The following is a 57,671-nucleotide window of genomic DNA, read 5'->3' as shown; positions in this document are numbered from 1 at the left end:
AGAAAAAAATTAAACAAGTTCATCATTTATCTAATCATTTTAAAGCCAACAATATCGTTCCTCCAATAATAAGAAGCGCTCCCATTGCTGTTTTTAAGGTCAATGTTTCTTTAAAAAATAATACTGCAAAAATGATGGCTATTGCTACACTTAATTTATCTACAGCAGCCACCTGCGACACCTTCCCGATTTGTAATGCTTTAAAATAAAACAACCAAGACAAGCCTGTTGCCACGCCCGACAGAACCAAAAATATAATATTCTGTTTTGATAATGAACCTATTTCTTTGGCCTCCCCTTTTATCAATACAATACTCCAAACCAATATAAGAATGATGATTGTTCTAATGCCTGTTGCAAGATTAGAATTGATATTAGACACTCCTATTTTTGCAAAAATGGCCGTGAATGCAGCAAATAGCGCTGAAAGTAATGCATAATAAATCCACATAATAAAAGGTTTTAAGTTAACATCAAAAAGCTTTTTGTTTATTATAGATACCTCCTGTATTTTCAAGATAAAAATGGGCTGCAATTACCAAAAGAATGCATCCCAGCACAAAGCCTCCTAAAACATCTGTAAACCAGTGCGCTCCTAAATAAACCCTTGAAATAGCACCGACAACTATCATAACTAGGCAAATGAGAGTGAGAATTACTTTAACAGTCTTATTCAACTTATTTGTATTCATTACCATAAGAATCAGCGAACCAAAGAAAACCGTATAAAACAAGACGTGTCCGCTCGGGAAACTTTGGAATTTGGTATCTTCAAGTAAGGTCACCAACTTGGCAGACGGGCGAGGTCTGTTTATAAGCACTTTAAAAAACAACCCAACCACTCCTGAAAATAAGGTAGATAGCAATAAAATTGCTTCTCTTTTGAATTGTAATAATAGTAAAGCCAAAGAGAGAGATATTACTAATACAACAGAGATGGATGTTCTTCCAAACCAACTGATCCAGATCATAAAATTATTCAGCCTTAAACTTTGATTCTCCTGTATTTCCTTTGAAATATGGATATCCAAATATTGAGGCGGCTCTGCAATGACATAGCAACTTAAAAACAGAAATATCAAGATGAGCACTGCGAAAATACCCCACTCAACAGGGTTTACTTTTTTGAACTGAAAAGAATTAAGTCTCATAACTGGCATTTTATATCTGCAAAATAAAAAAATGATTCTGAATAAATTTTGAATATTGCTTACTATCAATCCTAAGAGTCTGAAATATTTTCATTGGGTTTGAAGTTTACCTTACTCAACAATGTAGGCAAAACAATCAGTAAAAGAGGTAGTGCAATAATAAAACCTCCAATAACAGCAATAGCCAAAGGCTGATGCATTTGCGCTCCCGTGCCAATTCCCAGAGCTAAAGGCATTAAAGCGATAATGGCTCCCAAAGCCGTCATTAATTTAGGCCGAAGCCTTGTGCTAATTGCATAAATCACAGCTTCTTCTTTGGTTTTAGTGGCTAAACTTTCGTGGAACTGCAAATAGGTAAAAATGGCATTTTCACCAATAATTCCAACCATCATAATGAGCCCTGTATAACTTCCGACATTCAGAGGAGTATTGGTTAAATACAGCAATATAATCCCCCCCGAAAGTCCTAACACAGAAACAAATAAAATGATTAAAGCAACCACAACATTTCTAAATAAAAAAAGCATCACCGAAAAAACCAACAAACTGGAAACTATCAAAATAATCAATAATTCTTTAAAAGATTGCTGCTGTTCTGCATAAGCACCACCATACACTACAGAATATCCGCTTGGTAATTTTATTTTCTGGTTGACCTGATTCTGGATGTCCTGAATGGTTCCTCCCAAATTCCCGTTATCTAATCTTGCCGTTACAATCCCTAATGTTTGTAAGTCTTCTCTGTTTACTTCCGCAGAACCCGTTACTACGCTTACAGTGGCAAATTCACTCAATGGTTTCAAAGTTCCGTTAGGCAAAGCAATCATACTGTTATTGATATCACTTAACGATTGATTGCTTTTTTCGTTATATAATAAACGTATTGGCGTATACTGAACCTTATCGAAAATATTGCCGGCTACATTTCCATCTAAATTGGCCTGCAACTGATTCTGAAAATCCGGTAAAGAAATATTGTACTGTGCTAAAACAGAGAGTTTGGGAGTTACAACCATTGATGGTCCTGCAATTACAATTCCATCGAAAACATCGGCTGTACCTTTTACTTTACTTACAATACCGGCGATTTTTTTTGAATATCCTTCAATGACTTTTTGATCGGTCCCGAAAACTTTAATTTCAATGGGCTGCACGCTACTCATTAAATCACCAAGCATATCTGTAATCACCTGCCCGAAATCAACAGTTAGAGGTAAGCCAGAAGCATCAATTTTTGTCCGAATTTCATCCGTAACTTCATTAGTAGTCTTGCTTCTGTCTTTTTTTAACTGAATTAAATAATCTCCTCGGTTCGGTTCTGTAATGAAGAATCCCATTTGAGTTCCCGTTCTTCGGCTATATGCAGCTACTTCGGGAGTTGAAGTAATGATCTTTTCAACTTGTTTTAATTCTCTGTCTGTTTCTTCAAGAGATGTTCCTGGCGGCGAATTATAATCTAAAACAATACTTCCTTCATCCATATCCGGCAAGAATCCGGTGCTTATATTCGGGAGGATTATTGCTGTAAGTACAATAAGAATTCCGATAAACAAATAACTGTACAATGGTTTTCTTATAAAGAAGCCTACCCATTTTCTTTCTTTTACATCGTGATGCTCAAGATTTTTTTCTTCTTTCTTTCCCGATGATAATAGCAAATAAACAATGGGTAATAATATCCATGTTGCAAAAAATGAACACACCAGCGTGATAATCATCGTATCTGTCATCACTTTAAAATAAGCCCCAGCCACGCCACTCATCAGCATAAAAGGAAGAAAGATCACAATGGTGCTTAATGACGAACCAATCATTGCTTTTAATAAATAATTAATGGCTTTCTGTACTAATGTTTTAGAGGATTCTTCAGGATGCTCTTCGTGAGTTCTATGGATCTGTTCTACCACCACAATAGCATCATCAATGATTAATCCTATGGCAGCAGCAATAGCACCTAATGTCATAATATTAAACGTCTGCCCCATTGCATACAAAACAAGCATGGTAAGACTTAAGGTAATTGGAATCGTGATTAAAATTACCGCACTCGCCTTCCATGAACGAAGAAAAATAATCGCTACAATAATGGCTAAAATCAGCCCTATCCACAAAGCATCGGTTACACTTTTAATAGAATCATTCACAAAATCTGCCTGAACGTAATAAGGTTTTAAAACAAGATCTTTTGGCAGTGTTTTTTGGAGTTCAGCAATTTTTGCCTCCATTGCTTTACTCAGATCTACCACATTCGCATTAGGTTGCTGTATAATGGCAATAAGAATACTTTCCTGTCCGTTTGCATTAACTTTTATATATTGTTTCGCATTGTGAACATTAATCTGGGCAATATCACTCAACAATACTATACGGTTTCCGTTGTTGCTCACCACAAGATTTTTCAACTGATTTTCATTACGAATCTGAGCATCGGTAAGCGTTAGATACAAATAGCGAAAATCTGAAGAATACCCATTTGATTTGATAAAATTAGTTGTGTTAATTGCCTGTTCCACCGAAGCCGGGGTAATGCTTAACCTTGCCATCATTTCCTGATTCATCACCACCCGAAATTCCTTGTCTTGTCCGCCAATAATTCTCACTTCACTCACGCCAGGAACCTGTGAGAGGAAAGGTTTTATGGTATAAAGAGCGAGTTGCTTTAATTCAATTGGATCTTTTGAACTAGAATTCAAAGAATACCCCATAACCGGAAGAATCGATGGATTCATTTTTTCAACGGAAATATTAATATCTGGAGGTAACTGATTTCTTACTTCATTCACACTGCTTTCAATCTGTTGTTTTGCCAGATCTACATTTACATTCCAATCCATAAATGCGGAAATTTCACAACTTCCTCTGCTGGTTGTGCTTTTTAAAACCTGCAGATCAGGAACTTTTTTCACAGCAGCTTCCAACACTTTGGTTACACCAACTGTCATTTGATTAACAGGCTGCTGCCCTGCATCAGCAATGATCTTTATCTTTGGAAAAGTGATCTGCGGAAATAAAGCAGACTGAATTTTAGTATAGGAATAAATTCCGCTCGCCAGTATTAAGAAAATCAATACCAATAAAGGGCTTTTATAGGTTACAAAAAATGACTTTTTCATCAGCTTAAGGTTTTTGTATTTTCACTGTTGCAGTATCACTCAACCCAAAATTCCCTGAGACAATTACTCTGTCTTTTGTTGTTAGATTACCGGATTTTATTTGGATGTATTTATCCGTTTCCACACCTTTTGTGATCTCTGTTTTCACAGCTGTGGTGTCATTAATTAATTTCATCACCCAAAAAGAAGATTGTGTTTCATCACTTACAACTGCCATTTTGGGCACCGATAATCCATAAGCGGAAGTTTTAGAAAAGCTTATTGTACCAATCAAATTCTCAGGAATATTGTTATTGGAAGCTTGTAAAAGGACTTTTACCGTTTGAGAAACAGGATCCACCGAAGGCATCACTTTAGTAATTCTTCCTTGCAAAACGGTATTGTCGGGCAAAGTAATTGGTAAAGCACCTTTACTTTTTATAATCTGAAGGTATTCGTAAGGTACATTCACCACAAAACCAAAACTGCTCGCATCTGTAATGGTTGCCAAGACTTCCCCATCCTGCACATAATCTCCAATCTGATGGTTCAACATGGCAACATATCCCGTTGCAGGGCTCGTTACCGTTGTTGCTCCATTAAAACGAAAAGAGGTATCCAATTTATTGATTGTATTTCCCAAAGCTCTTGCCTCTTTGGTCTGCAATCCGAAAAGGACGGAGCCTTTGCTCACTCGGTCCGCCAGTTTAATGGTCATTTTTGTGATATAGCCATTGCTGTTAGCCTTTACATCCGATTTTAATAAATAAGTTGCAGTCGCATTAAGCGTAATCATACTGTTAAGCTGAGCAGTATCGGAAGGATAAGCTATGGTGACAAGTGTTTTGGGTTTAGCATCAGGTTCAGACGCAGCCAAAGCATTTTCTCCTGTTTTTTTGCAACCTAAAACAACAAGAAATATGATGATGAGGGTGATTATTTTTTTCATAGTTTATGGGATGATTAAGTATTGCAATTGATTCTTCAGGTTGAACAAAGTAGTGTTGTATTGGATAATATTTCCTTTTAAACCAAGTAAATTATTAATGGATAAAATAAAATCTACCATTCTTACATCTCCTGTCGGCAGCTGCTTTGCATTGGCTTCAACTAAAGTTTTAGCGTAGATAATCTGCTGATTGGCGGTATTAATCATTTTATCATACTGTTCCATCTGATTATTGACCTGTAGAATCTGCTGTTGATATTGTCTTTGCGTTTGCTCAAGATATTTCTGGCGGGTTTCCAGTGATAATTGATTTTGCTGTAACAACATCTTTTTTTGATGCCCGTCATAGATAGGAATAGTAACTCCAACGCCAACACTCATTCCGAAATTTTTATACGGAGTTGTTGTGAATGAAGACTGATAACCACTATCTGAAAAGGCCATTACTTTAGGTTTATAATTATACTGAATGATCTTTGCATCGTTAGCCAATTTTAAACTGTCTGCCTGAAAAGCTTTTTCATAGATACTTCCGTCGAAAGAAGTTGGAGAAAGTACATCATTAAAAGAAGGTTTCTCAAGGGATTCAAAGGTATTATCTATCATTCCCGACAAATATTTCAGTAAAGAATAATTATTCTGCCAGTTGGCTTTCTGTTGTTCTAAGGTCAATTCATTTTGCTGAAGCGTTACTTTGAAGGTAAGATAATCTGTTTGCTTAAAAACCGCAGCCTGTGTCAGTTTTTTCAGGACTATATCTTCCTGATCCAAAAGATGAATAATCTCTTTACTTACATCATACTGCTGTTGGCTGGCATAAGTAGCTATATACTGATCTGTAATTTGCTTATTTAGCGTCTGAATACTAATGTTTTTCTGAGCCAAAACCTGTGCAATACTTGCATTAACACCCGCTAGTCTTGTATTAAGATTATTTCGGCTGATGAATTCTTTAGCAACTCTTACGCCCGCAAAAAGAGATTGCCCGTTGGTTAATGCATTATCATACCCCCATCCTTTTATACTCGGAGAATATCCCGCATTACCTTCTCCCGTAACAATAAAACCATAAGCTGCCTTTAATTTTAAACTGTCAATCCGATTAGAAATAACCTGATTGTTGTAATCATTTAGAACAGGACTGTTTACTTTTGCTGTTTCAAGAAAATAAGACAATGTATTTTTTGATTGTCCATTTACTACAGTACCACAGAAAAACATAACCGAAAACCAAAAACAACGAATAAGATATGTACGTAAAGTATCCATAATCTGTTAATTATTTAGTAAAGATAAGATACGATTTTGTAGAAATTCTGAATTGTTTACCTAAGACATTAACTCTTTAATCCGGTAATAATCTATAAAAATGCAGAAAAAACAGTGAAGAATTTGGAGCTAAAGGCTGAGTCCTGATTGCATAGTAAAAACAGGAATCTACGGTTTTGACATACAAAGCCTGTTTAAACTAATAAAAAATTAAACCGCAAAAGGTACAAAAGCTATTATTGAGTTATTTAAAGTTTAGCTCTTTTGAAAGCTTTGTTTTCAAAAGAATAAAAATCAAAGATTTTTTTAAACTTATGAGTTCTTGTTTGCATTTCATGATGAACTTCAATAAATAATATATCAATCTTTTGTCTCTTTTGTGGTTAAAATAGAAAGTTTAAACAAGTTTACAATAAAAAAAGCATAGTAATGATCTATGCTCTTAAAATGTATATTGATTTGGTAAATCTAAATTAACCCACTTGCTGTGTTGGTCTGAATAGAATTTCATTAATATCAACATCAGCCGGCTGACTAATGGCATAACCAACGGCACGGGCAAATGAATCCGGCGAAATAGCCATCGATTCATAGAACGCTTTTACACCAGTTGCTACATCTTCCTCGCTTATACTGTCAGGTAATTCTGTTGCAACGGCGCCAGGTGAAATAACAGTCGTACGAAGATTATATCCTTTCACTTCTTGGCGCAATCCTTCAGACAAAGCTCTAACAGCATGTTTGGTGGCCGCATAAACTGCACCGCCCGGAGACACTTTGTGACCTGCAACGGAAGAAACATTAATGATATGCCCAAACTTCTGTTCTTTCATATAAGAAAGCGCAGCAGCAATACCATACATAACCCCTTTGAGGTTTACATCTACCATCTTATCCCATTCATCAACTCGTAGCCGATCAAGTGGAGAATGCGGCATAATACCCGCATTATTAAGCATTACATCAATATGCCCGTAGGTTGAAACTGCTACGTCTACCAGAGCTTTAACATCTTGATATTTTGTAACGTCTGTAGCAATAGCAAGTGCGCGACCTCCATTATTGATGATCTCATCAGCCAGTGTCTGGATGCGTTCAATACGTCTTGCTCCCAGTATAACAATAGCGCCCTGAGCCGATAAATATTTAGCCGCTGCAGCTCCAAGACCGCTACTCGCACCCGTAATCACAATTACTTTTTCTGAGATATTTTCTGTTGTATTCATTATTTATAGTGTTTTATTGGTGTAATACAATTTGCTGTTATTATCATTTATAATACTCTTCATCGCTTACTGCATGCAACCATACTGCATTCCCTTTATCATTATTTGTTATGGCAACCTGAACAAAATATGTATCTGCACTTGCTCCGTGCCAATGCTCTACATTGGCAGGACATTTTATGACATCGCCTTTTCGCAGAATCTTTTTGGGTTGCCCTTTTTCCTGATAATAACCTACGCCATCAGTAACTAAAAGAATCTGCCCGGCAGGATGCAAATGCCATTTGGTTCTTGCCTTAGGCTCAAAGGTTACATTACCAACTGCCGTAGGGTTTTCTTTATCACTTGCTATCAATACGTTAAGATAAGCAATTCCTGTAAAATTCCCGGTATCTATTTTTTCGCCTTTGGCAAAAACGGTATCTCTTTGCATAGTGTATGTATTCTGGGTTTGTGCACTGAAAGTATTCAGTGTAAAAATGAAAATTATGATATTCGTTAATGAAATTAATTTTATCTTTTTCATATTGACTATTGATTTTTTCTTACTGCTTCAAATTTCACCTTGATGTTATCTGAACCTTTGAAGTATTCTTTTCCATCTTTCAACTTTGCAATAGTGATAAGCCCTGCTTTGATCGTACTATTATCCTGATGATAAAAAACTGCAAGGCCGCCGCCTAACCAATAGGCAATTTCACCATCTTCGAAAGTTGTTTTTATGCCATCTTTTTTTGAAAGAACTTCTGAAAGTGAACTGTATTTTTCTCTTCCATTCAAATCCTGCATTAATAAAGTTATTGGAAGTAGCTTAATAAAATCATCTGCAGTTTTATTACTCTTGAACTCTGCATACAAAACATTATCTCCAACTGTTATTTTTAATTGCAGGCTGTCTATTATTGGTACAGCTGTCCTAATCTCTTTTTTCATTCTATTATCATCCTCTATTTTACCTTGGGCACAAGCATATATTGATGCCAGTACAAGACTTAAGATCAATATAGATTTGAAATACGTCATTGAAAAAAGATTTGATTATAAAGAACTTGAATAAAATTTTAATAATTTATCAACTGCCTGATTTACATATTCGGGTTTCCAATAAGTTTGGATATGCGTGGCACCATCAATAATAAACATCTCTTTATTTTTTGCATTGGTTGCTTTGGCAAAGGCTTCGTCTGTCATGTATTTAGAATCTGCTTTACTTCCTGCAATCATGAGTAAAGGTTGCTGAATTAAGTCCATATTGGCACTTGCATCAAACGTCATTAAATCCATCAGGCTACTTGCTGTGTATTTTCCTGAAGAATTTGGGTGTGCATAAGTTTTGCCGTAATAAATCGTACCTTCTCTATATAAATCGAAAGGCATTTTTGCAATTTGCTCATCGGTTGGAAAGGTTTTAACATCTCCTATATATACCACTTCTCCTCCCGATGCTTCCTGCGCTCTTGCCGCCGCCGCTTGATTAAGCCTGTCCTGAATGGTATTAAGAGCTGAGTTCATATACCCATTTTTTCTGACTAAGCCTGAATTAAACATACTTAAAGTAGCCACCGATTTAAAACGCTTGTCGGATTGAGCCGCACTCAAAGAATAACCGCCTCCGCCACAAATCCCCAACAAACCAAGCTTTTGGGTATCTACGCCTTTGTATTGTGAAATAAAATCAGCCATCGCATGAATATCTTCAATTCGATTTGCCGGTTTATCTACATTTCTGGGAAAACCACCACTACCACCTTGGTAAGCTGCATCTGCAGTAATTGTGATATAGCCTTCTTCTGCCAATCTTTGTGCATACAAACCTGCAACCTGCTCCTTAACTCCTCCATTTGGATGAGCTACTACAACCGCAGGATATTTATTTGCCGGATTATAATTGGGTGGTGTATATACGTTGGCTGCTATGTTGATTTCATGGATGGTATAAGTAACAGGATGGATATTCACTTTACCCGCTACGTTTTCTGTAATAGCATCATCATATACTAATGTGAAAGGATTTTTTCTAGAAGCTGTTTTTTCATTTTTCATCGCATTTGTTTTAGAAATTATTGTTTTTTGCTGTTCTTTTTTTATCGTTTGAGCATTCGTGGTATGGAAAATTCCCACCAACAGAACTAATGTAATTATTGAAAATTTTACCGTTTTCATATTTCTTTGATCTTATAAATTATTTTGATGTTTGAGTAATTAATACTTGGTTTAAAACTGCCTTAGCAGCTTCTGCTTTTTTCTTGTCCATAGTTGGACTGATGAACGTAATAAACTCTCTTAACTGTTGAGGTAACCAGCCAACATGTAATGAAATACCTAAATGAGCCTGCAACATCGGGTCTGCATCACCAATAGCCGAGATAACAGAAATGGTAACCAATTCTCTTTGAGCATAAGTCAGCACATCTCTTTCAAAAATATCTGCAAACAGATGCTCTTTTAAAAAGCTGTCAATTGCCGGAGCAAAAGCAGAATAACCTGTAGGTTTATCGGGTTGTGGTGTACCTGTCAATTCTTCCAATATTTTTTTACCACGCTCATATTTGCTACTATCATTTATAATTGCTGAAGCCTCTGCACCAAGCAGATCTGTAATACCTTTTTCTTGACGCTCGTTTATTACCTCCATAAAAGTCTGTAAACCTCTTATACTTCTTGGAAAGCCACAATAAGCATAAGAATGTACCATGATTTCTTTTATCTCATTTACTGTTAAACCTGCTTCAAGGCCTTTATTTAATTGCTGTTTTAGTTCCGCCAGCTTGCCTTGTGCGGTAAAAGATGAAATAGTAATAATACTTTTATCTTTTATACTTAATTCTTTATTGGATGTTGCCATTTGTTGTGCTTTTAAAGGATTATTAAACAGTGAAGTGATTGCTATTATAAAAATTAGAAATTTTAATTGTTGTATCATTTTACTTTTAAAATTAAGACTCTGTTTTTCAGTATATAATTCGTATTTCTTTATTTTCATGCAATAGGTGATTTAATTTTTATGTCATTAATTATCCAAACCTTTTTGGTGTAACCATGTATTAAGAATGGTTGCTATTTCCTGATTATTTAGATCAGACATTATGAAATGGGTATTGCCTTTAATTCCTATTTCTGGCAGATGCACAATGGTAACATCGCCTCCATAATGATTTACTACTTTTGCCCATTGCTTAGCCGTAGCCAATACATTACGCCAAAAATTTAAGGAAGCTGCATTGGTTTCTTCTTTAGGAATATAATCTCCAAAATAAACTACAATAGGAATTTTTGTAAGCTTCATAAATCCATGCATTGGAACACCTTTCCCAGCACGATTTCCTTTCGGTACTTCGCCCTCTGGAAAAGTAAAACCTCCTGGTTCAATAGCTACAATTGCTTTTACATGAGTATTTTTTATTGCCGTTTTCCACCCAGGTACACCACCTGCAGAATGTGTAAACAATATCCCCTCTCCTGATTGGTCAAATACAGCAGACAGTGAATTAACAATCGTTTCTTCATCAACATTCCCTGTATTTGGGGTCATCATACGAAAGAAATTATTTAATGATTTTTCATCTTTCGGAAACTGAACCCCCTCATTAAAATTAGGATATAGACCTATACGAAACTGTGTAAACCATGTTTGATCATAAGGAATTGCATCTACCTGAGCAGACTTAATCGTTTGTCCAGCATCACCTCGGCCCGGTTGGTCTACAAGATAAACACTATAGCCTTTTCTTAAAAAAATGTCTGAAAAGCCCTCTCTACCGTCAGCTGTAGTTTGCCAACTGCGACGGGACTGCCCGTAGCCATGCAGAAATATCATTGACTTCTGCTTATGCTTTTCTGGAATCTGATAAAATACATCTGCGTGGTCTCCATGGCGGGTTTGCCCACCTTGTTGTTCATTCCAAGGTTTTAATGCATCGTAAGTACCTTCACTTTTAATGACTGTTCCTCCTGCAGAAAATGCGCCCTGTTTTTCAATTATCAATGGTTTCTGTTTTTTCATATTTTGAGAAGAAATAGTATTTGATGCAAGTGCAAATAATAAGATGGCTAAATATTTCATGATTCTTTTTTACATTTAATAATTTGATATTACAAAGATGAGAAGAAGAAGTTCTTGGGTTTGTATACCAATCACTGTATTACTAACCAATATCACGGATTAGGGCATACGAATATAAAAAGCTATTAATGAATTAAGTAATTTTGTAGTGTTACTGCAAAAAAAACAATGCAATGGAAGATTTAATTGATTTTAAGAATATTAAAGAATATAACGCTTTTAATAACCAGGAAACGCTCCATCCATTGGTTAGTGTGGTAGATTTAGATCTAGCTGCTCCTCGGCAAGGCCGCCGTCTGCGCTATGAGTTTTATACTGTTTTCCTAAAAAAGATTCATTGCGGAGACTTACGTTATGGTTTAAATAATTATGACTACGAAGAAGGCACATTGATATTCTTAGCACCGGGACAGATTATAGGAAGTAATAGCGAAGATTATTATCAGCCACAAGGTATAGCATTGGTATTTCACCCAGATTTAATCATAGGAACTCCTTTAGCCAAAAATATTCACGACTATCATTTTTTTTCTTACGCAGTAAATGAAGCTTTACATTTGTCTGAGCAGGAAAGAATCATCATAATGGACTGCCTGAGTAAAATTGAATACGAACTGAAACATTCTATTGACAAGCACAGCAAACAATTAATTGTATCAAATATCGAGTTATTCTTACATTATTGCACTCGATTTTATGACCGTCAGTTTATTACAAGAGATCATGCCAACAAAGGGATATTAGAAAAATTTGAAGAACTGCTGAATTCTTATTTTTTATCCGACAAACCTTTAAACAAAGGCTTACCTTCTGTTACATCCTGTGCTGAAGAATTACATTTGTCTACCAATTACTTCGGAGACTTAATTAAAAAAGAAACCGGTAAAACAGCCCAAGAATATATACAGGCAAAGGTAATTGAGGTGGCCAAAGAAAGAATTTTTGACGCTGATAAATCTATCAGCGAAATTGCTTACGAATTGGGCTTTAAATATCCACAGCATTTTTCTAGACTCTTCAAACAAAGAACAGGGACAACCCCTAACGAATACCGAAATTTAAATTAATCATTAAAAACTTTTCGCTTTATATATTGTATGAGAATATAAAGGACTTGTCTCTACTCTTTATCGTATTTCCCATTGGTTGCTCTCAAAATCTCCAACTTCTTTTGTTCTGCTTTATCATCCTCTCCTTTCTCTAATATGATATTTAGCTCAAGTATTGAATTGGGTACTGATTCATAATTATAGTTTTGCGTTTTATACCCTTTTGCCTTATAGGCTATACTCACTGCTATAGGAGCTTCCACAGAATCAAACACTAACATAAAATCACCATTTCCCCCTTTTATCCATGATACATTTCTGGTGAATACTTCTACTTGAGCATCTTTAATCAACCTTCCCTTAGCATCTTTAATATGCACGTTGTAATTGATAGATCCTTGAACCTGAGCCATTGATAAACCACAAAAAAAGAAAAAAGACAATAGGAGTACTTTTTGAAAGCTAATCATTCTGATATTTTTATATATGGCAAAGTAATCAATTTATTAATGCCAAATATGTATTTTAGACGTGTGCTTGATTTTAATAAAAATTTATACTCAATCCTTTCGTTTTATCTAAATATTTTCTGGGCAAACTGATAAAGACATCTTCTCCATGTAAGCCATTCATGATAGGTTTGGGAAGATTTATATTGTAAATAAGGATATTTATTTTGATTAAGATAATTAATGATCGTTTCATTAAACTCAAAAAATCTGGCATCTTCTTTTTCTCCAATTCCAATAAAGAAAAAAGGTTTTTGCTGTGATTTCAGTACATTACTAATAGGAAGTTCTTTAAAAGGCTGACTTTCTGTTCCTTCATAAATAACAGGACTGAAAGCTCCAATTGCTGAGAAAAGCTCCGGATGGTTGGCTCCAATAAACATTGCCTGATAACTCCCGCGAGAAAGGCCTGCAATAGCTTTTTTAGCGTTGGTCTTATACTTTTTTTCGATATAAGGAATTAGCTCCTGAACTACAATCTTATCAAGGTTTTTAGTAGAAAGAACCGTTCTTGGGTAATCATCCGGCATTTTTTCTTCTTCAGGATTCAGCGCAACACCATAATCCATTACCACAATCATTTCTTTCGCCTTCTTTTCTGCAAAAAGATTATCAAGAATATTCCTGATATAACCTTGTTTTTCCCAACCTGTAATATCTTCACCAGTCCCATGATAAAGGTACAAGACCGGAAGTTTTTCAGTTCCGTAATTAGGAGGAAGATATACTTTGAAATTACGCTTTCCTTTTATTATTTCTGAATTTAAACTATCATCAATAATTTTCCCGTGCTTTACCTTTTTCTCAAAGAAGAAATCTTCACCGGAAGGGACTTCAATTCCGCTTGTGGGTTGACCATAACCAAAGTACAGTTCTGTATTCGGATCATTGGTACGCTTACCATCCACATTAAACCAGTAATAATGAAAACCTATTTCCATAGGAGAAGTAGATACATTCCAAAAGCCGTCTTTATCTTTAGCTACTGTAGATTTTATATTTTGCATCCCGTCTCCCCCATCCAGCACAACAGATTTTGCATCCGGAAAATAAACTTTAAACTGAGTTTGCCTTTCTTTATCAACTTTGGGAAACTCTTTTCCTTTCAATGCTGTTACGGAAGTTGTATAATGTTGAGAAAATACCATAGCTGAACATAAACCTAGAATGGAAGTTATTATCTTTAATTTTTGCATTTATATTGTTTTAAAATCATGGAAAGTTGTCTAAAGTACGGATTTATACTTAAAAAATTTCACACCTTTTTACTTAGAAATATCGTAATATATTCATATTATCATTCGGTAAATTGAATTCGTAAAATATTGGTTTTAATAAAAAATTGCTTTCCTTACATTTGTTGAATCATAAAAAATAATGAATTGGAAAAAAATATGGATTTAATTAGCAGTTTAGGAAAACTAATTGTTTTTCTTATGTTGCTATTTTCTGTTTTTCTTTTTACGGTAAAAAGCAACAAGAGACTCGCCAATCAACTATTTGCTTTATTTCTTTTGCTTACCGCATTTGATTTTACCGGTTTTTTTATAGGCAATACATTAGATGATTATCCTTTGATTAAAGTCTTGAAAATATCTTCTTCTTTATTGCAAATGCCCGCATTCTATTTGTACGTCTTAGCTACTTGCTATTCTGATTTTAAGCTCAAACCAAAACATCTTTTACACACTCTCCTGTTCCTTTTCTTTTGTATCATTTTCAAAATAGATTCTGCTTCAGATCAAAGTTATTTATCTTTTACAATTGTAGGAGAACTTCAGTATTATATTTATATTATCTTGATATTTTTGAGTTTACAGAAATACAAAACTGTTTATTTGGAAAACTATTCTCATCATGATAATGGAACTTATAAATGGCTGTTTCAGATCACCTTATTTTTTTGCGTTGCCCATCTTTTTGTGCTGATAAAATTGGGACTTTTATATTTCGGAAAAGATCAAAGTCTCTTACAAAATATCTATCTGGTAATTAGTACAATTGCTTTATTCACGATATGTTGGTTCGTATTAAAAGCTTTATATAATCCGCAGCTTTTTACAGGTGTTAAAATTGCACTGGAACCCATTGAATCTAAATCTGAAAAAAACAAAATACACCTCAACAAAAAAGTTGAAAACAATGAATCTTCCTTAGCGCTTACGTCCTATATGGAAAATGAAAAACCTTATCTGGATTTTGATTTAACCCTACAAAAATTAGCGACACAAGTAAACATGCCAGAAAAAGAACTGTCTGTACTCATCAATCAAACCATAGGAAAACATTTTTTCGATTTTATCAATGAATATCGAATTGAAGATGCCAAGATACTTTTGAGAAATCAACCTCAGTTAACCGTCTTGGAAATTCTGTATCAGGTTGGTTTTAATTCTAAATCTTCTTTTTACACAGCTTTTAAAAAAGAAACTGAGCAAACACCTTCAGACTACAGAAAATCAAACACTTAAATAATGTCCGACTTTTAATCGGACTCATTAACTGATACTAATTAGTCCGATTATCGGTGCTCGGACTTCTATATTAAATCAAAGTTTCAACTTTGTTTCAAATTAAATTTTGAATCAAATGAAACATTCATATCAAGCTACCTTCATCCTCGTTTTTATATTATTCTGCAATATATGTCTTGCTCAAAAACAGGATAGAACGAATCAAATCAACAAGGTAGATTCGTTATTACATCATTATTACCAAAAGAATAATCCGGGCGTTGCTTTAGCGATTATTGAACAAGGGAAAACCATTTACAGTGGTCAAAGAGGTATTTCAAATATGGAATATGGCATCCCAATTACAGATTCTACAGCCTTTCATATTGCGTCTGTATCTAAACAATTTACGGCATATCTTGCGGTCTTATTAGAGAAAGAGGGTAAACTTTCGTTACATGATGATATAAGAAAATATTTACCGGAATTAAAAGATTTACCTTACAAAATAACGCTTCGTCAATTGGCTAATCATACACATGGACTTTCCAATTTATACGAACTAGCTCAATTGAAAGGCATAGAACCCGGCGATAAAATGACGCATAAAGAGATTGTAGAAATGTTGCTTCATATCAAACAGGTTAACTTTAAACCTGGTGAACAATACCAATACAACAATACCGGATTTGTCCTGCTTGCCGAAATTATCGAAAGATTAACCGGAAAACCATTTCAGGAAATTTTAAAAGATAAAATTTTCATCCCGTTACAGATGAACAATAGTTCAGCGGTGAATACCTCATCATTAATCATTAAAAATAAAGCCTATTCTTATCGATTAAAAAATGGAAAATACGAAAATTATGCCTTCAATATGATGGCTAACGGTTCTTCAGGAATCAGTACAACCATTAATGATTTAAGTAAATGGGCCATTACCATGCAATATCCGTCTGTAGAAAATAAAGAAATTTTAGATGAAATGCTACAACCTACCATTCTCAATTCCGGAGAAACCATTCGATATGGTTTAGGCTTAGAATCTAAAACATATAAGGGCTTAGAACTTGTTTTTCATGGCGGCGGCGATGCGGGTTATCGTTCTTATATTTTAACTATTCCAAAATATAAATTTTCAGTGGTGATGCTGGGAAATAATAATGATTTTAAACCCTTTCAACTTGTGTATGAAATTGTAGATTTATTTTTAAAAGAATATGAAAAAGAAAATCCATCATTACAAAAAACCAGCTATACAACACAAGAATTGAAAGCATTTGAAGGCACTTATGAAATGTTTCCCGGTTCATTTTTTACCATAATAGCCGAAAACAATTCACTTTATTATCAAGCTTTCGGAACGCAAAACAAGATGGTATTACCGATTATCGGAGATGGAGTTTTTGCCAATCCGAATTTGCCCATCAGCTATTTTTCATTTGATAAAAGCACATGTAATTTTCATATCGCAGACTTTACTTATCCAAGTAAAAGGGTAAATGTAAACCTTCCAAAACCTAATGAAATGAATCTTGCCGAATTTGCAGGCATTTATAGAAACGAAGAGTTTAACACTGAATATGAATTAGTTATCAAGAATAGCGAGTTAATTGCTCAACATAGCTTAAATAATGACATTGCTCTGCACCCACTTACCAAAAATAGTTTTTATTCAAATGAAGGCTTTTTTGGAAAACTCAGTTTTTCGAAAAATAAAGAAGGTAAAATTATTGGATTTTCATTATCTGGACAGAATTTACACAATATCCTCTTTACAAAAATTAAATAAGCCGTTCAAGAATCGGTTAATCTGTAATTCCCTGATTCATATTTTTTGTAAGTTTACGCTGTTAAATTATAAAAGCAAACAGTCAGACAAAACCATGAACGATAATAATACAACCCGACTTTCACGGCTGACTGCCATTTTGATGCAACTGCAAACCAAAAGACTTTTGACCGCTACCAATCTTGCAGATAAATTCAACGTAAGTACAAGAACGATCTACAGAGACATAAGAGCGTTAGAAGAAGCAGGAGTTCCTATTATTACAGATGAAGGTAAAGGATATTTTTTAATGGAAGGTTACAAAATCCCACCTGTAATGTTTACTGAAAAAGAAGCCAATGCCTTAATACTTGCCGAACAACTTGTTTTGAAAAATAAGGATACTTCGTTTATTAAAGACTATACAGAAGCCATTGACAAAATAAAAGCAGTATTACGGCAATCAGAAAAAAACAAAGCTAATTTACTTGCAGACAGAACCCGTTTTGAGCAAAACATAAACAGAGAAAGGAACAGTAACAATATATCTGATCTGCAGAAAGCTTTAACTAATTTCTTCTTAGTAAAAATAGATTACAGCAACGAAAGTAGTGAAACTTCAACCCGAATAATTGAACCCTTTGCCTTAATTAGTACAAAAGAAAACTGGTTACTGATTGCATGGTGCAGATTACGAAAAGAATTCAGGTACTTCAGGTTGGATAGGATTGCAAAAATGCAGGTTTTGGAAGAAAAATTTGAACAACATAAGATGACATTACAAGAATATTTTGATAAATTTTATTAACCCATTTTCACCCCTGACATAAGGCTGTCACAAGTGCCTTTTACATTTGTAGCTCACCATTAAAAAATGAGTACAATGCAAAAAACAACATTCGATCCTTGGGCTTGGGGTAAAAACACAAATTCTGCACAGGCGGTAGAAGTTAAGCAACCAGAAGGAACACTTTACTGTTCCGGACAAGTGGCTATTGACGCCAACGGAATTCCCAGCCAGGCTGATATGAGAAGTCAGTTAATTCAAACCATCGCCAACTTAGAACACCTGATCAACGAATCGGGCTATGAATGCAAGAATATTGTCAGACTCAATGTATATACTACAAGTACTAATGAGTTTTTCACCAATTGTATGGACGTTTATGTACCTTTTATCATGAAACACGGTATTCAACAGGCAACTACTTTGCTTGAAGTAAAAGGCCTTTTCGCAACATTAACCGTGGAGCTTGAAGCAACCGTAGTTAAATAAAATATATAAATATTTTATCCGGCAAGCCTTACAGACTGTTTTGAAAGATGACTTTATTTAACCATTTTCATTACGCTGCAAGGCTTGTCTTTATTTCTTAAAAATTCTATTATCCGGAGTACTTTTCATTAATATTATATTGTGCTTTTACCAGATAAATCTTATCTTTTTTAATTATTCAACTCAATAATGCTTTAAAATTCAACAATATTAAACCAAAAATGATTATTTTTAAAGATACTAAATCAATAATAACAAAATCTCAAATTATGAACATAAAAAACATTCTTGAGAATCGATTTATTTATCCATTCCCAGACAAAATTAGTCCCTTTGGAAAAGCATTACAAGAAATCGCCAACACTCAATGGATAGATGGTGAACTGAAAGATTTGCTGCCATTAGCAACTCGGGAAAAATACAAACATACCAATACAGGAATTATGTCTGCCCGTTGGTGGCCAACAACACCCACTCTTGATCGTATGATACCGCTTAGCAGATTTATGCTATGGGCAATGTATAACGACGATATGTATGAGGTAGCAACACCTAATGAAATACATTTTGCACAAGAGCGCTCCATCGCAGTACTAAAGGGTAAGATATCCCCTGAACAAGCACAAATACCTCTTGCATATCAGCTGGCAGCCATACGCGAAGATTTCTTGAAGTTTATTCCTTCAGAATCAATTAATCGTTTTGCCGATTCATTGAATGAGTATTTTGACGGCCTAGAAATGGAAGTTTTGTACCAGCAGAATGGAACATTTCCATCAGTCGGTAATCTGATTAGTATCAGAGTAAGATCACTAATGGTTTGTGCCTTTGTTGATACTATTGAAATTCAAACCGGTATTACATTACCAGACCGAATTTATAAACATCCTGTTATTAAACGCTTATATCATCTTTCAAGCAGTATTATTATCTATTTTAATGATGTACAGTCTCTGCATAAAGATGAAGTGAGTGGGCGGCTTTATTTTAATTTGTTAGGAGTGCTTCAACATCATTATCAATTATCAAAAGAAGAAGCCTTAGAGGAAACTATACGTATGCATAATGAAGATTTAGAAGAGTTTCTGTTATTAAAGTCAACCCTTCCTGATTTTGGAGAATGGCAAGAAGCTGTTATTGAAATAATAGAATGTATGGGTATGTTTATCAAAGGCTGGCAGACAACTTCACTTTTAGAAACAAAGCGCTACAACAATAATGGTTTTCCTCAAATAGAAGAATTACCCAAAATAGAATAAATTAATGTAAAATACTTATATAAAAAAGTAATATTTTTTTCAAATTGTATGAACATTTATGGACCCTTTATCATGAAACACAGTATTCAACAACTAACCACTTTGCTTGAAGTAAAAGACCTTTTTGCAACATTAACCGTCGAGCTTGAAGCAACCGCATAGTAGATATAGAAATATTTTATCCAACAATCCTTACAACATGGTGAAAATGGTTAAAAAGAATCATGTTTCAAAACAAGCTGTAAGGATTGTTTTTCAATTAGGGCTTTGCACTTTGGTTAGCTCATTAATTTTAGTAATAATCATTGGATAAAACTTCTCAAAAGAAGGAAACTGAGTTCGTGAAGTTTCATATTATATTCAGGATTTCCAGCCAACCTGAAAATAATACTAAACAGTTCAACCCGCGGATCTACTTTGGACTTAACATTATCCTCTGCAAGCACCGGTGAGGAGATAGACAACAGCAATAACAAGACAATCAGTTTCATAAAAAAGGGATATTAGACTGCTGGCAAATGTATATATCCTACACTGATCATACAAGGTATTGTTTTAGCAGCTTCACGATCTATCCAATTAATTATATTCGTATTCTATCTTTTTATCTATTAATAGGTTAATGCTACATATTGATAAAGATGTTGCGGATCTTCAGCTTCAGCAATTAAAAACCGGGCAACATCGGCTCTTGAAACCTTCCCTATTTTCATTCCTTTTTGAAGTCCAGATAATACTTTGTAAGATGAGCTCGCACCTCCATTGGTAAGCATTCCGGGTCTTATAATTTCCCATTTCAATGTACTTTTTGCGATCAACTCTTCCATGATTGTTTTATTAATGTATTGCTCTTTCAGGAATAATGAAATGACCGTTCGCATAAAAAAGCTTAAATATCCTTTACTTTCTCCTGCTCCAAAACCTGTAATAACCAGAACGGGTGAAGAAAAATCTAAATCACAGCTCACCTTTATGAGCACCTGAGCAATGTCAGAAAAAAGAGTCGTTGCTTTTTTATTTTTTGTTCCAACGGTTATAAATACCGCATCAGCACCTTGTATAGCCTTTTTTAAATCAACAGCAGATGTTGCACTTCCATTTATTTTAATTAGTTGAGGATGATTTGGAAGCTGATCTGTATTTCTTGACAATGCCGTTACTGTATGTCCTTTTTGAAGCGCCTGTATCACAGACTGTAATCCAATTCCCGCTCCGGCTCCTATAATTGCTATATTCATTTTATTTGGTAGATTTATTTTCCAGATATTTTTCAGTAATACTCTTTTTAGCCACCAATAGACTTTCGCTTCCCCATTTCCATGGAGTTCCATCTGCTGTCAGTATTTCAGCATCCGATTCTTTAGCAATAAGCAATCCGGCCAGCCAGTTATGTGTATCAATATCTTCCTGAATAAATACATCAATTCTTCCTGCTCCTACATACGCCAGCTGTAACCCATGAGGTCCATAATTTCTAATAATACCAAAAGTATCTATGAGCTTAGTAACTGTGGAACCAATTTTTTCATTTAAATTATTATTCGATTTATCCTGATGTCCATACTCAAAAACAGCCAACATGATTGTTGCATCTGTTTTACCGGTAATTTGTAACGGTTTATCATTCATAAAAGCGCCTTCTTCATCTTTTGCCCAGAACATCTCATTGGCTAAGGGATCATAAATAACAGAAAAGAAAGGCTTTCCATTACTAACAAGAACTAAATTGATGGTCCACCCCGGAATATGCTGAAGGTATTGTATTGCACCATCCATTGCATCACAAAGCCAATATTCATTTTGTCCGGCAGGTTTTCTTTGGGAATCGGTATCAAACTCATCGCCAATAAGCCACTCTGTATTGGGAAACTCCTTTGATAAATCCTGCTTTAAAGAGCTCAGACACAATGTATCGATATCTTTCAATTGTTGTAAGAGCTCATCCATGGTTTGAGGTATGGAATTCTGTTTATAGTCTTTTAAAAAGACGCCACCCACTTTTCGTACTGCATCGAGTATAATCGGGATATTGATTTCATTTTGCATAATATGTATTGTATTAATTACTATGCAAAATTACCTACACACTTTCCCAAAATTGTAGTTTTAATGAAGGGGAAGATAGTCCTGACCACGGAATTTCTTCCGAAATTCAAGGGGCGTAAGATGGGCTACTTTTTTAAAAAGCTTTCCGAAATAAACAGGTTCGTCGTATCCTACTTCATAAGCAATCTCCTTCACCGTTTTATCTGTAAAATATAACAGTCTTTTGGCTTCCATAATAGACACTTTCTGAATATGAGCAGATACCGAACTTCCTGTTAACAATTTTACAGTATCGTTTAAATGAGCAGTTGAAATAGAAAGTACTGAGGCATATTGAGCAGGCTGTTTCCAGGTTTTAAAATTTTCTTTAGCCAACTTTAAAAATGCTTCTTTAATGATAACACCGCGATTTTCTTTCTCTTTATCACTTTGTATATTGGTAAAAAGCTGTCCTGCAATAAGACTTAAAAGACTATTGAGTAACGCATGAATGCTTTTTTGAACATAAGTGTTGGTATTTTGTACCTGCATTTTTTCAATCAAATCCATGAGCACAATAAGCTGCTGGAAAAAAGCAGATCCTTCTTCAAGTAAAAACGGATGAGTTATTTTATTTTCTAAAACCTGCATCACTTCATGATTAACCAATGACGGATCAAAGCTGATCATCCATCCTTTCGGATCTTTTACATCTATAACCTGATGCACTTCTTCAGGAAATACGCAAAGCAGTGCAGGTGAGCTAAACTCAACATTTTCAAAATCAATATTTAATTTAAATTCACCCTGTAAGGCCAACATTAATTGGCAGTGATCATCCCGATGAGGATTTGAAATATCATGATCCCCCGCTTTTGGACCTTCCATATTGACCATAATAATTCCTGCTTTGGCTTGAGGCGAAAGTTCAAATTGCTGAATCATATGATTTTGATTTTTCAAGAGATAAAAATAAAGATTTAATAATTACTGAGCTCAATTAATAAGATAATAAACAGAAGATTATGTTGAGTAATCGTATTTTTTTCATCATAATCAATTAAATCATCTCATTAAAAGTAACTACTTAGTGAATTATTTTATATATTCGTAAAACTAAAACATTATTTAAATATTAATAATTATGAAAACAATTCTTCTATCAGCATTCTATGCTGGTATTTTCTGTGTAGCATTCTCATGTGCAACTGAACGATCAACTTTAGCATCCAATGAAGAGCTAAAGACAACAGAAATGACCTCTTTTGACAAAGCAATGAAGGAAATCATGAAGCCTGAAAACAGATCAACCCCTGAAGAAATAGCTCGGTTAGGTGCACAATTGAATGACAGATCATTGGACATTTTATTCAATGCCTCATTACAATTAGTAGGTAAAAATGGCAATAACAATCTTAGTGAAGCCAGCAGCAGAGTAGAAAAAGAAAAAGTAATTGTACAGGCAACCCATGTCTATTTTTCTAAGCTGAATACGATAAAAGCGAATCAAAAGGCAGAAAACTAAAAGCATTTGACCATGAAAAAAATATTCATGTCACTCTTTATAATGAGTGTATTTAGCCTGCATGCTCAGAAAACGATTAATATATTTAATTATTCCGATTATAATGTAATAAATTATTTGGTAGGAGCAAATCAGACGAACGCTAATTGTTACCCGACCATCAGTGGAACCAATTATCCTGTGCCCGTTCCTCCACTAGGTGCTGTAAGCTACAACGGCTATTATAACAGCCAACTTCAAAGTCCTCCAATTAATTCATGGACTGTACAGCTTGCACTCAATAATAGTACTATTCAGCCCGCTTCATCACCAGTGCTCATGCCTTTAGGATCAACAACAGATTGGATGATGAATAAATTTTATGTAGAAGATCCCAATGGTACCCCACTCAATTACAGCGGTTCATCCATAGGAACTCTTACTTGTAACACTCCTGTAATCAACAGTGTAGAATCAACCCCTACAAGACCGTATGAATTTAATGCCTACTGGTTCGTGTCAGGAGGCGAAACCTTTTTTATAATCCAACCAAAATAACTATGAAAAAAATACTCACACTTTCGCTGATACTTATATTCTCTCTAGCTTTTTCACAGGGAAAATTATTTATTCAGAATTATTCCAACTATGACCTTGTCATGCGTGTTGTAGCTGGCAGCCCTACCAACTGTCATCCAGAAGCAATTGGTAGTTTAACATTTCCTGCCAATACACAATCTTTAATCAATAACTTTAACGATGCAGGAGCATATACAACTGGATTTAGCGTGTTGCTTTCTCCTAATGCAAATTCAACATTCCAGACCATTCCGTCAGGATTATTGACCGCAATTTCACCACTTACCCAGTGGAAGTTTGCTTGGTTCCACACAAGATATCCCGGTACAACCAATATGACCCCAGACATTGATTTCAATATGGGTGATTCTGCATTTCCTAGTTGCCCATGGTCACCAAGTTCACTGTATACTGCTGGAACTTTAACTCAAACTTTCTGGTTCTATGTAGCATCAGAAAATACAACCTATCTAGTTGTTCAGTAATATTTTAAAATTCAATTTATTAAATACATAATCCCTAAGCTTTATTACTTAGGGATTATTTATTGCTTCTTTTGATTATAGCTAATACAATTCTTAATCAGTCAAATTTCTAGTTAAAATCTTATTTTTTGATTTTAATAATGAGCCTGACCGATTTCAAGTTTATTAAATTTTCCTTCAGCATCAAGGTGAAATTTAAAATATGTTTTAAAATCTCCCCAAGTATCGCTATGGAAATGACCATAAACAGATAGCCCATTATCTTCCGCTTTATCAATTGTTGTGAAACGTTCATGCCCAAGAGCTTCTGTAGAGAACTCCTTAAAATCTCTTAGATTTCCATCATCCAGCAATTTTACATCTGTCGTAAAGAAGGAAAGCCATAATTTGGAATTTCCATCCTGCCAAGCTTCGATTGCTGCTTTTACTTTGTAATTATTAATTTTTTGGTATTCCATCCGATTAATGGTTTGATGTTGATGGTTACCAATCTGTCCACAAGCCTGTAAAGAAGCTAACAGTAAGATTGATAAAATATATTTAAATATAGGCAAAACCTTTCTATTATTGATTTGCCCCACCATTCACTAATAAATGTTGGCCATTCACAAAAGAAGATAAATCACTTGCAAAAAATTCTGCGATATTAGCAACATCTTCTACTTCTGCTAATCTTCCCATGGGGCAACTGTCAATCAATGATTTTCTCAATTCGGGATAGCTTCCTTCTTCTGCAAAAATACCGGAATGGTCTACTGCAAACGGAATAATTGTATTCACTGTTACCCCACGATGTCCAATTTCCTTTGATAATACATCCACTAAATATCTTGGTGTCATTTTACTCCCACCATATACCGCCATTCCTTGCACCGGAAATGCTGTAGTACTTGAGGCTACATAAATAATACACCCCTTATCTTCCACTTGCAGAGCAGCCTGTTGCATGGTAAAATAAGCACCTTTTGTGTTGATGGAAAACAATCGATCAAACTGTTCTTCAGTAAATTCGGTAACTGGTGTTTCCACCATTTCGATACCGGCATTTGCAACCACAATATCTATTTTGCCAAATGCTTTCTTTGCTTCATCAAATAGATATTTGATATCGGCTACCTTACTTACATCTGCTTTTACAGAAATAACCTTAGCTCCCATAGCCTTGATGTTGCTTTCCACCTCGTCTGCTGAAGCTTTATCTCGTGAATAATTCAACACGATATCAGCGCCCAGAGCGGCATAACGTTCTGCAATGGCTTTTCCCAAACCTCTTCCTGAGCCCGTAATAATGGCTACTTTATTTTGTAATGAATTCATTGTTTTTGAATTTTTAAATTAATAATGATTGTATAAAATGATATTATTGAACCGATGATTGTGACATTTGTCGGGTATGGATTTTTTCAACCACCCAATTGTTCATCCAGGCAAATACAAATCCTGAAATGATGGGTATCAACAGTTTCAATATCGGCAGTGGTTCCAAAGGCGGATGAATACCAAACAAAATAATAAGCCCTAGAAACCACGCCGGTATGTTGTTCAGTTTTTTTGTTTTTGCAAAGTATGCTAATGAACCAATATACAGGAATACAGAAAGCGGGAAACCAAACTGGCCGATCAGCTGGCTTAATAATCCGGCTGTTACCTGTATCAGAACTGCCATACAAATACCCAGTACAATTTGTAAAAATGCCCACAGAGAACTTTGCCACTTTTTACCGAAAATGTAAAAACTCACCCAGGCAATAAACATGACCCATGTAGGCCACTGCTGTGAAAAAGAAACAGTTACTGCAATCGCCCCGAACAGGCCAAAAGCTATTGCAATTGGTAAAGTCTTCATGTTTAAATTTTTAAGATTAATAAGAAATATTATTAGGCCATAGCGCCATTAACTCCAATGGTTTGCCCGCTGATCCATTTCGCATCATCACTGGCAAGAAAGGCTACGATTTTGGCAATATCAGCAGGTTCTCCCAAACGGTTGAAAGCATTAAGCGAAGCCAAACGATCTATTACTTCCTGAGGCTTACCTTTGGTAAATAATTCGGTGTTGGTTGGTCCGGGAAGGATTGCATTTACATTGATGCCTCTAGAGCCTATTTCTTTCGCAAAAACACGAGTTAGTTGTTCCACTGCACCTTTAGTAGCGACATAGGTTCCATAGGTTGGCATCATCAATCGTGTTGTAGTAGAAGAGAAATTAATAATACTGCCATTATCTGCAAGCTTGATAGCCGCCTCTCTTAAAGTATTAAACGTGCCTCTTACGTTAATGTCAAACTGGCGTGAAAAGTCTTCGTCTGTAGTGTCTTTAATCAGTTTGGTAATCATGATACCTGCATTATTAACCAATACATCAATTTTTCCATAATGACTGATAGCATTGTCAAATAGTTGTTCTACGGCATCTGAATTACTGATATCCGCCTGTAGAGCAATAGCATCACCTCCGTTATTCTTAATAGAAGTTACGACTTGCTCTGCAGCATCTTTTCCGCTAGCATAATTTACAATAACTTTTGCGCCGGCTGTAGCCAACTGTTGTGCAATTTCAGCACCAATACCTCTTGACGCTCCGGTCACAAGGATTACTTTGTTGTTTAGATTACTCATAATACTTTGTTTTTATAAACGTTAATTTTATAGTACAAAGTTGACACATGATTGATCCTGAAAACGTACAAAGATTATAGCAAATGTTGTAAATTTCTAAGGTAGCTTACCGAAATACTGTTTCCTATATTCGACAGGGCTGATTGAAGTATATTTTTTGAAGTAATTGCTAAAATGAGGTGTTTCTAGGAAACCTAAACGAGCAGCAATTTCTTTGATACTGAGCCCATTGTCTTGAAGCAAAACTTTAGCTTCAGTCGCTGTTTTATCTGCAATCCATGAACTGATTGTTTTCCCCGTTTTACTGCTGATAACACTTGAAAGATAGTTAACATGCAAACTTTGTAAATCTGCATAATCCTGAACTCTTAATTGTGTATTTGTTTTTCCACTCATCAGATCCCGAAAATGTTGTTCAATATTCAACTTAAAATTTTTCACAATCTGTGAGCTTCTATTTCCTTCATAAATGGGATTATAATCCTGAAAAAAATATTCTTTTATTTTTAGTAAAAGTGCAATAACAAGTGCTCCAATGATTTTATTCTTGTATAGAGAATGTCCTTTATACTCTCTGTTTATTAATGTATACAATTCTTCAATCTGAGCAAATTGATCCTTTGTTAAAACACGTGGAGCAATGGTTTCCGACAACAGAAAAGAGAAATCACGATAAACATCATCGTGTACATATTCCTTTAAAAATCCTTCTCCGAAGGTTATCAGACAGGTATGCTCAAGTTTTTCCCACTCAAAAATCCGGTAATTTCCAGGGTTGGTAAAGTAGACCGTATCTGAAGTTACTTCAAATCGCTGGTCATCAATGGTATAATATCCCAATGCGCTTTTTATAAACAGAAAACTAAAATAATTGGGACGAAACGGTTCCGAACGAAACGGTAAGTCTTTAAAAGTTTGCTCAAGATAATGAATCGTAAACCCGGATTCTTCTTCTAAATAATCTATAGAAAGTCCGAGTTGCTGATACAGTTTGCGCAATGTTCGAACATTTATATTACTATTTGCCATTGCATAAATTTGGTATAAACTTAATCATTTAATCGTTAAAAATAGCATAATGTAGAACGGACAAAAGAAAATTTTGATACTTGTAATCTTTCAGAAAAAGTAATAATGCAAATTAATAATATAACAACTGGGCACATAACAATTAATTGGTAAAAACCAGATTGCAAGGTTTTATTCTGGTTCTTTGGATTTAGAATTAAAACAAAAAACCACCTCATCGTAACAAGGTGGTTTGTGATTTAACCAAAAGATTGGCTATAAAATTTAAGGTTTAACAACTGCCCAACCTTCATATTCTCTAAGAATTATTTCTCCGTTGGCACTGGGGGTATAATTTACAAAATCGAAAAGTTCGCTCTTGGCAATTTTCTTTTCTTTCAGTGTATTTTCACACATTACCATCACGACTCCTTTATTTTTCAGTGCAGTGAGTGCCAATTCATAGGAGTTATCTTTTTTAAACATCTCTACACCTCCTCCAAATGCAAGTAACTCAACTTCAAGTTTCCCTTTTAATCGAGGATCTTCCAAAGCATTCCCTACATTTTTAATAATCGCTTTTATTTTATTTTCATCGGATTCATTGATGATATATAGAGCATTATAGTGTTTTTTACTTGCTTTTGCAATAGGATATGTTGAAGTAGTTTGCTGAGCTAAATGTTTTACAGCAATAAAAGCTGTCGCCAGAAATAGTATTTTCTTTATATTTTTCATTTTTATTCTTTTAAAAGTTGATCAATTTCTTGGTAAAAAGAATCTTTGCTGTAATCTGCCATTCCTGAATGATGCAGCCTTATTTTGCCATTTTTATCCAATACTACCGTTGTAGGAAGTGATCCGCTGAAATATTCTGAGGGGATATTATCTTTGGGAACTAAAAAAGGCACTGTAAATTTTTCTTTGTCGAGATACGCTTTTCCCGAAGAAGCTTCATCATCAAGATTTATCGTAAGAAAAACAACATCAGCATTGGATTGATATTTTGTATAAAATTCCTGTATTGAAGGAAACTCTGCTCTACAAGGCGGACACCAAGAAGCCCAGAAATTAATAAATACAACTTTATCTTTCAATTCGGAAGTATTGATGATTTTGCCTTTTTCGTCTCGCACACTAAAGTTGACAGAAGGTGAATTTTTATTCTCTCCTTGCTGTTTTCCGCTCGATTTTTCTTCTATTTTAGAATTAAATAATCCCGTCGAAATTGCCTGCCTCATCAACCAGGCTTTAGCATTTGGACTGACTAATAATACCACAAATAGTACTCCCAAGATTGCGGTGCTCCAGTTTTTTTTGAACCATTGTTTAAGCTTATCCATTTTTTGCACTCAATTATTTCTCTGTTAATTTTTTTAAAAACTCATACACTTCAGGTCGGTCGAAGTCTGTTCCGCCTTTTATATTGGCTTCCAATTCTCCACTTTTATTAAATATTAAAGTGGTAGGAATCGCTCCCTGAAAATATTCAGAAGGAATCTTTTTTCCTGCAATATAAACAGGCAAATCATAATTTTTACCCTTCATAAATTTTTTAGATTTCGCTATATTTCCTTCCACATCCAAGAGTACAAAAACAATGTTGCTATTGTCACTAAATTTATTTTTAAGATTATTAATGGTAGGCATTTCTTCTACACATGGTCCGCACCAAGTTGCCCAAAGGTTGACGAAAACTACTTTTCCTTTCAGTTCTTTCAACGATACCTTTTTTCCATTTTCACCTATAAAAACTAGATCTTCATTGGTAAATCTCTCTACTTTCTGAGAATGATTTGGACTTTGAAAATCGTTGATTGAAGGTTGATTGGCTTTTATTCCGAAAGAGATTAAAGCGATACACAAGATAAAAATATTTCTTTTTTGTATTATAAATTTGTTCATTTTATTATTTTTTGAAGTTCTGTTTTTCCTCCTTTTGAAGACTTTTTAAAAATTTTATGATAAAGAGAAAATGCCCCGACAACTTTGGCTATCGTATAAGAAGCAACTTTTTTAGAAAAGTTACTGATGGGATTGATGGATTTCTCTTATCATTTTTGATGTATTAATCATTACAGACCTCTAGAGCCGATAAAGATTAAAGAAATTAAAATCACTGTAATCTACTTATTAAAGCAGATTGGATTGGTTTTAAAATCAAATGATAAGTTTGCGGTATTGTAAAAATATGGGGACTTTATTTCCTCTTTTGGAAGAATCATAAACAGGATGTTTCTGAGAATTAAGAAGCAGAAAAGCACCTCCTAAAAAGATGAATGCAAAGGCTATAAATCCATGAAGGTCTGAAACCGAAAATGGAACGTCACCATTCGATATAATGTCTTTTTCTTTACAAAAATTACATTGCCATGCAGAAGTACTGCCAGTAAATTTTTCTTTAGGAATTGATGAATTATTTTTCGAATTGGTCTGTATCTTCAGAAGATTTTTAATTCCAAACTTTACAGCACATGAAAAAATCAGAATGCACAAAATGAAAACTATTCCTAAAACAGATCTCATTTTACTATTTTGATATAACTTCTGAACGCTCATTCCTACAAAAGTATATTTTTAAAAAGTTCTTTCAAAAATATTAACAATTTTTATTGTTTTATCGTTGTGCATTTTGGGTCATTACTTTTCAAAAACAGATAGAACCAATATTCAAGAGGCGACATCGCCTGACAGAATTCTAACCTCTTTACAAACCCTCTTCGTGGTAAGAAAACCAAAGAATATAAATGGGTGCATTGACTGAAGACCCGGAACGTATGGGTGTGAATTGCCCCTGAAGATCTGCAATTTGTTATCCATTTCTATTTAGTTTTATCGAATATATAAAATTTTAAATCTCCTTTATTCATCACCTCCCTTCAATTCTTAAATATTTCACAATTTTTCAATACATTTGCCCTCATTCTCATATTAAAATGAGTTTTCGAAATTATTAGTTTTTATATCCTCAACTGCTGTTGGGGATTTTTATTTGGAAACCATCAAATCTTTCCTAATAAAGTAAACATTAAAGATTTAACCTGGATAAAGCTATTTCTTTAAATTTTAGGAATTAAACAGTATCTTGCTGTAAACAATAACTGAACATGTACAAAATATGAAAAAGAAAAAAGAGAAGTCTGTAAAATGCCCATGCTGCTCTATGGAAAAATACAAAGCCGAAATTTCGGTCTGCCTATCCATTCTTGAAAATATTATAAAAATACATTTTAAACAATACAAAGATCTAAATATTGATGCCTATGAAGATTTTACCAACAACAATTTTGAATGGGCCTGTGATTTATGTCTGAAAAACAAAAAGGCTATCATCGCAATTCCTCCATTACAAAATCATGTTTGGAATCCCAAAGTGGCATATTATGATACCTATTTAATTTGCAGGACTTGTGGTAAAGACTTTACGTTTACTAAAGAAGAAAAAAAGATTTGGTATGAGACGTTACAATTCTGGATACAATCTAGTCCCGTAAATTGTTTACAATGCAGACAACAAATCCGTTTACTGAAAATTCAATCCAGTACTCTTTCCAGCATCCTCAAAAAAGATAAAAAAGAGATGTCTATTGAGGAATTAACTACAGTCGTAGAAATTTATCAAAAATGGAATAAACCGGAAAAAGTAAAACATTACGAATCACTTCTGAAGAAAAAACAGATGTCATCTTAAAAAAATAATTCCTTAGAAGTTGGAAAATGCGATGTAATCATCAATTACTTATGAATACGAAACGGAACAAATTGTTCCACTTTTTTATTGACTTGTTCTCTTGTTAAAATACGTCACAGCTTGTCGCTTTTAAATTAAGTTGAAACACAAGATGAATTTCCTTAATAACAATTCTACCAAATTACATATATTTGAGACTTAATCCGTCGAACGAACCTTTATTACACCAAATAAAAAAAGCTACACAAAATTTTAAACGACCTGTCTATGGACAAAAAAGCTAAAAATATATTATTTAAAACCTATTGGAAAAGCGGCTGGATTGATGAACAGCACAGACAAACAAATATCGCTGACTTTGAGTATGCCAAATCAAAAAGCTTAATGTTTGATCCTTTAACAATTTCGCACGATCAATGTTTAGAGACAATTTTTGAGATTCTTCCTACAATTTCAATGGATAAAGTGGCAACCGCATTTTTAAGTAGCCTTTCAAGCAGACGGTTAGATTGGCGTTCAAGTTTGGCTTCTTATTTCATTGCGAAACAATTGGTACCTCATCCCTATACCCAAGCCGTAAGTGGACAAAGCTTTGGAGAAAATGGAGAGGAAACACACATAAGCTATACTTGTGGAGTTTGCAGAGATTTAAAATATAGTATTATCGGCGAAAAGGAGTATCAAAATGAAGACCTAAATGTTTTAAATTTTGAAAGAATAAAATGGGGCGGAGTCAGACACGGACAACTTATTTATACCTTGTTAGACCTTCAACAGCTTCAGATAGCCGAAATCCCTGAACCTACGACAGAAGATATTGAAATCTTCAAAAATATTTTGAACATCATAAATACTTCTCAACCCAACGACTATCCAGGGACGTTAGAAAAAAACCTTTCAACAGCTATTAAATCAACGAAAGACGAAAGGAAAATATTAATTGAAATTTTAGCATGCATTGATATTCTAAAACCATCGTCTTATGAAAGACCAAGCAGAGGAAAAAGTGACTGGACTTTTGTAGAATATTGGCGTGGAGAAGATAAATACAATGAAGAAGCTTTGAATACTTATTTTGGAAAATATATGAAGTAACAGACCATCACAGATGATCTGTTATAATTAAGTTCTAATTTACAATGGTAAAAAAATAGACATAGCAAAACCTATTAACTCTACATACAAAAAGTATCATCTTGCACTAAACTCATGCTTAGATTCCCTAAAATTCAAGTACCATATCATGCCAGATTTCGCCTCCATGAACAGATTTTGAAATACCTAAATCTACAAAGCCAAATTTGTTATAATAAGAAATCAAATATTCTTTACAAGTGAGTGTGATTCCTTTTCTATTTTGCTCTTTAGATTTTTCAATTAAATGATTTATAAGTTGAGCTGCATGGCCACTGTTTCTATATTCAGGAGACACGGCTAAACTAAAAACAGATTGCCAACTTGCATGCTCATCATGTAATTCTACATTTGAAAACATTTCATCATGAATGGTTTTATTGTTCGTAACCATCCCATTAATATATCCAATCATCTTGTTATCGTTTTCCAGGATCCAAAAATGATTGGGAAACACCTTTAATCTCTTTGATAAAGATTCAAAAGTAGCTGCTTCGTTAGGAGGAAAACAACTGTTTTCTATAGTATGGATTTCTTCTAAATCTTTTATTGTGGCATTTCTAAAATTCATATCAGCAAAATTGGTAATTATTTCAAATGTAATGAAAATCTATAGCTGTTAAAGAATTTATTTGGAAGTTGGTTTTAATGTTTTCTCATTAAAGAAGGCTGCTACTCTATCCATTCAAAACTAAAATCTGGAAAGTTATCCGTTTTAAAATGATAGCTGATATTTTTTGAACTTAAGAATTCCTTAATAGTCAATATCAAATTTTGTATAACCCAAATACACATTGAATTGTTTTGATTTTTAAAAAGATCTATATGATTCCAAACTTTAAAAAAAGTAAGCTTAACAATTTCCTCTGCATATTCCTGTGAATGACCTGCCCTAATAGCTAAACCATACAGAGTACAACCATAGCACTCGTATAATTTGTCTAAACCGGCTTTTTTATTATCTTTTATTAATAAAAATAAATCCGTGTCTAATTCTATATTAGAAATCTTTTTTATCATTGGGCATGGTTATAATGGATATTATTGTATACCCATGTGTTTTTCACATTTTAATAATTATTCATTCGGAAATTGAACAACATAAGAGGAAAATTGAAAAACCAACCCATTATCTATAATCGCTCCTGATATTCACATTTCTTTGAATTATTATAATTTATAAAGCAAATCTTATGCTATCAATCTTAAAAATGAAGTAATGAGGTATCATTGTGGTATGCTTTAAAATGAAGTCGCTAAAACCGCAGTTGAAACGTAAATTTCCAAGGATAGAGCAAAAAATTCTTAATTATTCATTCTTTAAACTACAATGCAAAACCATACTTAATTAAAACAATTATAAGTATTAAAAAATCTAAAATTTAAAATAATAACAAAAAACATATCGATAATTCAAAAAGATATTTATCTTTATTGTCTCAATTTGAGAATTAAACTAAATCATGATATGAATTCAAGAAAATGTAAACGTATGAGCATGCATACTCTGTTTTATTTCAATCCAATAAAAAGAAATAAATACATTAGTAAAAGGTTATTATTAACCCCTGCATTATTCTTTTTGGCAAGCTGTTCTTCTGACAGCATTGGTGATGGAAACGGAATTACTCAACCACCTGTAGATGCAACATTTACAGTAACTAAAACTGCTGAAAATAAATACCATTTAAAAAGGACCTATAACAATTATATTCTTTCAAAATGGAATATAGATAACAACGGCTATAATACAGGAAAAAGTGATGAGGATATTTCTTTCCCTGATGCAGGAACCTATGTTATTCAGCACCAAGCTATAGGAATTGGTGGTGAGGTTGGTGGAACTTCTAGCCAAACTATTGTTGTGCCCACTTCAGATCCTGTTTCAGGAAATATCATTCAGGGAGGCAGATTTGATACTCCCGAAGAAATCTCAAAATGGTCTAAACACATCATCAGCTCTACACAAGCAGAATGGGTTTTTGCAAATGGAGCCGTTACAATGGTTGCTAATGAAGGCAGACAACAAGGCATTTATCAGGCTGTTAATGTAGAAGCAGGACAAAAATATGTTATAGACATGGTGGCTTCTTCAGAAACAGCTTTAGTAGATACCTGGTTTGAAGTCTATGTTTTGAACAGCATTCCTGCTTCTGGTACAGATGTTAGTGGTACCGTTTACAGAAATATTAATACTTGGGATGGCTGTGGCAAAAGTCCGTTTAAAGGGAAAGTTTCTTCCATAGGCTGTAATTCATCCAAAAACGGCGGGGTTTATACAGCCAGTACAACCGGAAAAGTTTACTTATTTATTAAATGCGGAGGAAAGACCGTGAATGGATTAAGCATTGATAAAGTTGAATTCCGTAAAATATAACACCAATTAACCATAAAATTTTAATATGAAAACAAAACACTCATCCCGTTTCGTGCTTAGAAATGCTGCACTTTGCAGTGTCGCACTTCTTTCTTTTTTCACTACTAGCTGTAGCAATAACAGCACAGATATTTCTAATAATGACAATCAAGGAAAAGAAAATATTTCCGCAAGTTCTATAGAAGTATGGCTGACCAAAGGAGATCAATCAGTAAAACTTCAACAGCAAAATAGTGTCAACTTTTCTACGGCTCCAAGCACGGGAACTACCATCGAAGTTGATGCCTCAAAGATTTTCCAGACCGTGGATGGTTTTGGATATACTTTAACAGGAGGAAGCGTTGAGGTAATTAATCAGCTAAATCCTGCTAAAAAACAGGAGTTACTAAATGACCTGTTTAGCAACTCTGGAATAGCTGTTAGCTATTTAAGAATTAGTATTGGAGCCTCAGATCTTAGCAGTGAGGTTTTTACATATAACGATATCCCTTCCGGCCAGACAGACCCTACCCTTTCTCAATTTAGTTTAAACAAAGATTTGGCACTTATTCGGATGTTAAAAGATATTTTGATCATCAATCCAAATATTAAAATTTTAGCGACTCCATGGACAGCACCTGTTTGGATGAAAACGAATGGAAGTGCTATCGGAGGAAACTTAAAAACTGAATATTATACTACATATGCGCAATATTTCGTAAAATATATTCAGGCAATGAAAGCGCAGGGAATTAAAATTGATGCCATAACTCCTCAAAATGAGCCACTACACCCAGGAAATAATCCAAGTATGTATATGTCTTCTACGGAACAGGCGGCGTTTATTAAAAATGGGTTAGGACCTGCTTTCAAAGCTGCTAATATGAATACAAAGATCATTGCATATGATCATAATTGTGATAATCCGGCGTATCCTTTGGCTATTCTAAATGATCCTGCTGCTAATCCTTATGTTGACGGATCAGCTTTCCACCTTTACGCAGGAGATATTTCGGCTTTAAGCAATGTTCATAATCTATTCCCGAATAAAAATCTTTATTTCACAGAACAATGGACAAGTTCTTTAGGCGGTTTTTCCGGAGATTTAGACTGGCATATGAAAAACGTTATTATTGGATCTATGAGAAATTGGAGTAAAACCGCATTGGAATGGAATGTTGCCAATAATACTTCATTTGGACCTCATACCCCAGGCGGCTGTACACAATGCAAAGGTGCCATTACTGTAACAAATAATTCTGGTTATGATAAAAATGTTGCTTATTATATTATCGCTCATGCTTCAAAATTTGTTCCTGTAAACTCTCAGAGAATAGCTTCTACACAAGCCACTAATCTTTCAACTGTAGCGTTTACAACTCCGGAAGGAAAATCCGTTTTAGTTGTTCAGAACAGCAGCTCAACCAACCAGACATTTACTATTAAATATAATCAACAAACGGCTCCCGTTACCATTTCAGGAAGCTCAACAGTTACCTATGTTTTTTAAAATTTAAATCGATACAATATATTGCTGCCAAGCATTATGTCTATTGTGAAATTGGCTATATTTGAAGTATGATTAATTCCCTATAGATAGGCGCTATTTATAGAACAGAAAGCGACTGACAAACCGAAACAATTATGAAAACTTTTAAGATTTATCAAATAGATGCTTTTACAAAAGAGAAATTTAGCGGAAATCCCGCAGGAGTAGTTGTAAATGCCGATGGATTGAATGCTACTCAAATGCAGCAAATAGCAAGAGAACTCAACAATTCTGAAACTGCTTTCCTTTTTTCTCCTGACGACAGTAGTTGTGATGGGATAATAAGATATTTTACTCCACAATCAGAAGTCCCGATTTGCGGACATGCTACTATTTCCGCAATGTATGCAAAAGCTATTGAAGATAATTTAGACTCTTGCATTTTAAGATTTAAAACGCAGGTTGGTATCCTTCCTTTCGAAATAATAAAGGAAAAAGAAGATTACCAAGTAATAATGACGCAGGGTAAATTTGAACTCAGTCCAACATTTGATACCATAACATCTCAAAACATACTATCTGCACTAGGATTAGACTATTCTGATAAAGATGAAAGATGTCCTATTCAAATTGCTTCTACAGGACATTCAAAAGTTATGATTGGTATAAAAAGCAGGGAAAAACTCAATAACCTGAATCCTGATTACAATAGTTTAATCCAGCTAAGTAAAGAGATCAACTGCAACGGATATTTTGTTTTTACATTTGATTCGAACGATAGCGAGGTACTGACCTATGGAAGGATGTTTGCTCCGGCAATTGGAATCAATGAAGATCCGGTTACAGGTAATGCAAACGGACCATTGGGAGGATATTTAATACAGAATAAAATTATTGATTGTAAAGATAATGTATACGAATTCAAAGGTAAACAGGGCGAAAAAATAGGCAGACTTGGGGTTGTAAACGTAAGTGTTACCATTGAAGATGATTTGCCTTCATTGATTACAATAAAAGGTGATGCTACCGTAGTATTTACAACAGAGATTCAAATCTGATGATTAATTTACTAAAAGACCGACATGATTTATAGCAGAATGGGTGAATAATTTTCATCTTAATTATTGATTATAGTTCTTTTTCAACTATTTTTACCTCATAATACATTAATAAAATATGAGAAAAATCGTATTTGCAGGAATATTAGCTTTAGGAGGATTTCTAACAGCAAATGCACAGTGTAAAACTGTAACCAATCTTACAGAAAATTTTGATACCTGGAAAGAGATCAACAAATGCTGGACTGCCCAGCAAGGAAAAGCCATGCTTTATGCCAGTGAAAAAAAAATCATATTTTATTCTATGAATAGCCCTGGAGAAAATATGTATCTCATTACTCCAAAAATTAAGGCAGGAAAATATACACTTACCCTTGATATTTCAGACAACGGTGGAGAAACAACCTTAGAATTGTTTTCAATAAATAATACTTCCGATGCAAAATCGTATGTTTCAATAGCTAAAGCCTCTAAAATAGCAGGAGGCAAAAAGACATTTGATATTTCTTTAAAAAAAGATTCAAATTTGGGACTGAAAGTTTTATTGAACGGAATCCATCAAGCAGTTTACGTGGATAATTTTTCTTTGAATCCAAAAAAATAAAATAGTCAAGATTAATCTGTAAGGAATAACCTTAAATTTTATACTTCATTAAAAACTAAAACCCTGTATCTAATGCAGGGTTTCAGTTTTCTAATCATTATTAAACTCTACCAAGGCAAAGGGGCCTTATCTCCATTTTTGTTCTCTGCATAATAAAGAGAAGAAAGGAAATGGGATAAATACGTAAATTCTGTATAACAATGCTCCATCAATCCAAAACCAATATCCTCAGACAGAGGAGTATCAGTATCTGCAGCTAAAGCACCCAGGTAAAAATGACTTCTCAATGAGCAGCCAAAAGGAGTATCTCTGGCTACATGAAACATAAAACCATCTTCCGGATCTCCATTGCTATCCAGTAATGTATCTTTTCCAAAGCCAATTCTAGCATAAATAACGGCACCTACATTCCCCTCAGCATACGCTTTCTCTAACAAGCCCGGAGTAAAGACTTCCTCAGGAGCATGAAATTTTATCGTAGCAGGTACAGGCGGAATTTCTCCCAATGCTTCAGTCGCATGAATAGTTGCACCAATATAGCTTTCGTTTTTCACCCATTTGCTATCCCATCCGCCATGCAAGATATGGTCATGCGGATGCCACCATTTTAAATGGGCAGTGGTTTCAAAATAGGTAAACCACCACTCCAGCATTTTGCTTTTACAGCCATGCAAATCTGTTCTCATAGAAACCTGAAGCATTCCGTTTTCAAGTCTTTTTAACCCTGCTTCCAATCTTAAAGGTTTAGGGGATAGCAGGGAGTCTATATCCGAAAGTAGGATATTCTGCTCTTCTTTAGTCAGTCTCATATTCACTTTAATTACTTATTATTCACCAAAGGTAGCTGGAGATTGCTATTGAAAAACTTAACCTTTGTTAAGCTTTTCTAAGAAGATTTATGGTGACTTTGCTTCAATATTCGGCTGTACGCTTCCGGAGTAATTCCTAAAAACTGAGCAATGTATTTATAGGGAACTTTTTTGGCAATATCAGGATAATACATTCGGATGAATTCAATCATTTCATCCTTTCCATATAATAGCTTCATATCAGTAATAAGAATATCTTCGGCAATAATCTCAAGAACCGTATTTCTAATGATCTTACCAAGACTCATCCCATTATTATAATACTCCATAAAATCAGATGCAGGTATTGAAATGACTGTACATGGAGTGATACTTACAATCTGATATCTGGATACCGTTTGGTGAAGTAGACTGTCAAAGTTGGTACATAAATTTCCGGGCTGAAAAAATCTGCCAATCACTGTTTTTTCACCAAGTGTAAATTCAGAAGCCAGTATCCCTTCTACAACAAAAAGCACATCACCATAACGGAAGTTTCTTTTTAGAATGATCTCATTTTTTCTGAAAGACTTTACATCAGAATTCCTCAACAAACCATTCCACTCTTCATCATCAGGAAGCTCTTTAAGATTGAATATTGTTCTAAGATGATCTTCTAAATTTTTGTTTTTCATTAGAATAAAGATATAAAAAGATTGATAGCAGCTGATATAATAGATGGTCGGTTTCGTGTACAAGTCTTGATTTTAAGAATCAAGACTTTTTCATCACATAATTAGTACATTTTGGCTGTACATAAATTCAAATTACATTATATTTGTTATAAATGAGTAAAGTGTAATTATGTTAATTGGCTATGCAAGAGTAAGCAAGTTTGAACAAAATTTAGATTTACAAACTGATGCTTTTAAAAATATAGGAATAGAAAAAATTTTTGTTGACAAAGTAAGCGGTGTAAAAACCGAAAAACCACAGCTAAATCAACTTATTAATTTTATACGGAAAGGAGACACTTTAACGGTGTGGAGATTAGACAGAATTGGACGAAATACGGTTGGCTTAATTCAGTTTGTTAATGAACTGAACGAAAAAGGAGTACATTTCAAATCACTTTCTGAAAATATTGATACAAGTTCCGCCAGTGGAAAACTAATTTTTCAAATATTTTGTGTTTTGGCTGAGCATGAAAGAAATGTATTAATTGAGCGAACTAATGCGGGGCTAAAGTCAGCGAGAGCAAGAGGAAAAAAAGGTGGTAGACCAAAAGGATTGACAGAAAAACATAAGGAGATTGCACCTTTAGTAAAAGAATCATATAATAGTAAAAAGGTTCCAATTGAAAAAATAATGAAAGCATTTGATATTGGAAGTAAAACAACTTTTTATAAAATAATTAGATCTTAAAAATGATATAATGATAAATAATAGTTCGTTAAAAACAAAGCTGTAGGAGCTGAACGCTTCCAGTTCCGGAACTAATTAACGAACTAAAAAATAATTAAATCTTACAAAACGATCTATTTTTCAAACTTTTCCTCTTTTGACCCCGTGGCAAGCCTCAAGGTATTCTCTTCGAATAAATTAAAACGCTCATTAGCAGCAAGTGAATCTAATTTTAGTCAAATATGTATATAAACATTTAGTTAGGCTCTAACTCCCAATTACAATCCATGAAAATAAAAGTGTATTCCCCTTCAAATCCTTTACTTAAAAAATACATCGAGAGTATTTATATACTCACCCATACCTCTGAAGAAAAACCCGCCAAATACATCACCTTCCCAACTATTTTTACCATTGTATCAATCAGCGAAAAATCAAAATCGATTACTAAAGGAAATAAATTAATAATTCAGCAATGCGATAACAATGAGGTTGAAACAAATTTGGTGTCTAATTTCAATAAGCCCGTCTATGTCGAATACGAGGGGAAAATAAACGAAGTTACAATCTATTTTAAACCGCTAGCTATTAATTCATTTTTGGAACACGACTTAAACCATTACAACAGTTCAAACTTTTCTGAATTTTCACCTTTTGAAGATTATAGAAAATCTATGATTAAAATTCTTTCTTTGCAAAATGACACAGAAAAAATTCAAGCTGTTGAAGGCTATTGGTTATCCAAATTAATAGGATTTGAGCATAATTTCCTTGAAACTATTTTGTCTGAAATGATGTATGAAGAAAATAATGCTTTAACAATTACAGAACTATGCGAAAAAAATGCTATTTCACGTACAACTTTAAACAAACACTTTGGCAGACATATCTGCAAAACACCATCTCAATTCAAAAAGATACTAAGATTTAGAAATGCGGTTAATAAATACTCATCTAATAATGCAAGAAACAACTTAACAGATATTGCATATAGTGTTGATTATTTTGACCAGTCTCATATGACAAGGGAGTTCAAATCAGTGACCGGATTTTCTCCTAAGGTTTTTTTTGAAAAAACGACTGCGCTAGAAAGAAAACAAATTCGCTGGCTATTTTTATAGTTGGGTTTACGTTTGTACAATTTTTTCTTTTATGATTAAAGTACTTTTGTCACTTCATCATAAAAAGATACCCATATGACAACCCGTCAAATATATTTTATTACAACTATCTTCTTCACAGCTATTTTGCAACCTATTGTGGTCCAGTCACAAAATTTAGGAAGTATAGTTAATCCAATAAGCTTGCACTTAAAAAAGCTTGAAAAAGAAAATAACTTAAGTGGTGTCGTTCTTATTGCAAAAAATGGCAAACCGATATATAGAGAAGCATTTGGTTTTGCCAATTTGCCGGACCGTATTAAAAATAAACAGGACACAAAATTTAATTTAGCTTCTATCAACAAGATGTTCACAGCAATGGCTATTATGCAATTGGTGGAATCTGGTAAAATTTCGCTTCAAGATAAAGTAGGCCAATATCTTTTGGATTATCCTAATAAAACCATTGCTGACTCTGTAACAATCCATCAATTATTAACGCACACTTCAGGAATGTCCAGCTTTTGGGAGGAATACGACAAGCTTGCAAAAGTAAACTTCAAAACAGTTTCTGACTACCTTCCATTGTTTGTTAATAAAAAACCGGCCTTTACTCCGGGTAGCGACTTCTTGTATAGCAATTCCGGATATATCGTTTTAGGATTAATTATTGAAAAGGTGTCGGGTCAAAATTATTTTGATTTCGTAAAAGACCATATCTATAAACCTGCAAAAATGATTAATACTGATGCTTACGAATTGGATAATGCTATTCCCAATTTAGCGACTGGCTATACAATGTCATTGGAAGAACCAGGGCAATGGAAAAATAATATTTTCTCAAATTTAGCAAAAGGAACTCCTGCCGGTGGTGGCTATTCAACAGTTGATGATTTGTTGAGTTTTGCCAATGCTTTACAAAACAATATTTTACTTAGCAAAGAGAGTGCAACTCTTTGTACATCAGGCAAAGTGAAGTATAGAGAAGGAATGTATGGCTATGGGTTTGAAGAAAACACTATAAACGGGCACCGCATTATCGGACATACCGGTGGACACGATGGTATTGCATGTGAACTAATGATTTATCCTGATTTGGGCTACACTGTTGTTATTCTAACAAATAGTGAAGTAGAAAATTATTGGGAAGTGAGTAATCTAATTAAAAAACAATTAGTGGGTTCAGCACCATCAATTGACAATTTTTTTTACACTAAAGATATAATTAAGACCATATACAACAAAGGGTATGAAGCCGGCATTAAGACAATAGAACAAAATTCAAAGAAATATTCATTAAGAGAAAATCTTATTGAAAGATATGGTTATAAGCTATTGTTCGAAAAAAAGACCAATCAGGCAATAGATTTATTTAAAGTAAATATTCAATTTTTTCCAAACTCAACTTATGCCTATTATTATATAAGTGAAGCATATCGGGTTTCAGGTCAAAAAAAACAAGCGATTGAATATCTAAAGTTATATCTTGAAAAAGAGCCAGAAGACAATGATGCTAAATTAAAATATAAATTACTAATGAAATAACTACCGCTGAGAGACATTTGGATAGATTGGGTAAAAGGCTAAATTTAGGATTTTTGTACATCAGCAAACTAATTCTGTCAACAGATAAAAACTCCAATAATGACCCCATAACAAATTTTGGACAAACTCCCTACAAAATCCTCTATCCAATCTCTTGATGAAGATCTATCGAGAATACCTGTTATCTGCATCTTTGAGATATGTTATAAATTGAGTAAATTGCAGGTCTCTAAGTTACTTTTACAATGTCCAATTTTGAAATGTTTTTCGATTACATTCAAGAAATATCAGGCAAAATACTGTCAGAAGATGATAAGCTTTTGCTGACAGCGCATTTTAAACCTAGAAAACTTCGAAAACGGCAATATTTTTTACAGGAAGGTGATGTGTGCAAATTTATTGCGTTTATTGTAAAAGGATCTGCCAAGACCTACACAGTAGACGAAAAAGGGCATGAAAATATATTGAGATTGTCTGTAGAAAATTGGTGGCTCACAGATTTTGAAAGCTTTTACCGATTGACACCGAGCCACTATCATATTGAAGCGCTGGAGGAACTGGAGATTCTGCAAACAACAAACGCGGAAATTGAGGAATTCCTCAAACATATCCCTGCCTTTTCAGCGATGTCGAGCATCATCAATCAAAACAACACAATTGCAGCACAGAAAAGAATGCAGGCTATAAATCATTCGGCTGAAGAGCGTTATGAAGAGCTGCTTAGGGTTTATCCTTATTTTCTACAGCGGTTTCCACAAAATATGATCGCTTCTTATCTGGGATTAACATCTGAAACTTTGAGTAGAATCAAGAAAAACGCTTTAAAATAAATTCCTTTTCGTAAAGCTTCGTTAACCTATTACAACTTTTAAGATGAGCCAACGAAGATCTTCATTTCATGTAACGTAAACATCGTATTAATGAATATCTGAATCTGCAGAACCTGTTCTCCCTAATATCTCAATTCTATTTGTTCCAACTTACATCTTTTAACTAATTAAAAAATATTTAATAACAGAGATTACCCTTTTTCTATTCTACACCATTCTAAATTTCCGACTTTTACATTTTCCATAAACTCCTATTTTACAGCGATTTAATTTGTTTATTTGATTTACATCATCGGTTTTAATTGACATTTGTCACCTGTCATCAATGATTAATATCAACTTTCAGTTCGTTTTGATGCACCAACTTTGCATGTACTTCAGAACTAAAAAAATCTGAGGAATTTCAAAACAATTAATAGTAGAAATCATGAGTAAATTAGAAAACAAGGTAGCCATTGTTACCGGTGCTTCAAAAGGAATAGGTGCAGCGATTGCAAAATACTTCGCCCACGAAGGTGCAAAGGTTGTAGTAAATTATGCTTCAAGCAAAGAAACTGCAGATAACGTAGTAAAGATAATTACCAATAATGGTGGTGTAGCAATAGCTGTGCAGGCTGATGTATCCAATGAAGCAGATGTAAGCCGATTGTTTGAAGAAACCAAAAAAGCTTTCGGAACACTGGACATTTTAGTAAATAATGCGGTATCTCAGGGATATGCAGCTATTGAACAAATTTCGGTAGAGGATTTCCACAAAAGTTTTAATGTTAATGTATTGGGAACTATATTAACCATCCAGTCGGCTCTGAAACTTTTTGGTGAAAAAGGTGGAAACATTATCAATATCAGTTCGGGCGCAAGTAAATCTCCGCTTCCCAATGCATCTCTATATTCTTCAACCAAGGCTGCAATAGATGCTTTTACCGTTGCATTGTCGAAAGAATTGGGTGCTAAAAATATACGCATCAATTCTATTTTGCCAGGCGCTACCGATACAGAAGGTGCATCCAGTGCGGGCGTTACTGCGGGAAGTGATTATGAAAAGATGTTTATCGAGAAAACACCGCTTGGCCGTAGAGGAAAGCCTGCAGATATTGCGAAAGCAGCAGTATTCCTAGCTTCCGATGATGCAGCTTGGATTACGGGTGAACAGATTTCCGTTTCGGGTGGTATGTATGGTTTTTAGAAACTGAAAGGGAATAAAATACATATTCTGAGAACAATAAAAAAGAGGGAAAAAGCATTTAAAAAATGCTTTTTCCCTCTTGTGACCTCAGCGGTTCATTTTCCGAAAAATTTTGTGGAAGATTTAGACAAAATTGCGCAACTCTCATCAATTAATACATATTAAAAAACAAATTCTATCAGATACTCTATTTGAAAACTAGTATCTAAATATAGCTCAATACAAAATCGTGGAATTGATTTTATACGAAAAAATGTAATTTAATACTTTATTCAATAATTAATTATTTTGTTAATTTTATTGTTTAAAACTAAAACTACTATTAACCATGTCTAAAATTGCAATCTGTATTAGGGTTAAAACAAATGATATATTTGATTTTATACAGAAGAGTTTATCCACAAATATCTTCGATTTAGCTTATAAAAAAACTCATTTAAGTGCAATTGAAGATATTTTCTTTTAATTTTATCATAGTTCCCAAGAAATTCCTTTTTGCATTACTAATGTGAATTATCAAAGTAAATGCTAAAATTTTTCAAATAAAATATGGGTAGCATTTATAGCTCCCCATATTTCATATTTTTTAACAAAAATATCTTGTTTCTGCTATACTGTTAATTTAGAATTATCGATAACAAAAATACTATTAACAAATGTTCCGTCTGTTAATAGTGCAGGATCAGCCGAGTTAATCGGATTTCCATTCAGGTCAGTTAGTGTACACCAGCTTCCTGTTCTATCAACAACTCCTTTTACTAAAAATCTCTGAGATTGTTTTAAGATAGTTGCATCACATACAGTCTGTGTATCAGAAGTAGTTCCATTTACTTTGAAAGTTATCGGATATCCATCAAAAGATGTTAAAGATCCTATCCTTAATTCGGCATTAACGGTAAGGTGATTACTTGATGAGCTAATATTGCTTTTTAAACTACCATTTTCAAGAGATAAGCCTGTTAATGACATGTTATGGTAAGGAAAGCTAAAATCACCTGAAATAACTGCTCGATTATTATTATCGGAGTAAAACGATTTAATGTTGCTCACCATCAGGTCAAGTACCTTTCCATTTTGAGAAGTTTCATTTCCGTAACATTTGATATCAAAACCTATATTATTTTTATATTCAAATGAATTATTTAAGATATGGATTTTTCCAAAATCCATATCTTTCCCCCAATAAAACACACATCCCATATCCAGATTAGCCCCTGAATTATTATTTACAAAGATATTACTCAAGCTACTATACTGTTCCTTTACATAGACTGTTGAAAAGAAAGAGCATGGCTTTACATAAGATTCATTAATAAGTGTATTGTTTTCAATAAAAACATTGGATGGTGCTTTTTTAGCATTAATCCTTACAAATTGTTTTACTTCATCATTCACCTTAGCATTTGTTATTGTTCCAACATTAGATTTTATAAAAACATTCTCTATATCTACCGGATAAGATGAATCTTTTTCTAAATTACCGTTATAGAAGTCAACAAATACACAACCTAATTTGAATGTATTATCATGTATATAAATTTGTTTAATTGTATTCTCGGAATTGTTAATACTTACCCAAATCCCCTGATAATAGTTTTCAATAGTATTATTAAAGAAATTCTGATTGCTTCCGTGGACTTCATAGGCAACCTGACCTCCTACAGGATGTTCTGAATCAGGCATTACATCATTGTAAAAAGTATTATTATAACAATTTACGCCTTTTGCCCACCCAAAAATAGAAGAATGGTCTATTGAATCTAATCCGTTATTTTTAAATAGGTTATTTATGATAATCCAGTTTTCTCCTAATAGTACATCCTGTGCATTCGACTGACACATTGAAATACAGGTTACCCCTGAAGTATTAATAAAACTACAATTTTCTATCAGAACGTTATCTGCCCCAGATGCTATTCCATTCTTTGTTCCCGAAAAACCAAAATGAAATTGAGTAGCCTGGCTATACTTTTTTACAAGTCTACAATTTATCAATATTACATTTCCTTTTTCATCTTTAGTTTCATCACATTTTTCAACCCATGGGCTGATTAAATTATTCAGTCCATTCATATCAAGAACAAGTCCCGACATAGTGATGTTACGTAAAAAATCATTGGAAAAAAACATTCTTATAGCCTTAAACGAGGTTTCACTAGATATTCCATCTTTTAATTTTAAAACAGCTCCATCCGAAAAAACATTCATATTGCTTTGAATAAGCATTCCAACATATACAGTAGGTTGCATATGGGATGCCTCATCACCTGTTAATATTTGAGGATCTATTAAATAAAAATCATCCGTTTTAGGAATAAACAATCTCATCTTTAAACGTGATGTTGTTTCTATCGCATGGTTGATTATGGAAGCATCATTGCTTATCCCATCCCCTTTAGCTCCGAACTGCTTGACATTTACTGGCTCCCCAGAGATATAACTGCTTAAAACATAAAAAATATTTCCTTTGGCTCTGAAAACGACGCCATCATCGGTTACAGGTAGAGTCCCTATATACTTTACATAATTAACATTCTCCTTAGAATAGCTATTTACTAGTTGCACCAGATTATCAGCAGGATAGCTGCTTCCCGGTGAGAAAAAATCTTCAGTGTAAATCATCATAATAAATTGTTAAATTTTAGTAATTATTCGATTGGTCTTATTTCCTCAATCGATCTCTGATTACAAATTTAAACTGCCGCTACGACAAAAGTCGTCGCATAAAAGATCTTCTTTAAAGTATCTTAATTTTATTCTTACAATTTTCAGCTAATGATAGTAACTATTTCTTGAGTTCGGTTTAAGCTAAGTTTAAAAATAGTTGACCGTCATTTACTTTATTCAAGTTTAATGACAGTTTTTTTGGAAAGAAACAATACGCAGAAAGACTTCCCAACAAGAAACACACTAGCATATTCTTTGATAAATTTATATCTTACCCGTCTCTCTTGGAGAAGATGCCTACCACCTTTTTTAAGATGTCAGGTTTAAGCTTTGCTTCTTCTAGTTCCTTTCGAAGCCTCAGTAATTCTTCCCTTATAGGATCTGAGGATATTTGTTTTTCCTTGCTAAGTTTACCTTCTTTGTAAAGTTTTCTCAAATTGACTAGACTTTCTTTACAGATCCCCAATTCTTCAGCTACCGAGGATATATTGCCTCGATGCTCACTTAAAGATACTGCTTGGATCTTAATCTCTAAACTGTAATTTTTTCCTGATCTTTTTCATACTCTTAAAGTTAAAGAGTATAAGAATTGTGTCCTAACAAAGTTAGCAACTCCATAAATGGAAATTTTTATAATAATATTTAACTCCCAAATTCTAAATTTATGAAATTTACTTACCCTACCCTACTTGCTTTATATTGCTGAGATCTAAATAATAAATTAAAACACTGTTTAAATACTATAATACACAAAGTCATCAATCCCAACCATATAAAACTGTCAAATAAAAATTCATTAATGAATCTAAAATAAACAAAACACGTCAAGTTTTGGCGTTAGTGAGAGTTAGTTTTGATTTAGAAACATTTAATTAAAATATTAACAACTAAAGCACAGCTTATGAAAAAATTATTTGATGACGAATGGAGGGATGACCTCTCAGAGTTTAATATCATTTCCATAGAAGATTTAAGCAAAGAAATATTAGGGAAAGGAAAAGACTCCTTTGAAGGCATAAGAACCAACAAAACATTTGATGAAATCTCCAATAAGTATGCATTAAGAACACCTTTTGGAAAGAAAAGTGCTTTTTATAAACCTACTACGGAAGATTACGATGCATTATCTGAAGATTTTTATACAGGTGGGATTAATTATGAACTTCTTGCAGAGCATTTAAAAGGAAAACTAGGTCTAATAGAAGCATTTTTATTTAATCCAGAAATTTATTTTTTAGGAGACAAAACCATTTATTCAGGATCTTCTACATTTAATACCCCTGTATACAGTACTATTAAAAATAATAACCCTTTTGTATATAAAAAAGCAGAGAAAGAAGTTCAGGCAACTTTTGACTTAGCCAAATTAAATACTAGAAAGAATTTATTAAGCAATTCTTACACTTTTGGAATCTATTTTGACAATTACAAGGTAATTTATAATCTTAACTTTATCTATAAAGACGGAGAAGATAAAAAATTTCAAGATACAGAAACTAAACAAACATCTGATCCTACAGACTTTAAGTTGAATGATGAATATGTAGCCATTAAACTATTCACATCAAATGTTGACACATTTGTAGAATTTTTACGAATTGTTAAGGGATATTCTAATGCGGAATCAATGAAGAAATCGATTACTCGCTATTATCTAGATTTCTTTGCTACAGCAAAAGGTAATCCTGATATTATTGATGGCTTATATGAAAATATTCCTGATTTTGTCTTAGAAACTCTTACAGATGAAACGCTTTGGAAAGATTTCGTCTCCCTTTCTGAAAAAAGTATTAATACATCTGGTACTAATGAAAATATTTCGATTATTAACTTGCTGAAAGGAGTAAAAAATCCAAACTGGTGGTACAATCAAATCAATAAAAATCCTGATCCTATTCGCAAAATATTTGAAAAATTCAGCAATAAATATATTGAAGAATTAATTACATCTTTTTCAAGAATTGGCTTAAAGAACTGGACAAACAAAGAGCTTGAACAAGCTTGGAAGTTTGACCTTGACTATGAAGAGTATAGAACTCCTAACCAACAAAACGATTCATACATAAAGTATACTGGCTTTGCTTATTATTTAGAAAAAGAAAAAAAATACAAGATTGGTACTGCATTGTTTTTATTTGACCAGTATAATATTGGAACTGACGAAAAAGAGATTGGAAATGAGATTAAACTACCATTTGCCCCTATGAAAACGGTTTTAGAAAATGGTAAAGAATTGTATATCCCTTGTTTTGTTGCTGAATATTTTACCAATAAAAAGATAGATGAAGAATTTTGGCAAATTCTCAATAATATTGCTTCGGGATTGCTACCAGAAGTAGGGGCAGGAATTGCAAGAGGAGCAGCTATCCTATCAAGAATTCTTAGTGGTAGAAAAATAAAAACGGTAGAAGAACTTATAGTATTTTTAGAAAAAGTAGATCAGAATGTAATGGCTGAGGATTTGGAGAAAGTAGGGATACAAGTACTTTTCAGAGGAACAACAAAAAGTATAAATGGAGAAATCTTTATAGGAAACCTTAACTCAATAGAATACGGGGCTTCAACTTCAACAGATCCGATAAGAGCTATTATTTTTGGAATAGAATCCTCATCTAAGCCTGGAACAAAAGGAGTTTTACAAGTGTATCTACCAAAGAATTTAAAAGGACTAAACTTAAGTCCCCCTAATTATAGAGTAGCTAAAGAATTAGAAGTCATTGTTAATACATCTCCTGAAAATTTATCTAATTTTGTTGTAAAAGAAATTTTAATTGAGGATGCCAGAAAATTAATAAATGAAATGTATGGATTAGATATTCCAAAAACAATTACCAGCAACTCAATTCCTAGTAGTAATATGTTATTAGAAGAAACTATAAAATTAACACCTAAGGAAGCACAAGAATTTTATACAAAAGTTATTAAATTAAAAAAATAAATCATGAATATACTAACAAATGAGATTATTGAAAATCTTAACGAACAAAAGACAGTTTTTAATCCTTTTCTCTTTTCACATAGATGTTATGAAGAATCAGCTATTAAAAATCATAGCTTACCTGAAATAGATAAGGAAAACCAACTCTATTTGGAAAATAACAATAGCGATTTTGATTTTATAGTTGGAACAAAATTTAATGTAGTATTTAGAAGAAAAGATGTCAAGGGGTATAAAAAAATAGATGCAGAAATGGATTTTGTTTCTTTAAAGAAAGGGGATAATATTGGTGTTATACCTAGAGGATATGGAGGAATTATTCGTTTGAAATTTAAAGATAAAACTCCAGAAATAACCAAATTTCTTGTTCAAAATGATAATGAAAAATATGATGATTCAAAAAACGACATTGTATATTTTACTATCCAAGAAATTATGGATAAAATATTAGAAGAATTGGAAAAAGCATAAATTAACTAATATTAAAAACCGTTCAATAATGAGCGGTTTTTTTATTTCAATGTCTCGTCCTGAAAAAGGTTGACTACTAACTCTTAAAAACCAGTCATACTAATGAAATTAGCCCCTGTTCATCAATACAGTGAGGCTTTTAAAAGGCAAGTTGTCTCCGAATATGAACGGGGATTATATACAAAATCACAATTACAGACCCTCTATAATATTCGAGGTCATTCCTGCATTCCCAGATGGTTAGTTAAATATGGTAACTTTACTTATGAAAGACAATTAAGTAAAGGCAGACCTATGAAAGATCCACAGAAACAAAAGATTAAGGAGCTCGAAGCCGCTTTAGCTAAAAAGGAAGAAGAACTCAAAGTATTCAGAAAATTTATAGAAATCGCAGAACGAGAGCTTAAGATTGGGATTGTAAAAAAGTCTGGTTCCAATCAATCCAGGGAATAAGGTTGGATACGACTCTTTCAACGGAGAATATCTGCCGATTGTTTGGCTACAGTAAGCAAGCTTATTATAAAAGACAAAAACTGAACTTGCAACTATTTTTGAGACAAAATTTATATACTCTTTACGCTACATTTTTAATAGGTAATATCAGATACCCAGACCTCTTTACTGCTTTTAACCTGAAAATTCTGATTTAAATAATTCTCTACAACGGGGTATCGGTGAGAAGAATTAGTCGTTTTCTTAAATTTCTTCTTTACAATACTTCTTAAACCTCTTTCTTTCATCAGTTTTGCTACAAAAGGGCGAGAAGCTTTTATTCCTTTTGATTCCAGTTCCCTGACAATCCGGGGGCTACCATATCTGCCACGGCTCCAATGATAAATACTGAAGATCTCCGCAAATAAAACAGCTCTTCTTTCTGATTGCATAGTAGGTTTTATCTTCTTCCAATGATAGAAACTGCTCCTACTTACCTTTAAGACTTCGCACATCTTCCCGACAGGAAACATTCTAGCGTGTTCTTTGATAAATTTATATCTTACCCGTCTCTCTTGGAGAAGATGCCTACCACCTTTTTTAAGATGTCAGGTTTAAGCTTTGCTTCTTCTAGTTCCCTTTCGAAGCCTCAGTAATTCTTCCCTTATAGGATTTGAGGATATTTGTTTTTCCTTGCTAAGTTTACCTTCATTGTAAAGTTTTCTCCAATTGACTAGACTTTCTTTGCAAATCCCCAATTCTTCAGCTACCGAGGATACATTGCCTCGCTGCTCACTTAAAGATACAGCTTGGATTTTAAACTCTAAACTGTAATTTTTTCTGACCTTTTTCATACTCTTAAAGATAAAGAGTATAAGAATTGTGTCCTAACAAAGTTAGCAACTCCGTTTTTAGAATAACATTAATTACTAAATTTTACTGGCATAATAATTGTTTTTTGGAGCAAGAGAATAAATTATTTGAATCTAAATAACAGTAACTAATAATTTATTCTAAAAACACAGAATGATTAAAAATAAATTAAATACTACATGTTATCAGCTTTTTATATTTTTTATTGTTGGATTGGCTGTAGGATGAGGGCCAAGTTAATTTTATTGATGGCTTTTAGCTTTTTTTCGTGCAATAAAGTATATTCACAAAAGACAACAAAAGAGATTGATAGTTTAAATTCTTTAATTGATAGAAGCTATACAGAGGGAACAATTGAGCAAAAAAATATTCTAGCTCAAACAACGAAGTTATATTATTTATCTCGTGATATTAAATTTATAAGAGGACAGATTACTTCTCTTTTTGAGGAAGCTAAAATCTATTATTTGAATGGTGATTTTAATACTGCTCTTAGTAAAATAAGTGAAGGAATAGACTTAGCCCAATCCATTCGGGATTATAATATGCTATGCCGCATCTCGTTAGTTTATCAAAAACTCCTCTTGCAATTAGATTATCTTGAAGATTCAAAAAACATTTTGCTTAGTTGTAAAGAATATAATGAATTGGTGGATAATGATGAAAATAAAAGAGTTAATGATATTTATATTTTACTGGCAGAAGCAGATTTACTATCAGAAAATATTGTTAAAAATAAAAATTTGATTCTGTCTGTGAAAAAGAAAGCCTATGAGGCATCTTTAAAAATCGATGAATCCAATAAGAGAAAAAAAGGATTGAGAATCTATGCGTTGGAGTCATTGACAATGTCAATGATTATTTCTGGAGATTCTGTAGGAGCTAGGACAAATATTACAGAAATTGACAGACTTTTGGTTTCCTATCAAAATATAAGTTTTATTATTCAAGGACTATTAATAAAGAGTCATATGGAATATATGGCTGGGAATTATCAAGAAGCTATTCATTATTTCTCTGAATCTATAATAAAAACCAATGGTAATATTTATATATTGGAGGATATCTATCCGATGATTTCTTTAGCTTATGGTAAGATACAGGATTTTGAAAATGCAGCAAAGTATTCTTGGAAATATAAAAAGTTAGTAGATAGAATTAACCAGACTAAAAAAAAATCGGGGAATGTTAGTACTATACATAAAATAAATCTCAAAATATTTGGGAAAACAAAAAAGAGCACCACATGGAATGCAGTGAATATTGGCATTCTAATAATTGCTGGTATATTGTGCCTTACCCTATTTTTATTTCGGCGAAATATTTTTAGAATTAAAACAAAAACTGATAGTCTTTCCGAAGAAAGAGTGGTCACTATTAATAAGAGTACAAGCTCTACCCATAATGAGTTAGAAGCTTTAAAAAAATTAACATCTTTAGTAAAGGAAGATATTAATATTTTTTATTTAGAATTCCAAAAAGTTTACCCGTCTTTTCATGAATCACTTAAAAATAACTATTCGGAGCTCAATATATCTGATATTAATTTTTGTTCGCTTATAAAAATGAATTTAGAAATCAAAGAAATATCTATTCATACAAATTCAAGTATTAGGTCTGTAGAAAGCAGGCGATATAGGGTAATAAAAAAAATGAAACTTAAAAGTCAAAAAGAATTATATTTTACAGTTTCAACTTTTTAAATAATGTAGATCTATGTAGCCAACTCATTACTAGATTAGTAATTTATAGAATGTTAGAATCTACTTAAATTTATAAATTTAATTTTTTGTATAGTATATTTAAACTCTCTCAAAATGTATATTTTGGTATTAATGGATGATTTTATGATTGAATTATTAGAATCCCCAAAACATGCAAGTTATGGATAATTACACTTATGAGAAATATTCGAATAAAATTTCAAATTATACTTTTTCTTATTTTCCATAAATATTACTTATTTTCTTTCCTTTTGAAAAAGAAGATAATAATGATATTTTCCAATCTTTTTATAATGTAACAGTAAAACATATTAAAAGTTTCTATCCTATTCGTAACAAATTACAACTTCACTTTCTTGATTCTTTTTTCATCTAAGTCATTTTCAGTAATGGATTCCTTAGTTCCTTTAATTACCGAGATGTGGACTCAATTCCGTCTTGAGTATTTTTTAGTGCAATTCTTTGAAGAAGGTGGCTGAGGCCACTCCGCACTTGAAGAATTTCTATAATATTTATTGTTTGGTAAATTCTAAGGTGATAATAACTCGGTGATTTTACAAAATAACATTTCAACTTCCCTAGTTTACTTTTTTGAAAAATATCATTACATCATTTTTCTAGAAAACAAGTGAAATACCATGTACTATGCACTATTACGTACTATTGCGTACTATTGCGTACTATTGATAGGTCGTTTTATCTGTAGTTTTGCCATGTAATATAAAGTTAGTAGTATAGTGTTTTACCTAAACAAAATATCATTTAATGGATTATTAAATTACATACTTATGAAAAAGACATTTCCCTTTTCAAAAAAAACTATCGTAGGTTTTTTGCTTGCAGGAGCAAGTTTTTATTTACAACCTAGTGTTATTTATGCTCAAGACAGGAAAAATACTGAGCAGACATCAAATATTGTTCTTCCAAAATTATCGATACAATCTTCAATGGGAAACTTCTATGCTAATCCTGTTGGATTACATTTGAAAAAAGATTATTTATTGAAAAATTTGAATCAATGGTTAGGAGCGGACCCTCATCATACATTTAAACTTATTAAAGAAGACACCGATACATTAGGAATAAAACATTCTGTTTATCAACACTATTATAAAAATATAAAAGTAATGGATGAGTTTATTATTTTCCATGAGAATAATGGATATCTAACATATATTAATGGTGAATTTACTGCCAATATTAATACACAAATAGGAAATCCTCTAAATGAAGATAATATTAAATCTATTATCTCAAAAGATTTAGGAAGTAATGACATCAAGTTTTCTGATTTTGAAACAGTAATTACAAAAGTGGATAACGAAAGAGTTGTCAACACTTATTACTCATCTAAAATAGGAGCCTTATCTGTGAAGTCATTAAAAGCTTTTACATATTATATTGATAATTCTAATAGTAAGGTCCTGAAAAAAAATTCAAAGGTATATCACACAGATACACCTTCTGTAAGTTCTACTCTTAATAAAGGAAATCAGCAGATTACAGTAGATTCTTATAATAATGCATACCGTCTAAAAGATAATGCCAGAAAAGTACATACAAGAGATGCAACCAACCTTGATGGAGGGTATGATCCGGTAGCAGATTTATTAACGGGAAGTGCCGAGTATATAAACACAACAGCCAGTTTTATGACCAATGCCACTAAACCTCCGGTAGAAGTGCATTGGGGAATGGAAAAATCTTTTGATTATTATCTATTAAGGCATAATAGAAATAGTTACGATGGAAACGGTGCTCCTATTACAAATTATTATAACGTTAACTTCAATCTGTTTGGAGATGATCCTTCTCTTCCTCCTAATGGTACAAATGCTGCTGCAATAGATGAGGGAGGAGTCGTTTTTATGGCCTTTGGCAATGGCGAGTTAGGAGGTAATCCTTCCATGAAGCCATTAGTTAACCTTGATATTGCCGGACATGAGTATTCACATCTTGTTATTGGAAGAAACGGCCTAGGAGGACTAAACTATGAAAAAGAATCGGGAGCATTAAATGAATCTATTGCTGATATTATGGGAACTGCCATCGAATTTTACTCTGGAATTAATCCTAACTGGACTCTTGGAGAGGGATTAATGCCTTCTTATTCTCCAAGCTATCTTAGAAATATGGCAGATCCAAATTCATCAAATAGTCAAAATCCTAAACAACCGGATACTTATCATGGCACCTATTGGGCAAATACCAATGTTGTTCCTGATAGTTCTAACGACTATGGCGGGGTTCATATCAATAGTGGTGTGGGGAATTTTTGGTTCTATCTATTATCAGAAGGAGGTTCTGGAACAAATGACATTGGAAATGCTTACAACGTCAATGGTATAGGAATTCAAAAAGCAGAGAAAGTTATCTACAGAGCATTGATGAACTATCTTACTCCAAACAGTACCTATATTGATGCTTACAATGCAACAAGGCAGGCAGCCGTAGATTTATATGGCTTTAATAGTAATGAATTGATACAGAATATAAATGCATGGTATGCAGTTGGCATTGGTAGCGGACAATTAGCCACTGATGAAACAAAGCTTTCTGAAAATAAATTAAAAGTATATCCTAACCCTGTAAGTCAAGGGTATTTTAACATTGATTCAAAACTTACACGAAATTCCACTTATGAATTATATGACATTTCAGGAGGGCTACTGATTCCGTCTCAAAAATTGGAATTGGGCATAAATAAAGTATCAGTTCATAGTTTTTCCACAGGAATATATTTATTGAAAATCACACAAGACGGAGATACAATAACAAAAAAAATTATGGTGAAATAAGTGTAAATTACACTTATTCAAAATTCTATTTAATTAACCTGCCTATATTAGATAAAGAAATCAAAAAACCTAAAAAAAAATAAGGGTTAATAATTGGATTAAAAATATCAATTACAACCTTAAAACAAAAAGCATAAATTATGAACACAATGAAAAAATTATTTTATCTGTTGACAGTTTTCACACTAACTGCAACTGCATTATCTTGTTCGAACGACGATGATCATTTAACCGTTGAAGAACAACTGACCCCATCACAGACTTTATCTTCTACTCCATGGCAAACGACAGGTGCA

Annotated in this window: 56 protein-coding genes and 3 pseudogenes; 25 read left to right on the top strand and 34 right to left on the bottom strand. The window is 33.4% G+C overall.

Annotated features, from left to right (window positions below; all coding sequences use genetic code 11):
• Positions 1–34: 34 nt before the first annotated feature.
• From BUB80_RS02580 to BUB80_RS02530, 11 genes are all read right to left on the bottom strand, one after another.
• The gene (locus BUB80_RS02580) at positions 35–451 is read right to left on the bottom strand and encodes an EamA family transporter (RefSeq protein ID WP_073290650.1); all 417 of its coding nucleotides are present in this window, start codon (positions 449–451) and stop codon (positions 35–37) included.
• 22 nt (positions 452–473) lie between these two features.
• A complete protein-coding gene (locus tag BUB80_RS02575; RefSeq protein ID WP_073290648.1) occupies positions 474–1,151 on the bottom strand; it encodes a phosphatase PAP2 family protein in 678 nt (225 codons plus the stop codon).
• 71 nt (positions 1,152–1,222) lie between these two features.
• The gene (locus BUB80_RS02570; RefSeq protein WP_073290646.1) at positions 1,223–4,264 is read right to left on the bottom strand and encodes an efflux RND transporter permease subunit; all 3,042 of its coding nucleotides are present in this window, start codon (positions 4,262–4,264) and stop codon (positions 1,223–1,225) included.
• Positions 4,265–4,268: 4 nt separating this feature from the next.
• On the bottom strand, positions 4,269–5,192 hold the full coding sequence (locus BUB80_RS02565; RefSeq protein ID WP_073290645.1) for an efflux RND transporter periplasmic adaptor subunit: 924 nt from the start codon (positions 5,190–5,192) through the stop codon (positions 4,269–4,271).
• A gap of 3 nt (positions 5,193–5,195) precedes the next feature.
• A complete protein-coding gene (locus BUB80_RS02560; RefSeq protein ID WP_083547003.1) occupies positions 5,196–6,461 on the bottom strand; it encodes a TolC family protein in 1,266 nt (421 codons plus the stop codon).
• 473 nt (positions 6,462–6,934) lie between these two features.
• On the bottom strand, positions 6,935–7,687 hold the full coding sequence (locus BUB80_RS02555) for an SDR family oxidoreductase (RefSeq protein ID WP_073290641.1): 753 nt from the start codon (positions 7,685–7,687) through the stop codon (positions 6,935–6,937).
• Positions 7,688–7,730: 43 nt separating this feature from the next.
• Positions 7,731–8,213 carry a cupin domain-containing protein gene (locus BUB80_RS02550; protein WP_073290639.1) on the bottom strand — a complete coding sequence of 161 codons (483 nt, stop codon included), beginning with the start codon at positions 8,211–8,213 and terminating at the stop codon, positions 7,731–7,733.
• A gap of 5 nt (positions 8,214–8,218) precedes the next feature.
• Positions 8,219–8,710: a cyclophilin-like fold protein gene (locus tag BUB80_RS02545; RefSeq protein WP_073290637.1), complete on the bottom strand. Its 492-nt coding sequence runs from the start codon at positions 8,708–8,710 to the stop codon at positions 8,219–8,221.
• 15 nt (positions 8,711–8,725) lie between these two features.
• Positions 8,726–9,850: an alpha/beta hydrolase gene (locus BUB80_RS02540; RefSeq protein ID WP_083547001.1), complete on the bottom strand. Its 1,125-nt coding sequence runs from the start codon at positions 9,848–9,850 to the stop codon at positions 8,726–8,728.
• Positions 9,851–9,869: 19 nt separating this feature from the next.
• Complete coding sequence (locus BUB80_RS02535) at positions 9,870–10,670, bottom strand: carboxymuconolactone decarboxylase family protein (RefSeq protein WP_228433647.1); 801 nt, start codon at positions 10,668–10,670, stop codon at positions 9,870–9,872.
• Between the two features lie 27 nt (positions 10,671–10,697).
• Positions 10,698–11,690 (bottom strand): alpha/beta hydrolase, encoded by a 993-nt coding sequence (locus tag BUB80_RS02530; protein ID WP_228433645.1) that lies wholly within the window; start codon positions 11,688–11,690, stop codon positions 10,698–10,700.
• 233 nt (positions 11,691–11,923) lie between these two features.
• Here BUB80_RS02530 and BUB80_RS02525 point away from each other — a divergent pair, with 233 nt between their 5' ends.
• The gene (locus BUB80_RS02525) at positions 11,924–12,817 is read left to right on the top strand and encodes a helix-turn-helix domain-containing protein (protein ID WP_073290633.1); all 894 of its coding nucleotides are present in this window, start codon (positions 11,924–11,926) and stop codon (positions 12,815–12,817) included.
• Positions 12,818–12,870: 53 nt separating this feature from the next.
• Here the strand turns inward: BUB80_RS02525 and BUB80_RS02520 are convergent, their stop codons facing one another.
• Both BUB80_RS02520 and BUB80_RS02515 read right to left on the bottom strand, forming a co-directional pair.
• Positions 12,871–13,269 carry a hypothetical protein gene (locus BUB80_RS02520; protein ID WP_073290631.1) on the bottom strand — a complete coding sequence of 133 codons (399 nt, stop codon included), beginning with the start codon at positions 13,267–13,269 and terminating at the stop codon, positions 12,871–12,873.
• Positions 13,270–13,373: 104 nt separating this feature from the next.
• The gene (locus tag BUB80_RS02515; RefSeq protein ID WP_073290629.1) at positions 13,374–14,504 is read right to left on the bottom strand and encodes an alpha/beta hydrolase-fold protein; all 1,131 of its coding nucleotides are present in this window, start codon (positions 14,502–14,504) and stop codon (positions 13,374–13,376) included.
• 198 nt (positions 14,505–14,702) lie between these two features.
• Here BUB80_RS02515 and BUB80_RS02510 point away from each other — a divergent pair, with 198 nt between their 5' ends.
• From BUB80_RS02510 to BUB80_RS02490, 5 genes are all read left to right on the top strand, one after another.
• The gene (locus BUB80_RS02510) at positions 14,703–15,779 is read left to right on the top strand and encodes a helix-turn-helix domain-containing protein (RefSeq protein WP_073290627.1); all 1,077 of its coding nucleotides are present in this window, start codon (positions 14,703–14,705) and stop codon (positions 15,777–15,779) included.
• Positions 15,780–15,897: 118 nt separating this feature from the next.
• Complete coding sequence (locus BUB80_RS02505; RefSeq protein WP_073290626.1) at positions 15,898–17,553, top strand: serine hydrolase domain-containing protein; 1,656 nt, start codon at positions 15,898–15,900, stop codon at positions 17,551–17,553.
• Positions 17,554–17,647: 94 nt separating this feature from the next.
• Entirely contained in the window at positions 17,648–18,340 is a 693-nt protein-coding gene (locus BUB80_RS02500) for a helix-turn-helix transcriptional regulator (protein WP_073290846.1), read from the top strand.
• Positions 18,341–18,415: 75 nt separating this feature from the next.
• The gene (locus BUB80_RS02495; RefSeq protein ID WP_073290624.1) at positions 18,416–18,808 is read left to right on the top strand and encodes a RidA family protein; all 393 of its coding nucleotides are present in this window, start codon (positions 18,416–18,418) and stop codon (positions 18,806–18,808) included.
• A gap of 221 nt (positions 18,809–19,029) precedes the next feature.
• Positions 19,030–20,067 (top strand): terpene synthase family protein, encoded by a 1,038-nt coding sequence (locus BUB80_RS02490; RefSeq protein ID WP_073290622.1) that lies wholly within the window; start codon positions 19,030–19,032, stop codon positions 20,065–20,067.
• A 611-nt stretch (positions 20,068–20,678) separates the two neighbouring features.
• On the opposite strand, the gene BUB80_RS02480 is transcribed toward BUB80_RS02490, so the two are convergent.
• From BUB80_RS02480 to BUB80_RS02470, 3 genes are read right to left on the bottom strand one after another with little or no spacing between them, the layout of a single operon-like run.
• Positions 20,679–21,305: an NAD(P)-dependent oxidoreductase gene (locus BUB80_RS02480; RefSeq protein ID WP_073290618.1), complete on the bottom strand. Its 627-nt coding sequence runs from the start codon at positions 21,303–21,305 to the stop codon at positions 20,679–20,681.
• Between the two features lies 1 nt (position 21,306).
• Positions 21,307–22,113, bottom strand: a complete 807-nt coding sequence (locus BUB80_RS02475; RefSeq protein ID WP_073290616.1) for an inositol monophosphatase family protein — start codon at positions 22,111–22,113, stop codon at positions 21,307–21,309.
• A gap of 60 nt (positions 22,114–22,173) precedes the next feature.
• Positions 22,174–23,037, bottom strand: a complete 864-nt coding sequence (locus BUB80_RS02470; RefSeq protein WP_073290614.1) for an AraC family transcriptional regulator — start codon at positions 23,035–23,037, stop codon at positions 22,174–22,176.
• Between the two features lie 199 nt (positions 23,038–23,236).
• Here BUB80_RS02470 and BUB80_RS02465 point away from each other — a divergent pair, with 199 nt between their 5' ends.
• Genes BUB80_RS02465 through BUB80_RS02455 form a run of 3 tightly spaced genes read left to right on the top strand, consistent with a single transcriptional unit; the run spans position 23,237 to position 24,660 of the window.
• Positions 23,237–23,617: a hypothetical protein gene (locus tag BUB80_RS02465; protein ID WP_073290612.1), complete on the top strand. Its 381-nt coding sequence runs from the start codon at positions 23,237–23,239 to the stop codon at positions 23,615–23,617.
• Positions 23,618–23,629: 12 nt separating this feature from the next.
• Complete coding sequence (locus BUB80_RS02460; RefSeq protein ID WP_139262497.1) at positions 23,630–24,154, top strand: hypothetical protein; 525 nt, start codon at positions 23,630–23,632, stop codon at positions 24,152–24,154.
• A 2-nt stretch (positions 24,155–24,156) separates the two neighbouring features.
• On the top strand, positions 24,157–24,660 hold the full coding sequence (locus BUB80_RS02455; protein ID WP_073290608.1) for a hypothetical protein: 504 nt from the start codon (positions 24,157–24,159) through the stop codon (positions 24,658–24,660).
• A 134-nt stretch (positions 24,661–24,794) separates the two neighbouring features.
• Here BUB80_RS02455 and BUB80_RS02450 read toward each other — a convergent pair whose 3' ends face one another.
• From BUB80_RS02450 to BUB80_RS02410, 9 genes are all read right to left on the bottom strand, one after another.
• Positions 24,795–25,214, bottom strand: a complete 420-nt coding sequence (locus BUB80_RS02450) for a hypothetical protein (protein ID WP_228433643.1) — start codon at positions 25,212–25,214, stop codon at positions 24,795–24,797.
• Positions 25,215–25,224: 10 nt separating this feature from the next.
• Positions 25,225–25,977, bottom strand: a complete 753-nt coding sequence (locus BUB80_RS02445) for an SDR family oxidoreductase (RefSeq protein ID WP_073290606.1) — start codon at positions 25,975–25,977, stop codon at positions 25,225–25,227.
• Between the two features lie 43 nt (positions 25,978–26,020).
• Positions 26,021–26,506: a DUF1097 domain-containing protein gene (locus BUB80_RS02440; protein ID WP_073290604.1), complete on the bottom strand. Its 486-nt coding sequence runs from the start codon at positions 26,504–26,506 to the stop codon at positions 26,021–26,023.
• 32 nt (positions 26,507–26,538) lie between these two features.
• Complete coding sequence (locus tag BUB80_RS02435) at positions 26,539–27,279, bottom strand: SDR family oxidoreductase (protein WP_073290602.1); 741 nt, start codon at positions 27,277–27,279, stop codon at positions 26,539–26,541.
• A gap of 96 nt (positions 27,280–27,375) precedes the next feature.
• On the bottom strand, positions 27,376–28,308 hold the full coding sequence (locus tag BUB80_RS02430) for a helix-turn-helix domain-containing protein (protein WP_073290600.1): 933 nt from the start codon (positions 28,306–28,308) through the stop codon (positions 27,376–27,378).
• A gap of 264 nt (positions 28,309–28,572) precedes the next feature.
• Positions 28,573–29,025 (bottom strand): DsrE family protein, encoded by a 453-nt coding sequence (locus BUB80_RS02425; protein WP_073290598.1) that lies wholly within the window; start codon positions 29,023–29,025, stop codon positions 28,573–28,575.
• Between the two features lie 2 nt (positions 29,026–29,027).
• The gene (locus BUB80_RS02420; RefSeq protein WP_073290596.1) at positions 29,028–29,630 is read right to left on the bottom strand and encodes a TlpA family protein disulfide reductase; all 603 of its coding nucleotides are present in this window, start codon (positions 29,628–29,630) and stop codon (positions 29,028–29,030) included.
• Between the two features lie 13 nt (positions 29,631–29,643).
• The gene (locus BUB80_RS02415) at positions 29,644–30,192 is read right to left on the bottom strand and encodes a TlpA family protein disulfide reductase (RefSeq protein WP_083546999.1); all 549 of its coding nucleotides are present in this window, start codon (positions 30,190–30,192) and stop codon (positions 29,644–29,646) included.
• Positions 30,193–30,447: 255 nt separating this feature from the next.
• On the bottom strand, positions 30,448–30,846 hold the full coding sequence (locus BUB80_RS02410; RefSeq protein ID WP_073290592.1) for a hypothetical protein: 399 nt from the start codon (positions 30,844–30,846) through the stop codon (positions 30,448–30,450).
• Between the two features lie 559 nt (positions 30,847–31,405).
• Here BUB80_RS02410 and BUB80_RS02405 point away from each other — a divergent pair.
• Both BUB80_RS02405 and BUB80_RS02400 read left to right on the top strand, forming a co-directional pair.
• Positions 31,406–31,978 carry a zinc-ribbon domain containing protein gene (locus tag BUB80_RS02405; protein WP_083546997.1) on the top strand — a complete coding sequence of 191 codons (573 nt, stop codon included), beginning with the start codon at positions 31,406–31,408 and terminating at the stop codon, positions 31,976–31,978.
• 267 nt (positions 31,979–32,245) lie between these two features.
• Entirely contained in the window at positions 32,246–33,073 is an 828-nt protein-coding gene (locus BUB80_RS02400; RefSeq protein WP_073290588.1) for a hypothetical protein, read from the top strand.
• A gap of 127 nt (positions 33,074–33,200) precedes the next feature.
• On the opposite strand, the gene BUB80_RS02395 is transcribed toward BUB80_RS02400, so the two are convergent.
• Together BUB80_RS02395 and BUB80_RS02390 are read right to left on the bottom strand one after the other, a co-directional pair.
• Positions 33,201–33,683: a GNAT family N-acetyltransferase gene (locus BUB80_RS02395; protein WP_073290586.1), complete on the bottom strand. Its 483-nt coding sequence runs from the start codon at positions 33,681–33,683 to the stop codon at positions 33,201–33,203.
• Between the two features lie 101 nt (positions 33,684–33,784).
• The gene (locus BUB80_RS02390) at positions 33,785–34,132 is read right to left on the bottom strand and encodes an RNA polymerase sigma factor (RefSeq protein WP_073290584.1); all 348 of its coding nucleotides are present in this window, start codon (positions 34,130–34,132) and stop codon (positions 33,785–33,787) included.
• A gap of 472 nt (positions 34,133–34,604) precedes the next feature.
• Here BUB80_RS02390 and BUB80_RS02385 point away from each other — a divergent pair, with 472 nt between their 5' ends.
• From BUB80_RS02385 to BUB80_RS02370, 4 genes are all read left to right on the top strand, one after another.
• Positions 34,605–35,489 carry a hypothetical protein gene (locus BUB80_RS02385; protein ID WP_139262495.1) on the top strand — a complete coding sequence of 295 codons (885 nt, stop codon included), beginning with the start codon at positions 34,605–34,607 and terminating at the stop codon, positions 35,487–35,489.
• A 25-nt stretch (positions 35,490–35,514) separates the two neighbouring features.
• The gene (locus BUB80_RS02380; RefSeq protein WP_073290579.1) at positions 35,515–36,978 is read left to right on the top strand and encodes a glycoside hydrolase family 30 protein; all 1,464 of its coding nucleotides are present in this window, start codon (positions 35,515–35,517) and stop codon (positions 36,976–36,978) included.
• 134 nt (positions 36,979–37,112) lie between these two features.
• Positions 37,113–38,015: a PhzF family isomerase gene (locus BUB80_RS02375; RefSeq protein ID WP_073290577.1), complete on the top strand. Its 903-nt coding sequence runs from the start codon at positions 37,113–37,115 to the stop codon at positions 38,013–38,015.
• 118 nt (positions 38,016–38,133) lie between these two features.
• Positions 38,134–38,619 (top strand): hypothetical protein, encoded by a 486-nt coding sequence (locus tag BUB80_RS02370; protein WP_073290575.1) that lies wholly within the window; start codon positions 38,134–38,136, stop codon positions 38,617–38,619.
• Positions 38,620–38,726: 107 nt separating this feature from the next.
• Here the strand turns inward: BUB80_RS02370 and BUB80_RS02365 are convergent, their stop codons facing one another.
• Both BUB80_RS02365 and BUB80_RS02360 read right to left on the bottom strand, forming a co-directional pair.
• Complete coding sequence (locus BUB80_RS02365; RefSeq protein ID WP_073290573.1) at positions 38,727–39,428, bottom strand: DAPG hydrolase family protein; 702 nt, start codon at positions 39,426–39,428, stop codon at positions 38,727–38,729.
• A 77-nt stretch (positions 39,429–39,505) separates the two neighbouring features.
• A complete protein-coding gene (locus tag BUB80_RS02360) occupies positions 39,506–40,102 on the bottom strand; it encodes a Crp/Fnr family transcriptional regulator (RefSeq protein ID WP_073290571.1) in 597 nt (198 codons plus the stop codon).
• Positions 40,103–40,271: 169 nt separating this feature from the next.
• Here BUB80_RS02360 and BUB80_RS02355 point away from each other — a divergent pair, with 169 nt between their 5' ends.
• The 5 genes from BUB80_RS02355 to BUB80_RS02335 all read left to right on the top strand — a co-directional run bounded on the left by BUB80_RS02355 (position 40,272) and on the right by BUB80_RS02335 (position 45,472).
• Entirely contained in the window at positions 40,272–40,832 is a 561-nt protein-coding gene (locus BUB80_RS02355) for a recombinase family protein (protein WP_073290569.1), read from the top strand.
• Between the two features lie 266 nt (positions 40,833–41,098).
• Entirely contained in the window at positions 41,099–41,932 is an 834-nt protein-coding gene (locus BUB80_RS02350) for a helix-turn-helix domain-containing protein (RefSeq protein WP_073290567.1), read from the top strand.
• 75 nt (positions 41,933–42,007) lie between these two features.
• Entirely contained in the window at positions 42,008–43,456 is a 1,449-nt protein-coding gene (locus BUB80_RS02345) for a serine hydrolase (protein ID WP_073290565.1), read from the top strand.
• Between the two features lie 245 nt (positions 43,457–43,701).
• Positions 43,702–44,286, top strand: coding sequence for a Crp/Fnr family transcriptional regulator (locus tag BUB80_RS02340; protein WP_073290563.1), 585 nt, complete (start codon positions 43,702–43,704; stop codon positions 44,284–44,286).
• A gap of 427 nt (positions 44,287–44,713) precedes the next feature.
• Positions 44,714–45,472 carry an SDR family NAD(P)-dependent oxidoreductase gene (locus tag BUB80_RS02335; RefSeq protein WP_073290561.1) on the top strand — a complete coding sequence of 253 codons (759 nt, stop codon included), beginning with the start codon at positions 44,714–44,716 and terminating at the stop codon, positions 45,470–45,472.
• Positions 45,473–46,081: 609 nt separating this feature from the next.
• On the opposite strand, the gene BUB80_RS02330 is transcribed toward BUB80_RS02335, so the two are convergent.
• From BUB80_RS02330 to BUB80_RS24050, 3 genes and pseudogenes are all read right to left on the bottom strand, one after another.
• Positions 46,082–48,097 carry a hypothetical protein gene (locus BUB80_RS02330; RefSeq protein ID WP_139262493.1) on the bottom strand — a complete coding sequence of 672 codons (2,016 nt, stop codon included), beginning with the start codon at positions 48,095–48,097 and terminating at the stop codon, positions 46,082–46,084.
• Between the two features lie 178 nt (positions 48,098–48,275).
• A pseudogene (locus BUB80_RS24110) lies at positions 48,276–48,371 on the bottom strand (IS982 family transposase); the annotation flags it as partial.
• A gap of 39 nt (positions 48,372–48,410) precedes the next feature.
• A pseudogene (locus tag BUB80_RS24050) lies at positions 48,411–48,674 on the bottom strand (transposase); the annotation flags it as partial.
• Positions 48,675–49,040: 366 nt separating this feature from the next.
• Between BUB80_RS24050 and BUB80_RS02320 the strand changes: the two are divergent.
• The 3 genes and pseudogenes from BUB80_RS02320 to BUB80_RS02310 form a co-directional block, all read left to right on the top strand.
• Positions 49,041–51,077, top strand: coding sequence for a hypothetical protein (locus tag BUB80_RS02320; protein WP_073290556.1), 2,037 nt, complete (start codon positions 49,041–49,043; stop codon positions 51,075–51,077).
• 3 nt (positions 51,078–51,080) lie between these two features.
• Entirely contained in the window at positions 51,081–51,548 is a 468-nt protein-coding gene (locus BUB80_RS02315) for a hypothetical protein (protein WP_073290554.1), read from the top strand.
• A gap of 102 nt (positions 51,549–51,650) precedes the next feature.
• Positions 51,651–52,081: pseudogene (locus BUB80_RS02310) on the top strand (IS3-like element ISElsp1 family transposase); the annotation flags it as partial.
• Positions 52,082–52,135: 54 nt separating this feature from the next.
• Here the strand turns inward: BUB80_RS02310 and BUB80_RS02305 are convergent.
• Both BUB80_RS02305 and BUB80_RS02300 read right to left on the bottom strand, forming a co-directional pair.
• Entirely contained in the window at positions 52,136–52,432 is a 297-nt protein-coding gene (locus BUB80_RS02305) for an IS3 family transposase (protein WP_175549556.1), read from the bottom strand.
• 162 nt (positions 52,433–52,594) lie between these two features.
• On the bottom strand, positions 52,595–52,834 hold the full coding sequence (locus BUB80_RS02300) for a transposase (RefSeq protein WP_073290550.1): 240 nt from the start codon (positions 52,832–52,834) through the stop codon (positions 52,595–52,597).
• A gap of 198 nt (positions 52,835–53,032) precedes the next feature.
• Between BUB80_RS02300 and BUB80_RS02295 the strand changes: the two genes are divergently transcribed.
• Both BUB80_RS02295 and BUB80_RS02290 read left to right on the top strand, forming a co-directional pair.
• Positions 53,033–54,556 carry a helix-turn-helix transcriptional regulator gene (locus BUB80_RS02295; RefSeq protein WP_139262491.1) on the top strand — a complete coding sequence of 508 codons (1,524 nt, stop codon included), beginning with the start codon at positions 53,033–53,035 and terminating at the stop codon, positions 54,554–54,556.
• A gap of 809 nt (positions 54,557–55,365) precedes the next feature.
• Positions 55,366–57,375 (top strand): M4 family metallopeptidase, encoded by a 2,010-nt coding sequence (locus tag BUB80_RS02290; RefSeq protein ID WP_073290546.1) that lies wholly within the window; start codon positions 55,366–55,368, stop codon positions 57,373–57,375.
• The last annotated feature ends 296 nt before the right edge of the window (positions 57,376–57,671 follow it).

It is taken from the genome of Chryseobacterium polytrichastri, from assembly GCF_900142445.1.
GTDB classification, from domain to species: Bacteria; Bacteroidota; Bacteroidia; order Flavobacteriales; family Weeksellaceae; genus Chryseobacterium; species Chryseobacterium polytrichastri.
This window is presented reverse-complemented; position numbering and strand designations above follow the sequence as displayed.

Excerpts from the sequence above, each read along its gene's own strand:
- BUB80_RS02315 (WP_073290554.1), top strand. The coding sequence starts at position 51,081 with ATGAATATACTAACAAATGAGATTATTGAAAATCTTAACGAACAAAAG.
- BUB80_RS02365 (WP_073290573.1), bottom strand. The coding sequence starts at position 39,428 with ATGAGACTGACTAAAGAAGAGCAGAATATCCTACTTTCGGATATAGAC.
- BUB80_RS02415 (WP_083546999.1), bottom strand. The coding sequence starts at position 30,192 with ATGAACAAATTTATAATACAAAAAAGAAATATTTTTATCTTGTGTATC.
- BUB80_RS02475 (WP_073290616.1), bottom strand. The coding sequence starts at position 22,113 with ATGCAAAATGAAATCAATATCCCGATTATACTCGATGCAGTACGAAAA.
- BUB80_RS02320 (WP_073290556.1), top strand. The coding sequence starts at position 49,041 with ATGAAAAAATTATTTGATGACGAATGGAGGGATGACCTCTCAGAGTTT.
- BUB80_RS02580 (WP_073290650.1), bottom strand. The coding sequence starts at position 451 with ATGTGGATTTATTATGCATTACTTTCAGCGCTATTTGCTGCATTCACG.
- BUB80_RS02565 (WP_073290645.1), bottom strand. The coding sequence starts at position 5,192 with ATGAAAAAAATAATCACCCTCATCATCATATTTCTTGTTGTTTTAGGT.
- BUB80_RS02300 (WP_073290550.1), bottom strand. The coding sequence starts at position 52,834 with ATGAAAAAGGTCAGAAAAAATTACAGTTTAGAGTTTAAAATCCAAGCT.
- BUB80_RS02385 (WP_139262495.1), top strand. The coding sequence starts at position 34,605 with ATGAGCATGCATACTCTGTTTTATTTCAATCCAATAAAAAGAAATAAA.
- BUB80_RS02460 (WP_139262497.1), top strand. The coding sequence starts at position 23,630 with ATGAAAAAAATATTCATGTCACTCTTTATAATGAGTGTATTTAGCCTG.
- BUB80_RS02330 (WP_139262493.1), bottom strand. The coding sequence starts at position 48,097 with ATGATGATTTACACTGAAGATTTTTTCTCACCGGGAAGCAGCTATCCT.
- BUB80_RS02570 (WP_073290646.1), bottom strand. The coding sequence starts at position 4,264 with ATGAAAAAGTCATTTTTTGTAACCTATAAAAGCCCTTTATTGGTATTG.
- BUB80_RS02295 (WP_139262491.1), top strand. The coding sequence starts at position 53,033 with ATGTTATCAGCTTTTTATATTTTTTATTGTTGGATTGGCTGTAGGATG.
- BUB80_RS02455 (WP_073290608.1), top strand. The coding sequence starts at position 24,157 with ATGAAAAAAATACTCACACTTTCGCTGATACTTATATTCTCTCTAGCT.
- BUB80_RS02305 (WP_175549556.1), bottom strand. The coding sequence starts at position 52,432 with ATGCAATCAGAAAGAAGAGCTGTTTTATTTGCGGAGATCTTCAGTATT.
- BUB80_RS02410 (WP_073290592.1), bottom strand. The coding sequence starts at position 30,846 with ATGAGCGTTCAGAAGTTATATCAAAATAGTAAAATGAGATCTGTTTTA.
- BUB80_RS02405 (WP_083546997.1), top strand. The coding sequence starts at position 31,406 with ATGAAAAAGAAAAAAGAGAAGTCTGTAAAATGCCCATGCTGCTCTATG.
- BUB80_RS02470 (WP_073290614.1), bottom strand. The coding sequence starts at position 23,037 with ATGATTCAGCAATTTGAACTTTCGCCTCAAGCCAAAGCAGGAATTATT.
- BUB80_RS02495 (WP_073290624.1), top strand. The coding sequence starts at position 18,416 with ATGCAAAAAACAACATTCGATCCTTGGGCTTGGGGTAAAAACACAAAT.
- BUB80_RS02400 (WP_073290588.1), top strand. The coding sequence starts at position 32,246 with ATGGACAAAAAAGCTAAAAATATATTATTTAAAACCTATTGGAAAAGC.
- BUB80_RS02550 (WP_073290639.1), bottom strand. The coding sequence starts at position 8,213 with ATGAAAAAGATAAAATTAATTTCATTAACGAATATCATAATTTTCATT.
- BUB80_RS02390 (WP_073290584.1), bottom strand. The coding sequence starts at position 34,132 with ATGATAAAAAAGATTTCTAATATAGAATTAGACACGGATTTATTTTTA.
- BUB80_RS02535 (WP_228433647.1), bottom strand. The coding sequence starts at position 10,670 with ATGAAAATAAAGAAATACGAATTATATACTGAAAAACAGAGTCTTAAT.
- BUB80_RS02355 (WP_073290569.1), top strand. The coding sequence starts at position 40,272 with ATGTTAATTGGCTATGCAAGAGTAAGCAAGTTTGAACAAAATTTAGAT.
- BUB80_RS02440 (WP_073290604.1), bottom strand. The coding sequence starts at position 26,506 with ATGAAGACTTTACCAATTGCAATAGCTTTTGGCCTGTTCGGGGCGATT.
- BUB80_RS02555 (WP_073290641.1), bottom strand. The coding sequence starts at position 7,687 with ATGAATACAACAGAAAATATCTCAGAAAAAGTAATTGTGATTACGGGT.
- BUB80_RS02525 (WP_073290633.1), top strand. The coding sequence starts at position 11,924 with ATGGAAGATTTAATTGATTTTAAGAATATTAAAGAATATAACGCTTTT.
- BUB80_RS02425 (WP_073290598.1), bottom strand. The coding sequence starts at position 29,025 with ATGAAAAATATAAAGAAAATACTATTTCTGGCGACAGCTTTTATTGCT.
- BUB80_RS02370 (WP_073290575.1), top strand. The coding sequence starts at position 38,134 with ATGAGAAAAATCGTATTTGCAGGAATATTAGCTTTAGGAGGATTTCTA.
- BUB80_RS02500 (WP_073290846.1), top strand. The coding sequence starts at position 17,648 with ATGAACGATAATAATACAACCCGACTTTCACGGCTGACTGCCATTTTG.
- BUB80_RS02490 (WP_073290622.1), top strand. The coding sequence starts at position 19,030 with ATGATTATTTTTAAAGATACTAAATCAATAATAACAAAATCTCAAATT.
- BUB80_RS02510 (WP_073290627.1), top strand. The coding sequence starts at position 14,703 with ATGGATTTAATTAGCAGTTTAGGAAAACTAATTGTTTTTCTTATGTTG.
- BUB80_RS02420 (WP_073290596.1), bottom strand. The coding sequence starts at position 29,630 with ATGGATAAGCTTAAACAATGGTTCAAAAAAAACTGGAGCACCGCAATC.
- BUB80_RS02505 (WP_073290626.1), top strand. The coding sequence starts at position 15,898 with ATGAAACATTCATATCAAGCTACCTTCATCCTCGTTTTTATATTATTC.
- BUB80_RS02375 (WP_073290577.1), top strand. The coding sequence starts at position 37,113 with ATGAAAACTTTTAAGATTTATCAAATAGATGCTTTTACAAAAGAGAAA.
- BUB80_RS02395 (WP_073290586.1), bottom strand. The coding sequence starts at position 33,683 with ATGAATTTTAGAAATGCCACAATAAAAGATTTAGAAGAAATCCATACT.
- BUB80_RS02435 (WP_073290602.1), bottom strand. The coding sequence starts at position 27,279 with ATGAGTAATCTAAACAACAAAGTAATCCTTGTGACCGGAGCGTCAAGA.
- BUB80_RS02335 (WP_073290561.1), top strand. The coding sequence starts at position 44,714 with ATGAGTAAATTAGAAAACAAGGTAGCCATTGTTACCGGTGCTTCAAAA.
- BUB80_RS02345 (WP_073290565.1), top strand. The coding sequence starts at position 42,008 with ATGACAACCCGTCAAATATATTTTATTACAACTATCTTCTTCACAGCT.
- BUB80_RS02360 (WP_073290571.1), bottom strand. The coding sequence starts at position 40,102 with ATGAAAAACAAAAATTTAGAAGATCATCTTAGAACAATATTCAATCTT.
- BUB80_RS02380 (WP_073290579.1), top strand. The coding sequence starts at position 35,515 with ATGAAAACAAAACACTCATCCCGTTTCGTGCTTAGAAATGCTGCACTT.
- BUB80_RS02545 (WP_073290637.1), bottom strand. The coding sequence starts at position 8,710 with ATGACGTATTTCAAATCTATATTGATCTTAAGTCTTGTACTGGCATCA.
- BUB80_RS02515 (WP_073290629.1), bottom strand. The coding sequence starts at position 14,504 with ATGCAAAAATTAAAGATAATAACTTCCATTCTAGGTTTATGTTCAGCT.
- BUB80_RS02465 (WP_073290612.1), top strand. The coding sequence starts at position 23,237 with ATGAAAACAATTCTTCTATCAGCATTCTATGCTGGTATTTTCTGTGTA.
- BUB80_RS02540 (WP_083547001.1), bottom strand. The coding sequence starts at position 9,850 with ATGAAAACGGTAAAATTTTCAATAATTACATTAGTTCTGTTGGTGGGA.
- BUB80_RS02480 (WP_073290618.1), bottom strand. The coding sequence starts at position 21,305 with ATGAATATAGCAATTATAGGAGCCGGAGCGGGAATTGGATTACAGTCT.
- BUB80_RS02575 (WP_073290648.1), bottom strand. The coding sequence starts at position 1,151 with ATGAGACTTAATTCTTTTCAGTTCAAAAAAGTAAACCCTGTTGAGTGG.
- BUB80_RS02340 (WP_073290563.1), top strand. The coding sequence starts at position 43,702 with ATGTCCAATTTTGAAATGTTTTTCGATTACATTCAAGAAATATCAGGC.
- BUB80_RS02350 (WP_073290567.1), top strand. The coding sequence starts at position 41,099 with ATGAAAATAAAAGTGTATTCCCCTTCAAATCCTTTACTTAAAAAATAC.
- BUB80_RS02445 (WP_073290606.1), bottom strand. The coding sequence starts at position 25,977 with ATGAATTCATTACAAAATAAAGTAGCCATTATTACGGGCTCAGGAAGA.
- BUB80_RS02530 (WP_228433645.1), bottom strand. The coding sequence starts at position 11,690 with ATGAAAAAACAGAAACCATTGATAATTGAAAAACAGGGCGCATTTTCT.
- BUB80_RS02430 (WP_073290600.1), bottom strand. The coding sequence starts at position 28,308 with ATGGCAAATAGTAATATAAATGTTCGAACATTGCGCAAACTGTATCAG.
- BUB80_RS02520 (WP_073290631.1), bottom strand. The coding sequence starts at position 13,269 with ATGATTAGCTTTCAAAAAGTACTCCTATTGTCTTTTTTCTTTTTTTGT.
- BUB80_RS02560 (WP_083547003.1), bottom strand. The coding sequence starts at position 6,461 with ATGGATACTTTACGTACATATCTTATTCGTTGTTTTTGGTTTTCGGTT.
- BUB80_RS02290 (WP_073290546.1), top strand. The coding sequence starts at position 55,366 with ATGAAAAAGACATTTCCCTTTTCAAAAAAAACTATCGTAGGTTTTTTG.